This window comes from Pseudomonas sp. YL2, from assembly GCF_023063025.1.
In the GTDB taxonomy this organism is placed as follows: domain Bacteria; phylum Pseudomonadota; class Gammaproteobacteria; order Pseudomonadales; family Pseudomonadaceae; genus Aquipseudomonas; species Aquipseudomonas putida_A.
The window spans coordinates 292,605-347,297 of the sequence record NZ_JAJSLU010000003.1 but is presented as its reverse complement, the minus strand read 5'-3'; the positions used below and the strand labels follow the sequence as shown (position 1 = coordinate 347,297).

Annotated in this window: 56 protein-coding genes and 1 tRNA gene (1 of these 57 cut by a window edge); 36 read left to right on the top strand and 21 right to left on the bottom strand. The window is 60.1% G+C overall.

The features are described from left to right. Positions 1–224 carry the 5' portion of a glycine cleavage system protein R gene (locus LVD08_RS06915; protein WP_007963284.1) on the bottom strand. The gene continues 337 nt to the left of window position 1, outside the view, so 224 of the gene's 561 nt are visible here — the first part of the coding sequence; it begins with the start codon at positions 222–224; its stop codon lies beyond the left edge, outside the window. A 325-nt stretch (positions 225–549) separates the two neighbouring features. Between LVD08_RS06915 and dapA the strand changes: the two genes are divergently transcribed. From dapA to LVD08_RS06890, 5 genes are all read left to right on the top strand, one after another. Next, positions 550–1,428, top strand: coding sequence for a 4-hydroxy-tetrahydrodipicolinate synthase (gene dapA / locus LVD08_RS06910; protein WP_041070368.1), 879 nt, complete (start codon positions 550–552; stop codon positions 1,426–1,428). 17 nt (positions 1,429–1,445) lie between these two features. After that, positions 1,446–2,561, top strand: a complete 1,116-nt coding sequence (gene bamC / locus LVD08_RS06905; RefSeq protein ID WP_027614466.1) for an outer membrane protein assembly factor BamC — start codon at positions 1,446–1,448, stop codon at positions 2,559–2,561. A 4-nt stretch (positions 2,562–2,565) separates the two neighbouring features. Continuing rightward, complete coding sequence (locus LVD08_RS06900) at positions 2,566–3,327, top strand: MBL fold metallo-hydrolase (RefSeq protein WP_027614467.1); 762 nt, start codon at positions 2,566–2,568, stop codon at positions 3,325–3,327. A gap of 28 nt (positions 3,328–3,355) precedes the next feature. Continuing rightward, the gene (purC, locus tag LVD08_RS06895; RefSeq protein WP_007963288.1) at positions 3,356–4,069 is read left to right on the top strand and encodes a phosphoribosylaminoimidazolesuccinocarboxamide synthase; all 714 of its coding nucleotides are present in this window, start codon (positions 3,356–3,358) and stop codon (positions 4,067–4,069) included. A gap of 83 nt (positions 4,070–4,152) precedes the next feature. After that, positions 4,153–4,242 (top strand) — tRNA-Ser (locus tag LVD08_RS06890). Between the two features lie 57 nt (positions 4,243–4,299). Here the strand turns inward: LVD08_RS06890 and LVD08_RS06885 are convergent. Continuing rightward, positions 4,300–5,010: a hypothetical protein gene (locus tag LVD08_RS06885; RefSeq protein WP_247267792.1), complete on the bottom strand. Its 711-nt coding sequence runs from the start codon at positions 5,008–5,010 to the stop codon at positions 4,300–4,302. Between the two features lie 207 nt (positions 5,011–5,217). Between LVD08_RS06885 and LVD08_RS06880 the strand changes: the two genes are divergently transcribed. Beyond that, positions 5,218–6,021 carry a short-chain dehydrogenase gene (locus LVD08_RS06880; protein WP_247267791.1) on the top strand — a complete coding sequence of 268 codons (804 nt, stop codon included), beginning with the start codon at positions 5,218–5,220 and terminating at the stop codon, positions 6,019–6,021. Between the two features lie 136 nt (positions 6,022–6,157). Here LVD08_RS06880 and LVD08_RS06875 read toward each other — a convergent pair whose 3' ends face one another. Continuing rightward, the gene (locus LVD08_RS06875) at positions 6,158–6,631 is read right to left on the bottom strand and encodes a hypothetical protein (protein WP_247267790.1); all 474 of its coding nucleotides are present in this window, start codon (positions 6,629–6,631) and stop codon (positions 6,158–6,160) included. Positions 6,632–6,854: 223 nt separating this feature from the next. Between LVD08_RS06875 and LVD08_RS06870 the strand changes: the two genes are divergently transcribed. Continuing rightward, the gene (locus tag LVD08_RS06870) at positions 6,855–7,187 is read left to right on the top strand and encodes a type II toxin-antitoxin system HicB family antitoxin (protein ID WP_095138544.1); all 333 of its coding nucleotides are present in this window, start codon (positions 6,855–6,857) and stop codon (positions 7,185–7,187) included. A 128-nt stretch (positions 7,188–7,315) separates the two neighbouring features. Here the strand turns inward: LVD08_RS06870 and LVD08_RS06865 are convergent, their stop codons facing one another. Together LVD08_RS06865 and LVD08_RS06860 are read right to left on the bottom strand one after the other, a co-directional pair. Continuing rightward, a complete protein-coding gene (locus LVD08_RS06865; RefSeq protein WP_027614505.1) occupies positions 7,316–7,522 on the bottom strand; it encodes a hypothetical protein in 207 nt (68 codons plus the stop codon). A gap of 138 nt (positions 7,523–7,660) precedes the next feature. Further along, complete coding sequence (locus tag LVD08_RS06860; protein ID WP_007963291.1) at positions 7,661–7,852, bottom strand: YegP family protein; 192 nt, start codon at positions 7,850–7,852, stop codon at positions 7,661–7,663. Positions 7,853–8,128: 276 nt separating this feature from the next. On the opposite strand from LVD08_RS06860, the gene LVD08_RS06855 reads away from it, so the two are divergent. From LVD08_RS06855 to LVD08_RS06825, 7 genes are all read left to right on the top strand, one after another. Next, positions 8,129–9,094, top strand: a complete 966-nt coding sequence (locus tag LVD08_RS06855) for a glycosyltransferase family 2 protein (RefSeq protein ID WP_247267789.1) — start codon at positions 8,129–8,131, stop codon at positions 9,092–9,094. A gap of 3 nt (positions 9,095–9,097) precedes the next feature. Beyond that, positions 9,098–9,808 carry a class I SAM-dependent methyltransferase gene (locus LVD08_RS06850; RefSeq protein ID WP_210557897.1) on the top strand — a complete coding sequence of 237 codons (711 nt, stop codon included), beginning with the start codon at positions 9,098–9,100 and terminating at the stop codon, positions 9,806–9,808. Then, positions 9,805–10,191: a GtrA family protein gene (locus LVD08_RS06845; protein WP_103368274.1), complete on the top strand. Its 387-nt coding sequence runs from the start codon at positions 9,805–9,807 to the stop codon at positions 10,189–10,191. Before LVD08_RS06850 ends, LVD08_RS06845 begins: the two co-directional genes overlap by 4 nt. After that, positions 10,188–12,293: a DUF6311 domain-containing protein gene (locus LVD08_RS06840; RefSeq protein ID WP_247267788.1), complete on the top strand. Its 2,106-nt coding sequence runs from the start codon at positions 10,188–10,190 to the stop codon at positions 12,291–12,293. Before LVD08_RS06845 ends, LVD08_RS06840 begins: the two co-directional genes overlap by 4 nt. An 81-nt stretch (positions 12,294–12,374) precedes the next feature. Then, the gene (locus LVD08_RS06835; protein WP_027614510.1) at positions 12,375–13,295 is read left to right on the top strand and encodes a LysR substrate-binding domain-containing protein; all 921 of its coding nucleotides are present in this window, start codon (positions 12,375–12,377) and stop codon (positions 13,293–13,295) included. A gap of 176 nt (positions 13,296–13,471) precedes the next feature. After that, on the top strand, positions 13,472–14,680 hold the full coding sequence (locus LVD08_RS06830; protein ID WP_247267787.1) for a low temperature requirement protein A: 1,209 nt from the start codon (positions 13,472–13,474) through the stop codon (positions 14,678–14,680). A 52-nt stretch (positions 14,681–14,732) separates the two neighbouring features. Next, a complete protein-coding gene (locus LVD08_RS06825) occupies positions 14,733–15,098 on the top strand; it encodes a 5-carboxymethyl-2-hydroxymuconate Delta-isomerase (RefSeq protein WP_150370452.1) in 366 nt (121 codons plus the stop codon). Positions 15,099–15,101: 3 nt separating this feature from the next. On the opposite strand, the gene LVD08_RS06820 is transcribed toward LVD08_RS06825, so the two are convergent. Together LVD08_RS06820 and LVD08_RS06815 are read right to left on the bottom strand one after the other, a co-directional pair. Beyond that, positions 15,102–16,037, bottom strand: a complete 936-nt coding sequence (locus tag LVD08_RS06820; RefSeq protein WP_027614513.1) for a LysR family transcriptional regulator — start codon at positions 16,035–16,037, stop codon at positions 15,102–15,104. A 200-nt stretch (positions 16,038–16,237) separates the two neighbouring features. After that, positions 16,238–17,419 carry a cyanate transporter gene (locus LVD08_RS06815; RefSeq protein WP_247267786.1) on the bottom strand — a complete coding sequence of 394 codons (1,182 nt, stop codon included), beginning with the start codon at positions 17,417–17,419 and terminating at the stop codon, positions 16,238–16,240. A 254-nt stretch (positions 17,420–17,673) separates the two neighbouring features. Here LVD08_RS06815 and rnd point away from each other — a divergent pair, with 254 nt between their 5' ends. From rnd to LVD08_RS06800, 3 genes are all read left to right on the top strand, one after another. Next, positions 17,674–18,807 carry a ribonuclease D gene (gene rnd / locus LVD08_RS06810; RefSeq protein ID WP_027614515.1) on the top strand — a complete coding sequence of 378 codons (1,134 nt, stop codon included), beginning with the start codon at positions 17,674–17,676 and terminating at the stop codon, positions 18,805–18,807. Further along, entirely contained in the window at positions 18,804–19,097 is a 294-nt protein-coding gene (locus LVD08_RS06805; protein ID WP_097086697.1) for a YcgL domain-containing protein, read from the top strand. Before rnd ends, LVD08_RS06805 begins: the two co-directional genes overlap by 4 nt. Positions 19,098–19,215: 118 nt before the next feature. Then, positions 19,216–20,148 (top strand): D-2-hydroxyacid dehydrogenase, encoded by a 933-nt coding sequence (locus LVD08_RS06800; RefSeq protein WP_003222601.1) that lies wholly within the window; start codon positions 19,216–19,218, stop codon positions 20,146–20,148. Positions 20,149–20,272: 124 nt separating this feature from the next. On the opposite strand, the gene LVD08_RS06795 is transcribed toward LVD08_RS06800, so the two are convergent. Next, positions 20,273–20,866 (bottom strand): nitroreductase family protein, encoded by a 594-nt coding sequence (locus tag LVD08_RS06795; RefSeq protein WP_225137858.1) that lies wholly within the window; start codon positions 20,864–20,866, stop codon positions 20,273–20,275. Between the two features lie 165 nt (positions 20,867–21,031). On the opposite strand from LVD08_RS06795, the gene LVD08_RS06790 reads away from it, so the two are divergent. Both LVD08_RS06790 and LVD08_RS06785 read left to right on the top strand, forming a co-directional pair. After that, positions 21,032–21,481, top strand: a complete 450-nt coding sequence (locus LVD08_RS06790; RefSeq protein ID WP_027614519.1) for a YcgN family cysteine cluster protein — start codon at positions 21,032–21,034, stop codon at positions 21,479–21,481. Positions 21,482–21,517: 36 nt separating this feature from the next. After that, a complete protein-coding gene (locus LVD08_RS06785; protein ID WP_247267785.1) occupies positions 21,518–22,747 on the top strand; it encodes a hypothetical protein in 1,230 nt (409 codons plus the stop codon). A gap of 108 nt (positions 22,748–22,855) precedes the next feature. Here the strand turns inward: LVD08_RS06785 and LVD08_RS06780 are convergent, their stop codons facing one another. The 4 genes from LVD08_RS06780 to LVD08_RS06765 all read right to left on the bottom strand — a co-directional run bounded on the left by LVD08_RS06780 (position 22,856) and on the right by LVD08_RS06765 (position 25,087). Next, a complete protein-coding gene (locus tag LVD08_RS06780) occupies positions 22,856–23,233 on the bottom strand; it encodes a YgaP family membrane protein (protein ID WP_047598116.1) in 378 nt (125 codons plus the stop codon). A gap of 83 nt (positions 23,234–23,316) precedes the next feature. Continuing rightward, positions 23,317–23,787, bottom strand: coding sequence for an RNA methyltransferase (locus tag LVD08_RS06775; RefSeq protein ID WP_247267784.1), 471 nt, complete (start codon positions 23,785–23,787; stop codon positions 23,317–23,319). A 192-nt stretch (positions 23,788–23,979) separates the two neighbouring features. Continuing rightward, positions 23,980–24,351, bottom strand: coding sequence for a YajD family HNH nuclease (locus tag LVD08_RS06770; protein ID WP_003222612.1), 372 nt, complete (start codon positions 24,349–24,351; stop codon positions 23,980–23,982). Between the two features lie 49 nt (positions 24,352–24,400). Next, on the bottom strand, positions 24,401–25,087 hold the full coding sequence (locus LVD08_RS06765) for a spermidine synthase (RefSeq protein WP_047598150.1): 687 nt from the start codon (positions 25,085–25,087) through the stop codon (positions 24,401–24,403). Positions 25,088–25,167: 80 nt separating this feature from the next. On the opposite strand from LVD08_RS06765, the gene LVD08_RS06760 reads away from it, so the two are divergent. Continuing rightward, positions 25,168–25,452: a hypothetical protein gene (locus LVD08_RS06760; RefSeq protein ID WP_024164429.1), complete on the top strand. Its 285-nt coding sequence runs from the start codon at positions 25,168–25,170 to the stop codon at positions 25,450–25,452. Here LVD08_RS06760 and LVD08_RS06755 read toward each other — a convergent pair. Both LVD08_RS06755 and LVD08_RS06750 read right to left on the bottom strand, forming a co-directional pair. Then, positions 25,449–25,922, bottom strand: a complete 474-nt coding sequence (locus LVD08_RS06755) for a cyclic nucleotide-binding domain-containing protein (protein ID WP_041070525.1) — start codon at positions 25,920–25,922, stop codon at positions 25,449–25,451. The genes LVD08_RS06760 and LVD08_RS06755 overlap by 4 nt on opposite strands. Positions 25,923–26,128: 206 nt before the next feature. Next, complete coding sequence (locus LVD08_RS06750) at positions 26,129–28,183, bottom strand: S9 family peptidase (protein WP_247267783.1); 2,055 nt, start codon at positions 28,181–28,183, stop codon at positions 26,129–26,131. A gap of 235 nt (positions 28,184–28,418) precedes the next feature. Here LVD08_RS06750 and LVD08_RS06745 point away from each other — a divergent pair, with 235 nt between their 5' ends. Genes LVD08_RS06745 through LVD08_RS06735 form a run of 3 tightly spaced genes read left to right on the top strand, consistent with a single transcriptional unit; the run spans position 28,419 to position 30,266 of the window. Beyond that, positions 28,419–28,916 (top strand): MFS transporter, encoded by a 498-nt coding sequence (locus tag LVD08_RS06745; RefSeq protein WP_247267782.1) that lies wholly within the window; start codon positions 28,419–28,421, stop codon positions 28,914–28,916. Positions 28,917–28,932: 16 nt separating this feature from the next. Beyond that, entirely contained in the window at positions 28,933–29,709 is a 777-nt protein-coding gene (locus LVD08_RS06740; protein WP_007969599.1) for a class II glutamine amidotransferase, read from the top strand. 14 nt (positions 29,710–29,723) lie between these two features. Continuing rightward, positions 29,724–30,266 (top strand): DUF2937 family protein, encoded by a 543-nt coding sequence (locus LVD08_RS06735; protein WP_247267781.1) that lies wholly within the window; start codon positions 29,724–29,726, stop codon positions 30,264–30,266. A 95-nt stretch (positions 30,267–30,361) separates the two neighbouring features. On the opposite strand, the gene LVD08_RS06730 is transcribed toward LVD08_RS06735, so the two are convergent. Then, positions 30,362–31,276, bottom strand: coding sequence for a LysR family transcriptional regulator (locus LVD08_RS06730; RefSeq protein WP_247267780.1), 915 nt, complete (start codon positions 31,274–31,276; stop codon positions 30,362–30,364). Between the two features lie 158 nt (positions 31,277–31,434). Between LVD08_RS06730 and LVD08_RS06725 the strand changes: the two genes are divergently transcribed. The 4 genes from LVD08_RS06725 to LVD08_RS06710 all read left to right on the top strand — a co-directional run bounded on the left by LVD08_RS06725 (position 31,435) and on the right by LVD08_RS06710 (position 35,158). Next, positions 31,435–32,721 (top strand): MFS transporter, encoded by a 1,287-nt coding sequence (locus tag LVD08_RS06725; protein ID WP_098967697.1) that lies wholly within the window; start codon positions 31,435–31,437, stop codon positions 32,719–32,721. A 63-nt stretch (positions 32,722–32,784) separates the two neighbouring features. Continuing rightward, complete coding sequence (locus LVD08_RS06720; protein ID WP_247267779.1) at positions 32,785–33,537, top strand: 5-oxoprolinase subunit PxpA; 753 nt, start codon at positions 32,785–32,787, stop codon at positions 33,535–33,537. Continuing rightward, entirely contained in the window at positions 33,534–34,238 is a 705-nt protein-coding gene (gene pxpB / locus LVD08_RS06715) for a 5-oxoprolinase subunit PxpB (protein ID WP_247267778.1), read from the top strand. The genes LVD08_RS06720 and pxpB overlap by 4 nt, the downstream gene beginning before the upstream one ends. Next, positions 34,235–35,158, top strand: coding sequence for a 5-oxoprolinase subunit C family protein (locus LVD08_RS06710; protein WP_247267777.1), 924 nt, complete (start codon positions 34,235–34,237; stop codon positions 35,156–35,158). The genes pxpB and LVD08_RS06710 overlap by 4 nt, the downstream gene beginning before the upstream one ends. 92 nt (positions 35,159–35,250) lie before the next feature. On the opposite strand, the gene LVD08_RS06705 is transcribed toward LVD08_RS06710, so the two are convergent. Next, positions 35,251–36,429, bottom strand: coding sequence for a vWA domain-containing protein (locus LVD08_RS06705; RefSeq protein ID WP_007969609.1), 1,179 nt, complete (start codon positions 36,427–36,429; stop codon positions 35,251–35,253). 12 nt (positions 36,430–36,441) lie between these two features. Next, entirely contained in the window at positions 36,442–37,287 is an 846-nt protein-coding gene (locus LVD08_RS06700; protein WP_098967703.1) for an AAA family ATPase, read from the bottom strand. A gap of 291 nt (positions 37,288–37,578) precedes the next feature. Between LVD08_RS06700 and LVD08_RS06695 the strand changes: the two genes are divergently transcribed. Further along, positions 37,579–37,872 carry a DUF2442 domain-containing protein gene (locus LVD08_RS06695; protein WP_247267776.1) on the top strand — a complete coding sequence of 98 codons (294 nt, stop codon included), beginning with the start codon at positions 37,579–37,581 and terminating at the stop codon, positions 37,870–37,872. Here the strand turns inward: LVD08_RS06695 and LVD08_RS06690 are convergent. After that, on the bottom strand, positions 37,832–38,908 hold the full coding sequence (locus LVD08_RS06690) for a DUF748 domain-containing protein (protein ID WP_247267775.1): 1,077 nt from the start codon (positions 38,906–38,908) through the stop codon (positions 37,832–37,834). The genes LVD08_RS06695 and LVD08_RS06690 overlap by 41 nt on opposite strands. A 127-nt stretch (positions 38,909–39,035) precedes the next feature. On the opposite strand from LVD08_RS06690, the gene cysK reads away from it, so the two are divergent. Both cysK and LVD08_RS06680 read left to right on the top strand, forming a co-directional pair. Continuing rightward, complete coding sequence (gene cysK, locus LVD08_RS06685; protein WP_041070300.1) at positions 39,036–40,010, top strand: cysteine synthase A; 975 nt, start codon at positions 39,036–39,038, stop codon at positions 40,008–40,010. Positions 40,011–40,194: 184 nt separating this feature from the next. Further along, a complete protein-coding gene (locus tag LVD08_RS06680; RefSeq protein WP_027614536.1) occupies positions 40,195–41,133 on the top strand; it encodes an aspartyl/asparaginyl beta-hydroxylase domain-containing protein in 939 nt (312 codons plus the stop codon). A 260-nt stretch (positions 41,134–41,393) separates the two neighbouring features. Here the strand turns inward: LVD08_RS06680 and LVD08_RS06675 are convergent, their stop codons facing one another. After that, positions 41,394–41,918 carry a hypothetical protein gene (locus LVD08_RS06675; protein WP_311659559.1) on the bottom strand — a complete coding sequence of 175 codons (525 nt, stop codon included), beginning with the start codon at positions 41,916–41,918 and terminating at the stop codon, positions 41,394–41,396. Positions 41,919–42,389: 471 nt separating this feature from the next. Here LVD08_RS06675 and LVD08_RS06670 point away from each other — a divergent pair, with 471 nt between their 5' ends. After that, the gene (locus tag LVD08_RS06670; protein WP_247267774.1) at positions 42,390–43,253 is read left to right on the top strand and encodes a DMT family transporter; all 864 of its coding nucleotides are present in this window, start codon (positions 42,390–42,392) and stop codon (positions 43,251–43,253) included. A gap of 136 nt (positions 43,254–43,389) precedes the next feature. On the opposite strand, the gene LVD08_RS06665 is transcribed toward LVD08_RS06670, so the two are convergent. Both LVD08_RS06665 and LVD08_RS06660 read right to left on the bottom strand, forming a co-directional pair. Beyond that, a complete protein-coding gene (locus tag LVD08_RS06665; RefSeq protein ID WP_027614539.1) occupies positions 43,390–44,283 on the bottom strand; it encodes a DMT family transporter in 894 nt (297 codons plus the stop codon). 85 nt (positions 44,284–44,368) lie between these two features. Then, the gene (locus tag LVD08_RS06660) at positions 44,369–45,994 is read right to left on the bottom strand and encodes a methyl-accepting chemotaxis protein (RefSeq protein ID WP_247267773.1); all 1,626 of its coding nucleotides are present in this window, start codon (positions 45,992–45,994) and stop codon (positions 44,369–44,371) included. A gap of 409 nt (positions 45,995–46,403) precedes the next feature. Between LVD08_RS06660 and aceK the strand changes: the two genes are divergently transcribed. The 5 genes from aceK to LVD08_RS06635 all read left to right on the top strand — a co-directional run bounded on the left by aceK (position 46,404) and on the right by LVD08_RS06635 (position 54,609). Next, positions 46,404–48,125 (top strand): bifunctional isocitrate dehydrogenase kinase/phosphatase, encoded by a 1,722-nt coding sequence (aceK, locus tag LVD08_RS06655; RefSeq protein ID WP_095138571.1) that lies wholly within the window; start codon positions 46,404–46,406, stop codon positions 48,123–48,125. A 170-nt stretch (positions 48,126–48,295) separates the two neighbouring features. Further along, positions 48,296–52,207: an ATP-dependent RNA helicase HrpA gene (hrpA, locus tag LVD08_RS06650; RefSeq protein WP_247267772.1), complete on the top strand. Its 3,912-nt coding sequence runs from the start codon at positions 48,296–48,298 to the stop codon at positions 52,205–52,207. Between the two features lie 326 nt (positions 52,208–52,533). Beyond that, positions 52,534–53,655 carry a beta-ketoacyl-ACP synthase III gene (locus LVD08_RS06645; protein ID WP_027614543.1) on the top strand — a complete coding sequence of 374 codons (1,122 nt, stop codon included), beginning with the start codon at positions 52,534–52,536 and terminating at the stop codon, positions 53,653–53,655. A gap of 106 nt (positions 53,656–53,761) precedes the next feature. After that, positions 53,762–54,376, top strand: coding sequence for an RNA polymerase sigma factor (locus LVD08_RS06640; RefSeq protein ID WP_183781704.1), 615 nt, complete (start codon positions 53,762–53,764; stop codon positions 54,374–54,376). Continuing rightward, on the top strand, positions 54,370–54,609 hold the full coding sequence (locus LVD08_RS06635; RefSeq protein ID WP_247267771.1) for an anti-sigma factor family protein: 240 nt from the start codon (positions 54,370–54,372) through the stop codon (positions 54,607–54,609). The genes LVD08_RS06640 and LVD08_RS06635 overlap by 7 nt, the downstream gene beginning before the upstream one ends. Positions 54,610–54,693 lie beyond the last annotated feature (84 nt).

Sequence of the window (54,693 nt, the reverse complement as noted above, 5' to 3'; positions counted from 1 at the left end):
TTGGCCAGGGTCGGCAGGCTGCCTTCGAGGCGGGCCAGCGCGTCCCAGCTGCCGGAGATTTCCAGCACCAGGGCGCTGCATTCGCCATGGCGAGTCAGGCGGGAGGTGACGACGGCGCAGCGATTTTCATGGCTGGCGCGGCACAGGACGTTAGTCAGCTCCATGGGGTTGGCGCCAAGGGCACTGATGACAAGGAATTGTTCGCGAACTGTGGGGGTGGACATGCAGCATTCCTAAAGCGATGAGCGGTCGGTAGGTCGATGGGCGTTGGCCGTCGGGAAGCGTCTGCGCGTGCCCGTTCAGAAAGCCCCGGGCCGTGGCTCGCAATTCGCTCCAATAAAGGCGGAGCGTGCAGCAGCGACACTGGAACGGGGCCTGGGAGGCCGAAAGGGGAGGCTGGAACCCGGCGTACAAGCTGATCTGTACCGATCAAAGTCTGAAGGGTAGCGAAAACCGACGCCAAGGGGAATGGCGGCGCAGTACTTCGCTTGTGCAAGCATCTTGGCGCCAGTACCATTACCGCTCTCTTTTTCCGGCAGGAGCGGTTTCATGATTGCGGGCAGTATGGTGGCACTGGTCACTCCCATGGATGCACAAGGGCGTCTTGACTGGGACAGCCTCAGCAAACTCGTGGACTTCCATCTCAAGAACGGCACCCATGCCATTGTCGCGGTCGGTACTACCGGCGAGTCGGCGACCCTTGATGTAGAAGAACACATCGCCGTCATCAAAGCCGTGGTCAAACAGGTAGCCGGGCGCATTCCGGTGATCGCCGGTACCGGCGCCAACTCGACCCGCGAAGCCGTCGAGCTGACCCGCAACGCCAAGGAAGCCGGCGCCGACGCCTGCCTGCTGGTAGTTCCGTACTACAACAAGCCGACCCAGGAAGGCCTGTACCAGCACTTCAAGCACATTGCCGAAGCCGTCGACATTCCACAGATTCTCTACAACGTTCCCGGCCGCACCTCCTGCGACATGCAGGCCGAGACCGTGATTCGCCTGTCCACCGTGCCGAACATCATCGGCATCAAGGAAGCCACCGGCGACCTGAAACGCGCCAAAGCCATCATCGACGGCGTGAGCAAGGACTTCATCGTGCTGTCCGGCGATGATCCGACCGCGGTCGAGCTGATCCTGCTGGGCGGCAAAGGCAACATCTCCGTAACGGCCAACGTCGCCCCGCGCGAAATGGCTGACCTGTGCGAGGCCGCGCTGAAAGGCGACGCCGAGACCGCACGGGCGATCAACGAAAAATTGATGCCGCTGCACAAGGACCTGTTCATCGAAGCCAACCCGATTCCGGTGAAGTGGGCTTTGGTTGAAATGGGCCTGATGCACGAAGGCATCCGCCTGCCGTTGACCTGGCTGAGCGCTCCTTGTCATGAAACGCTTCGCACGGCCCTGCGCCAGTGCAGCGTCCTGGTTTAATTGAGGAAGTACAACGCATGAAGCGAATGGCCGGACTTTCCGCACTTGCCTTGATTATCTCCAGCACCAGTGGCTGCGGATGGGTCTGGGGCCCGGAAGGTTATTTCCGTGACCGTGGTAGCGATTACCTGGAAGCGCAACAGACTGCACCGATGCAACTGCCACCGAATGTCAGCACCTCCAAGCGTCTGGATCCGCTGTTGCCGATCCCGCGCAACGTGGCTGATGACACGGCGAAGGGCGAATACGTGGTACCGCGCCCGCAACCGCTGACGGCGGTTGCCGAGGCGACCGACTACTCGCTGCAGAAGAGCGGTGACTCGCGTTGGGTCGTGGCCCAGCACCCTCCGGCCGAAGTCTGGCCAGTGGCGGTACAGTTCTTCCAGGACAATGGTTTCCGGCTGGATGAACAGCGTCCGCAAACCGGCGAATTCACCACCACCTGGCAGCATTCCGACGAACTGTCCGCCGCCATGGCCAAGCGCCTGAGCGCCGCCGGTGTCGGTGCCGACAGCGAAACCCGCGTGCGGGTGCGTATCGAGCCAGGCGTGCAGCGCAACACCAGTGAAATCTACGTGGTCAGCGCCGAGCGTCCTGCCGGCAGCACCGCCGACGTCGATTTCACCAACCGTTCGGTCAACACTGGCCTGGACGCAGCGCTGGTTGACGACATGCTCGCGAGCATGAGCCGGATCTCCGAGAAGGGTGGTTCGGTGTCGATGCTGGCTTCGCGTGACTTCGATACCCCGAGCCGTGTCAGCCTCAGCGAAGACGGCAGTGGCAACCCGGTACTGAACGTCGGTCCGGACCTGGATCGTGCCTGGTCGAGCGTCGGTCGTGCGCTGGAGCAAGGTCAGTGGCGCGTTGAAGACATCAACCGCAGCCTGGGCCTGTACTACATCAACCTGGCCGAGAAAGCCGAGAAGAAAGACGACAAGCCTGGTTTCTTCAGCAGCCTGTTCGGCAGTGCGCCGACCAAGGAAGAAGTTGAAGCCCGCGCCGAGCGTTATCAGGTTCGCCTGAGCAAGGTCGGTGAGAACGTTCAGGTGACCGTAGAGAAGAACATCAATACCGTTGCGCCGGCCGATGTGGCGCGCAAAGTGTTGAGCGTGATTCAGGACAACCTGGGCTGATCACATGCGCTTTGCCGTTCTCGGCAGCGGTAGCCAAGGGAACGGCACGCTGATCGCCAGCGCTGATACCTATGTGCTGGTGGATTGTGGTTTTTCCCTGCGGGAAACCGAAAAACGCCTGTTGCGTCTGGGGGTTCACCCGGCGCAACTGAGCGCGATACTCGTAACCCACGAACATGCCGACCACGTGCATGGCGTGGGTTTGCTGTCTCGGCGCTACAATCTGCCGGTCTACCTCAGTCGCGGCACACTGCGCGGGATGCGCAAACCGATCGAACCCGCAGGCTATCTGGCCGGCGGCGAGCAGCTGCAGATCGGCGCTCTGAACATCGGGGTCATTGCCGTGGCCCATGATGCGCAGGAGCCGACCCAGTACGTATTCAGTGACAACGAGCAGCGGCGCTTCGGCCTGCTGACCGACCTGGGTTCCTACTGCGAGCGGGTGCTGGACGGCTATCGGGATCTCGATGCGTTGATGATCGAGTCCAACCACTGCCGCGACATGCTGGCCCGTGGTCATTACCCGTACTTTCTCAAGCAACGGGTGGGCGGCGAGCTGGGACATTTGAACAACCATCAGGCGGCATTCCTGGTGGCCGAGTTGGGGTGGCAGGGCTTGCAGCATCTGGTTCTCGCCCACCTGAGCAGCAAGAACAACCTGCCGCAGCTGGCCCGGCAATGTTTCGTCGACACCCTCGGGTGCGACCCGGACTGGCTGCAACTGGCCGATCAAGATTCAGGGCTCGACTGGCGCCATATCGCCTAGCCCATCTACTTAGCAAGCGGAGCCCATCATGGAAAAACGTGAAGAACTCTACCGCGGCAAAGCCAAATCGGTTTACAAGACCGACGACGCTGACCGTTTGATCCTGCTGTTTCGCAACGACACCTCGGCGTTCGACGGCAAGCGCATCGAGCAGCTCGACCGCAAAGGCATGGTGAACAACAAGTTCAACGCCTTCATCATGCAGAAACTCGAAGCGGCCGGCATTCCGACCCAATTCGACAAACTGCTGGGCGACAACGAGTGCCTGGTGAAGAAGCTGGACATGATCCCGGTCGAGTGCGTCGTGCGTAACTACGCCGCCGGCAGCCTGGTAAAACGTCTGGGCGTCGAAGAGGGCATGAAGCTCAACCCGTACACCTTCGAACTTTTCCTCAAGGACGACGCCAAGGGCGATCCGTTCATCAATGAATCCCACGTCGTGGCATTCGGTTGGGGCACCGCCGAGCAACTGGCACGCATGAAAGAACTGTCGCTCAAGGTCAACGAAGTCCTGAGCAAACTGTTCGACGACGCAGGCCTGCTGCTGGTCGACTTCAAGCTTGAATTCGGCGTGTTCAGCGACGGCTCGATCGTTTTGGGCGACGAGTTCAGCCCGGACGGCTGCCGCCTGTGGGACAAGGACACCAAGAAGAAGATGGACAAAGACCGCTTCCGCCAGGGCCTCGGTGACGTCATCGAAGCCTACGAAGAAGTCGCCAATCGTCTGGGTGTACCGCTTTAATCGACGCAAGCATCTGATAGCACGAAGAAATTTTCGAAAGAGGGTTTGCTTTCGGCAGAAGTGTTGTTATGATGCGCGCCGTTGGAGAGATGCCAGAGTGGCCGAATGGGACGGATTCGAAATCCGTTGTACCTTCACCGGTACCTAGGGTTCGAATCCCTATCTCTCCGCCATATCCAGAAAGCCCCTGTAATTCAATGAGTTACGGGGGTTTTTCTTTTTGGATTGTACTACTCGTTTGTACTACTAATCCCGATAGGTTTTGCGGGATTTTCCCCAAGGTACATCCGATTGAGCAGTACACCGCATGCACGTAGCGAATTCTGAAGCTCCACGGTTCCCTCCAGCGCCTCCCGAACCCAGCACGCCGGATAATCTTTCTCCTTGTGCCTAAAGCCTTCGACCTTGCCTCCCCTGTTCTCATCGATGAATGAGATGGACGCATTGTGGACGATCAGTTGATGATGTTTGACCATGTTCATGAAGGCGTGCGTATATCCGAACCACTCTGACGTTAGGGCGTCATTCAGGCGATCTTTAAGCTCTCCAGCCGGAAGGGCGTCTTTGACGTTGTGGATGTAGAAGTTGCCTGTGAGCGGCACGGGCAGCACTAGGCCATTCAGTAACTGCCCAAAGCTATCGTACGAATTGCGAGTGATTGCAACGCAGGCAATCAGGTTGGCTTCACTGATTAAACCAGCTTTATGAATGACGCCATCATCGTCCTCGCACCCGAATATCCGCTGTGCAAACTTTATTCCGTGCGGGTCGTTTTCGGCGTTGAATGCGGTGAAGGCATCGCGGGCGAGGCACTTGTGGTACTCGAAGATATCCCGTGATCGACCAAGCGAGTTGATGATCTGAACAAGCCTTTTGCCTGTGTCAGGCTGGCGAATCTTGACCTGTGCCCTCAGCGCCTCCAGGTTCCATGCGTCACTCATGTTCATTCCCTAACAAGTTGTATCGATCCAGTTTAGTCCGACTCGCTGCCAAGCAGGCGCATGTCATGCTTTCGGCATGGGCTGTAGGTTCTGCTGCCCTCAGGCAGATTGGGCTTAACTCCAACCGTTCGCTCGCTTGTGGTGCCCTCGTAGGTGAATGGCGCCGATATACTATGATGGCCTTTCAGCCACTCAGAGCCAGCCCGCATGACCGCCAACAACGCACCACCGACTAAGAAAGAGTTCTGCATCAATTTTCCCTTGTATGAGCAATTCACCTTCTCTGATGAGCACGATAGAGAAGGTTGGAATGTATTCTTTTCTCAAGAACCAATTGATACGTACTGCCCGGGCTGTAACGCACACAGCATTTTCCATCAGAATAACCTTGCCGACATTCCCGGTTATTCCGCTGCATGGGTGGGTAGTAAGCGTTATGCCGTAATACTTAAGTGCTCTAGGAGCGTGGATCACAAGCTGTTCTTTCTGTTCGATGTGGAGGGCAGGACTGTGCAGAAGATTGGACAGTATCCGTCCCTTGCCGATCTCAATACATTCGACGTGCGTCAGTACGCTGCTGTGCTAACGAAAGAGGATTTCAGAGAATTCACCAAAGCGATTGGTTTGGCTGCACACGGAGTGGGCGTCGGTTCGTTTGTTTACTTAAGACGAATATTTGAGAATCTTGTCGATGCTGCGTACCAGAACGCGAAAAAGGAAGATGGGTGGGATGACGATGCGTACCTCAACGGGCGTATGGCTGATCGGATAAAATTGCTTGCAGGGCACCTCCCTGACTTCCTTGTGGAAAATCGTTCGATGTACAAGATTCTCAGCCAAGGCTTGCATGAGCTGACTGAAAAAGAATGCCTGGCAGCGTTCCCCATCCTTAAAATGGGAATCGAATTGGTGCTTGACGAGCAATTAGCGGCTAAGGCCAAGCAGCAAAAGTTAGAGCAGGCAAAAAAGGCTATTCACGGTCTCGTCAGCAAAGCGAGTGCTGAAAAGTAGATCGACGTGGAGTGCTGCCCAAGTTGGCGTTTATGGCGGAAAATCACCACCGCCGCCAGAGCAGGGTCGCACTCTAGGAACGATCTTCGGTGGCTACGTCCAAAATAATCAGTGAGCAGCCAGAGGCGCCGATGGGCTATCGAATAACCGTTGCCTCTCGCCCGCCGAATGGCAGGAAGCACCCGCCTTCACTCTTCATCAGGAATCGGACTTTCAGCTCTTTGCCTTTTGAGAGGTTGTATCCAGCCTGTTTGTCTGCAAATTGAACCTGCAAGTCTTGCGTCCCTACGTGATCTACGTTCAATGAAACTTCGTCGGACTCCAGCAACACGACTTGGCCGCTCCATGTCATCCAGTGGTCTTTGTACTTGGCGTTAAAAATGTCGTCTTTCTTCTGGTCGCTGTAGGTGCTTTTGCACCCTACTTCAGCATTGGCCTGTGCGTAGCTGATGGAGCTATCGGGGTAGGTTGGAGCTGCTGGGGCGCTGGAGTATGAAGGCTGAGAGGCAGATAAAGATGTGGGCGTCGCAGGTGCGTCGAGCATCCCTTTAAGCACGAGTCCACCCAAGCCCACTGCTAGAATGATCCCGATGGTTCTGCTTCCCGCCATGATTCAATCCTTGAAATAATTAGAGGGAACGATGGTGGCAGATTGATACGAAAGCTGTCTAGGTAGGCGGGCATTTCCCAAATGAATTCTCAAATCCGCACCGCGAGGGTCGTGCTCTTGAGGGCATTCTTTGTTACAGCTCAGGGAAAATAATGGCTGGGGCCATACATTCCGAAACAGGGGTTATCACCTGAGCTACTTAACGCGAACAAGGAGTCACTCCATGAATGTGATGAATTACAACGGGTATGCCGCCCGAATTGAATACAGTGATGAAGATGGTCTTTTTGTTGGTCATATCGCTGGGATCAAGGACGTAGTAGGTTTTCATGGCGAATCTGTGAAAGAGCTTCGGTCAGCGTTCGAAGAGGCTGTTACTGACTATCTGGAGACTTGCGAAAAACTGGGTCGTGCCCCGCAAAGGCCTTATTCGGGCAATCTCAGTCTGCGTTTGGCGCCTGCTCTTCATGCGACTGTTGCCGTAAAAGCGCAATTGGCTCAAAAAAGCATTAATCAGTGGGTTGCGGATGTTCTTGACCGAGAGGCCCATGCCTAGCTTGATTCTGATGTGGAACTACAAGATCTTATGTACGTCGTTCCCGAGCAGAGCAAATAGCCCCGTAGCTGAGAAGCTGCGGGGCTTTTTTGTTTCTGCGGGTTTTACCGAGCACCCGCCTCAGCCACTCACGGCTGCGGATGCCCGAGCTTCTGTTTGATCAGGTCATACACTTCCTTGTGCGTCGAGTTGCGCAGGGTGTTGTCCTTGCAAGCCGAGGCCAGGAAGGTTTTCACTTCGTCCTTGGCGTGCGGATAGAGGCTGGCGACGTAGTCGGCTTCGTGTGTTTGGGTGCAGTTGAAGTGCTTGTCGTCTTTCGCTTTGTCTCTAGCCATGGTGCGGCTCCTTTTGAGTTTGAACGTCATTTGGCGAAACAGGGCTGGATGGCCCCGTACGCTGAACAGCGTAGGGGCGCAAAAGTGCTTTGCCAGTGCTTCAGACGAAAAAGGAAGAGGCTGTAGGACGCGGCGCCATCAGATTTCCTTCACCGGCGTCTCCCCCTGCACACCCTTGATCAACTCGATCACGTGTAAACAATCGGCCTTGTTCACATACGACTCGCCACTGGCAATCGTCTCGTGGTTCCCCGCCCGCAGCCTCCAGCGCCATTGGCCTTTGCCGGTGCTCGGGGTGCCTCGGGATTGCCTGTAGATCTCGAAATACATTCAGTTCGCTCCTTGCGATGGTGTTTGCGACAACCTGTGTGGCGCATCGTCGCAAGCCTAGCGGAGCGAGTTTTTTTCGCTATCGGGTATTTGTTTCCAATCGTTGGCAGATGTTTCTGAAGAGTGCGGGCTAGAGCGCACGCATCGGCGTCTGGATTGGCCAGAATGTCGCCCTTTGCACCTTGCAAGGCTATCGACGCTACTGCTTAATACGGGACGGCTCATGGCGTTGAAAATGCTTCGACGACCGACAAACACTATAAAAAGAGCACTCCATTGACTGAGCATGGAACGGCACAGGCCACACGGGTCACGTTATCGCTGGTTGTCCCGGTTTTTAACGAGGAGGACAGTCTCGACGCGTTCATTCTGCGCATCGATGAAGTCTTCCAGCACCAAGCCTCAATTGCTTTGGAGCTGGTGTTCATCAATGACGGTAGCACTGATGCCACACTTGAGCGGCTGTTGGATCGTCAGCGGCACGACTCGCGGCTGCGCATCGTCGATCTGAGCCGTAACTTCGGCAAAGAGGCGGCGTTGTCTGCGGGATTGCAAATCGCCACCGGGCAGATTGTGGTGCCTATCGATGCCGATCTGCAGGACCCACCCGAAGTCATTCTGCAAATGATCGAGCGATGGCGCGAGGGCTATGAAGTGGTGCTCGGTCATCGCGTCAGCCGCCGCAGCGACACCTGGGCCAAGCAGACGTCGGCGCATTGGTTCTACCGCCTGCATAACAAGATCGCCGAGCAACCGCTGCCGGAAAACGTCGGCGATTTCCGCCTGATGGACCGTTGTGTAGTCGATGCCTTGCTGACTTTGCCCGAGTCCCGGCGCTTCATGAAGGGCCTGTTCGCCTGGGTCGGTTTTCGGACTACCCACGTTGATTACGAGCGGCCCGAGCGCGTGGCGGGGCAGAGCAAATTCAACGGCTGGCGGCTGTGGAATTTTGCCCTGGAAGGCATCACCAGTTTCAGTACCGAACCGTTGCGGATCTGGACTTACATCGGCGCCGCGGTGTCGCTGGTGTCCTTTGCCTTTGCCATTTTTATCGTGTTGCGCACGCTGATCCACGGCGTCGACATGCCCGGTTATGCCTCGCTGATGGTGGCCGTGACGTTCCTCGGTGGCCTGCAATTGATTGGCATCGGCGTACTCGGCGAGTACCTCGGCCGCACTTATATCGAATCCAAACGCCGGCCGGTTTTTCTGGTGCGTCGCGTCTACGACCCCAAGGACTGAAACATGGATCTCAAGGAAACCGATATCCTCGGCGACAGCATCGGTGAGCATTGGTATTACTGTTCCAAAGCGGCGGCGACTCGTCGTCTGCTCGGTGATGTACCGATCACGCGGATTCTCGACGTGGGCGCCGGTTCCGGGTTTTTCTCGCACCATTTATTGACCCAAACCGCGGCGCAAGAGGCGTGGTGCGTCGACATCAGTTACCCCGCCGATTCCGATGCGACCACCGCCGGCAAACCGGTGCATTACCGCCGCGATATCGACGCCATCGACGCCGATCTGGTGCTGCTCATGGATGTGCTGGAGCATGTCGACGATGACCTTGGTCTGCTCAAGGCTTACGTTGACAAGGTGCCGTCCGGCAGCCGTTTCCTGATGACCGTGCCGGCGTTTCAGTTCCTGTGGAGCGGTCACGACGACTTCCTCGAACACAAGCGCCGCTACACCCTGCCGCAGTTTGAAACCCTGGCCCGTGATGCCGGTTTGAGCGTGCAGCGCGGTGCCTACTATTTCGGCGCGGTGTTTCCGATCGCGGCGGCGTTGCGTTTGCTGCCCAAAGGGCCGCAGGCCGCAGCGCCGCAGTCTCAGCTCAAACGCCATCATCCCTTGGTCAACGGCGTGCTCAAGACGTTGTGCAGCCTCGAGTTGCCGCTGATGAGCCACAACCGTCTGGCCGGGCTGAGCGTGTTCGTGCTGGCGCAAAAACCGTGACTTCAGTTGAAAGGAAAGCGCTGATCCAGCGCGGTCTGCGCTTTGCCGTGACCGGTCTGTTCGTCACCGCGCTGCATGCGCTGGTGGCTGTGCTGTTCATCAATTTCGTTGCGCCGCAACCGCCGCTGGCCAACGGAGTGGCGTTTGCCGTGGCAACGGTGGTGTCCTACGTGATCAATACCACCTGGAGTTTCTCGGCTCGGTTGCACGGCAGAACGTTGCTGCGATTTCTATTGGTATCGGCGTGCGGTTTTCTGTTGGCGATGTTTGTCGCGTGGGCCGCGCAGGTGGCCGGGTTGAATTATCTGTTGGGCATTGTCGCGGTGGCGCTGACGATTCCGGCATTCACGTTTGTCTTGCACAACTTCTGGACGTATCGATGAAGCTCTCCGCAACACATCGGGCGACTGCGCTGCTGCCCGTGCTCTTGGGAATTCTGGCGTTTTTCATTGTGGTCGGCCCACGTGCCTTGAACCCGATGAACATTGCATGGCTGGGCGACGGCGACCCCGCCACGCACTATCAGGGTTGGGTTTTTTTTCGTCATTCGCCCTGGACGTTTCCACTGGGGCTTAACCCGAGCTATGGGCTGGAGTTGGGTAACGGGATAATTTTCTCGGATTCCAATCCGTTGTTCGCTTTTATCTTCAAACCGTTCTCAGCCCTGTTGCCTGAACCCTTCCAGTATTTCGGGTTGTGGCTACTGACGTGTTTCGTTCTGCAGAGCTGGTTTGCCTGGAAGCTGATTGGCCTGTTCAGTCGCGACGTGGCGTTGCGTTTGCTTGGTGCAGGAATGTTTTTGTTCATTCCGGCGATGATCGTCCGCATGAGCGTACATCTGTCCCTGGCTGGGCATTTTCTGTTGCTGGCAGGGTTATATCTGGCATTGCGCCCCTTTACGCCGAAACGCCGCCTCGCCTGGGGCGCGCTGCTGGCGGCAGCTGCGCTGGTGCACGCTTATTTGCTGGCGATGGTTGCGTTGATCTGGCTTGCCGACCTTGCCGCCAAAACCCTTCAGCGGCGCCAGACGCCGGGTAAGGCCTTGATCGAGTTGATCGGTCTGTTTCTGCTGGTCAGTGTCTGCTGCTGGCAGGCGGGTTATTTCAGCATAGGCGACAGCGGTCTGGCGTTGATGGGGTATGGCCTGTTCCGGGCGAATGTGCTGACCTTTTTCGATGCGGGTGTCTGGTCCTATACCTTGCAGGACATGCCGGGTGTACTGGGCGACGGCGACGGGTTCGCATTTCTGGGCCTGGGCGTGATCTGCCTGGGGATCTTTGCCTTGGTGCCGGTGCTGCAAGGGACGACTGACCTGGGAGCCAAGGCTCGCCGTTACCCGTTGGTTTTGCTCGCGCTGGCAGGGCTGGCGATATTCGCCGTTTCCAACAATATCGGCATAGGGCCATTCGAATTCAGGATTCCGCTGCCGGATGCGGTGGTTGCCGTGGCCACGATTTTTCGTGGCTCGGGGCGAATGATCTGGCCGCTCATGTACATGGCCATTTTTGCGATCCTTTATGTGGTGATTCGCGGACACTCCTCGCGCGTGGCGTTGATGCTGCTGAGTGTGGCGCTGGTGGTTCAGGTGGCAGACACGCGCGCCGGTTGGGCGGTGTCGCGCGGTTTCTTCATGGCCACGCCGTCGCCCTCATGGAAGACGCCATTGGTCGACCCGTTCTGGGAGCAGGCGGCGAAGCGTTATCAGGCAGTACGCTGGCTGCGTCCGGAGAATTATCCGGAACAGTGGATGACCCTGGCAGACTACTCGGGTCGCCATCACTTGCCGACCAACGCGGTCTACCTTCGGCGCGTCAGTACGGTTGCCACTGAAGCCGCTCAAGCGGTGTCGGATCGAATGGTCAGTTCTGGAAACTATGCAGCCGATACCCTGTACGTGCTCAGTAACCGTACTGTGCTGGAAGCAGCTCTGACCGTGAATCGCGACACCGATGTGCTCGCCAGAATTGACGGGTTGAACGTGTTGGCGCCGGGCTGGAAGCGTTGCGCCGACTGCCTGCCGATATCGGCCCCGGACCCATTGACGCTGATCCCGCCACTCAAGTCGGGCGAGAGAGTCGTGTTCAATCCCAGCAGTCTGGCGACGTTTTTCCTCGGTAAAGGGTGGTCGAACAATGAACCGTGGGGCACCTGGTCCGAGGGCAGTGAGTCGCAAATTGCCCTGCGACCGACTGCTCGGGTGCACTCGTTCTTGCTGGAAACCACTGCGTTACTGGCCCCTTCACACACCGAGCAAGCAGTGGAAATTTTCGTCAACGATGTACGCGTGCTGTCCACCCGGCTGGTCAAGCCTGAAGCGAATCGCCTGAATGTCGAGTTGCCGGTCGAAGTGCAGCAGCGTGTCGAGCATCAAGGTGTGCTGAATATTCGTTTCAAATACGCCAACGCTATCAGCCCGGGGGAGTTGGGCATGGGCAAGGACATGCGCAAGCTGGCGATCGGGATACAGGCGTTGACGGTGAATTGAGCCGGTGTTGTTCCTTTCGCCCATAGACGCTGTCCATGGGCCTTTCTAAACTGCCCGCAGACCGGGGAGTAGGGGCAATGGATGAATCGAAATGAATTACGCAAGGCCGACATCAATCTGATGGTGGTGTTCGAGACCTTGATGCTCGAACGCAACGTGACCCGGGCGGCGGAGAAGCTGTTTCTCGGCCAGCCGACCATCAGTTCGGCGCTCAATCGCTTGCGCGCGATGTTCAACGATCCGCTGTTCATTCGCGTCGGCCATCGCATGGAGCCGACTGCCCGGGCCGAAGAACTGTTCAAATACCTGTCGCCGGCCCTCGACTCACTGTCGGTGGCGCTCAGCCTGACTCACGATTTCGACCCGGCCGTGAGCAACATGACGTTCCGGATCGGCCTGTCCGATGATGTCGAATTCGGCCTGCTGCCACCGTTGCTGCGGGCGCTGCGTCAGGAAGCACCCAGCGTAGTGTTCGTGGTGCAACACGTCGACTACTGGCGCATCCCCGACCTGCTGGCCGCCGGCGACATCACCGTCGGCATCAGTCAGACCCGGGGCCTGCCGGCCAATGCCAAGCGCAAACTGCTGCGGCATATCCAGCCAAGCATTCTGCGCGCCGACGCCTCGGATTCGCCGCTGACCCTCGATGAATACTGTTCGCGCCCACACGTACTGGTGTCGCACACCGCCAACATCAGCGGCTATGCCGATGAGTGGCTGGCGGAAATCGGCCGCACCCGGCATGTGGTGTTGTCGGTGCCGCAATACAGTGCGCTGCCGGCATTGCTGGCCGGCACCGACCTGATCGCCAGCCTGCCGGACTACACCGCCGAAGCCATGGCTGCCTCCGGGCTGTTGTTCAAGGAACCGTTTCCGTTCAAGACGCCGATGCTGGATCTGTCGATGGTCTGGCTCAGCCACGTCGACAGCGACCCGGCCGAGCGCTGGCTGCGGTCGCGGCTTGAGGCGTTCATGAGTGAGCGGCCACTGACCGCGCCCTGAATCCCACCACAAATCTCCCCTGTAGGAGTGAGCCTGCTCGCGATGAGGGTGTGTCAGTCGACATTGATGTTGTCTGACACGACGCCATCGCGAGCAGGCTCACTCCTACAGGGTTTGCGTTCGTCTGGTCGGGCTGCTTTGCTCAATGGCAATGACCCCGGCTGGAGACTTGTCCGATGAGCATTTCCCGATCGTTGCTGCGTGGGCGCGGCAGTCTCGACAGTGGCAAGGTCGGCATGGTCGAGTTGTTTTTCGATCTGGTGTTCGTGTTTGCCGTGACTCAGCTCTCGCATTCGTTGCTCGCGCATTTGTCGATCCTGGGCGCGGTGCAGGTGGCGCTGTTGATGGTCGCGGTGTGGTGGGTGTGGATTTTCACTTCGTGGATCACCAACTGGCTCGACCCGGAAAAATTGCCGATCCGTCTCGGCCTGTTCGGGCTGATGATCGCCGGTCTGTTGCTGTCGTCCTCGATCCCCAGGGCTTTCACCGAGCGCGGGCTGATGTTTGCCTCGGCGTTCGTGTTCATGCAGGTCGGGCGCACGTTGTTTGCGATCTGGGCGGTGCGTGGCGAATCGCTGAGCATGACCCGTAACTTCCAGCGAATTCTGGCGTGGTTGATGTGCTCCGGCGTGTTCTGGATCGTCGGAGCCTTTCTTGACGGGCAACAACGTCTGCTGTGTTGGGCGCTGGCGCTGCTGATCGAGCTGATCTCGCCTTCGCTGTATTTCTGGGTGCCGGGGCTGGGGCGTTCGTCGTTGAACGACTGGAACGTCGAAGGCAATCACATGGCCGAGCGCTGCGCGCTGTTCGTGATCATCGCCCTGGGCGAATCGTTGCTGGTCACCGGCGCGACGTTCGCCGAACTGACGCTGAACGCCACCGGAGTCATGGCGTTTCTGGTGGCGGTGCTGGGCAGCATCGGCATGTGGTGGGTGTACTTCGACAGCGGCGCCGAGCGCGCGCATCACCGCATCGCGCATTCGAGCGATCCCGGGCGCCAGGCGCGCATCGCCTACACCTACCTGCACGTGCTGATTGTTGCCGGGGTGATTGTCAGTGCGGTGGCCGACGAACTGGTGCTGGTGCATCCGGATCACGCCAGTGACGCCGGGATCCTGGTGATCGTGGGCGGTCCATGGCTGTTTCTGTTGGGCAATGCGCTGTTCAAGTGGGTCATGTCCGACCGACCGCTGCCGCCGTTGTCGCATTTGGCGGGGCTTGTGATGCTTACGCTGGCGCTGCCGCTGGCGTTGAACCACTGGTTTTCGGCGCTGATGCTCGGGGCGCTGACCACGGCGATCGTGGTGCTGGTGGCGCTGTGGGAAAGCCTGGCATTGCGTCAGACGTCGGCCTCGATAACCTCGGAAAAACCCGCAGGAGAGTAGGCCAGCGCTGTGGTATATGTACAACCTTTCTGCCGATTGACTGGAGCACCCCATGCCACACCTGCACATGGAATACACCGCCAACCTGCCGCAGTTGAACGCTGATGTGGCGTTGATCCGGCTCAACAACGCCCTGGTGGGTTCCGGTCAGTTCGCTGCGGAGTTCGATATCAAGAGCCGGGCGTTGAAGGTCGAGACCTTCAAGGTCGGTACCGGCATGGGTGAACGTGCTTTCGTCCACGTGAAGCTGGCGCTGCTCAGCGGTCGCTCGCCGCAGATCAAGAAGCAGCTCTCGGACAGCCTGCTGGCGGTGTTGCAGGATCTGTGCGAATGGCCGGCCGGGGTCGAAGTGCAGCTTTGCGTGGAGTTGCTCGATATCGACCGCGATTCCTACACCAAGACTGCCATCGGCGTGTAGGACTCAGGCCGCTTCCAGCTCACTGCACACCTTGATCACCTGCTCGCGCAGCCAGACGTTGGCGCTGTCCTGATCGGCGTTCTGGCTCCATTGCATGTCGAGGGTAAACCCCGGCAGGCCGTTCGGCGCCTCGCAGTGATTGAACACCGCGTCGTTGGTCAGCAGGCGCTGGATGCGCCGGGGCAGGGTGAGGATGAAGTCGGTGCCGGTGATCATCTTCAATGCCGCGCTGTAGCTGTTGGAACGCGCGACGATCTGCCGTTTCTGCGCCTGACGCGCCAGCCAGCCATCGACCATGTTGGTGGTGGAAGTCCACGGTGTCGGGAACACATGGCGCCGCTCGGTGAAGGCCTGCAGGCTCAGGCGCGGTTCCAGCGGCGTGGCGCGTTTGTCGAAGACACAGACCAGATCGTCCTCCAGCAGCATCCGCGATTTAAGGTCGGTGTGGCTGCGGTGGAAGTTGGGGCCGAAGCAGATCACCAGGTCGAGGCTGCCGTCGCGCAGTTCGTCGGCGGGCACATCGGTCTCGAACTTGTGCATGTTGACCACCACCGGCAAATCGTCGAAGTCGAAACGCTTCAACAGCCGTGGCAGTACCAATTGCTCGAAGTATTCCGGGGCGCAGATATTGAAGGTCACCGCTTGCCGGGTCGGATCGAAGGCCGGGGCGCCGGCGTGGCACAGGTTGATGCTTTCGAGGATCTTCTGCACATGGCCGTACATGGTGCCGGCCTTGTAGGTGGGACGCATGCCCGTGCGGGTGTTGATGAACAACTCGTCTTCGAAACTGGTGCGCAATTTTTTCAGGCAATAGCTGACAGTGGACTGGCTGACGCACAGCGTCTCCGAGACATCCGTGACGCTGCTTTGCTCATACACGGCGATAAACACCATGAGGTCCTGCATGTCGAGCTTTCGAAGCAAGTTACTGTTCAGCATCCGTTCCGTCTCGCTGTGCTCCTTGCGCTGAATCCGCGCAAACGTGTGCGCATGATCGTAGCGGAACGATGGTGCCAGGACAAAGCCCTGTAGGACGTTTCAATGTCGCCAGTGGGACAGAAACTTTTAGCAACACGACGTCGACAAATAAACCGCAAAAAGATGGCAACAGGCCTCTAGCCCAGCGGCGGCATTCGGCTTCAACGGATGTGTCGGGCGTACAGCCGAGGGTCAAAGCGCAGCACTATCAGCAGCATCACCACCATCACTGCGGTCAGCGACCACCAGGCCCATTCGAAGCTGCCGAGACGGTCGCGGATGATTCCGGCCAGCAGCGGCGAAAGCCCGGCGATCAAGTAGCCGATGCCTTGCACGAACGCGGTCAGGCTGCCGGCGCGCTGCGGGTTGTCGAGGTGATCGAGGGAGACGATCAGACTCATGGGGAACAGGCCGCCAATCCCCAGCCCCAACAGGCATGGCCACAGCAGGCTCAGGTGTTGTGGGCTGAGGATCAGTCCGCAGAAGCCGCCGATGATCAGCAACAGCAACGCTGCGAGGACGGCACGGCGATCACGGCTACGGTTGGCGATGGCCGGCGTCAGCAGCCCGGAAACCACCTCCATGGCGGTCAGAAATCCCAGCAGCAGCCCGGCCTGCTGTTCGCTCCAGCCTTGCTCCACGTAGTACGGCGCCAGCCAGGCGAGTACGCAGGTGTAGGACGCCGTGCCGAGGCCGAAGAAGAGGGCGAGCAGCCAGGCGCGGGAATTACGCGTGAAGGACTCTTTTCCTACAGGCGTGATCTGGAGGGATGACGGGATCGACTGTGTCCACCAGACCAGCAACGCGAGCAAGGAAAGTGCCGCCCAGATCGCCAAGCCGATGCGCCAGCTGCCGGTCTGCCCCAGCACCAGCGGCGAAAATGAGGCGGCCAGCGCGGCGCCGCCCATGATCGATGTGACATACAGGCCCATGCACAGCGCCACATGGTCGGGGAAGCGTGACTTGATCAGCACCGGCATCAGCGCCTGAATCAGGGCGATACCCATCCCGGCCAGCACCGCGCTGCCAATCAACTGCGGTGCCGAATCGAGCACCAGCCGCGACAGCGTCGCCAGACCGATGATCGACAATGACAAGATCACCGTGCGTTGCTCGCCCAGGCGCCGGCTGATGCCGATACCGAAAAACATCGCCAGCCCCATCGCCACCACCGGCAGCATGGTCAGCAGCGAAGCCACGCTGAAACTCAGCGGGATATCGCCACGAATTGCCGACAGCAACGGCCCGACGGCGGCCATGGATGGGCGCAGATTGAGTGCGACGAGAATGATCCCGAACATCAGCCAGGCAGCGGGGCGAGCGGGGGCGCGGACGTGTTCCATCGGCAGACTCTGGATTGCGGAGGCTGTCGATTAGGCGGCGCAGCGTACTAATCGGCAAATCAGATTTCCCGAGCATTATTTAAAAATTAAATATGGCTCTCCTACATGGGGAGGTTCGGATTCCTCTTGCCAATCACGCTGTAAGACTATTCTTTCTCTCTGGCAGGACATTTCGTTACAGCTCTGGCCCAGCGCAGGCGCGTAAAACGCCGGCGGCGATATATACTGCGCGCCATTCTTCAAGGGAGAGCCGTGTGGCCATCGATATTCACTGGATTCGCGACAACGAAAGCCTCGCGCAGTTTTGCGCCGAGTGGCAGCAACTGCCGTTCGTTGCCCTCGACACCGAATTCATGCGGGTCGACACCTTCTACCCGATTGCCGGTTTGCTGCAGGTCGGCGACGGCAAACGCGCCTACCTGATCGATCCGCTGACCATCGACGCCTGGCAACCGCTGGCGGCGTTGCTGGAAAACCCGGCGGTGCTCAAAGTCCTGCACGCCTGCAGCGAAGACCTCGAAGTGCTGCTGCGTCTGACCGGCAGCCTGCCGGCGCCGCTGTTCGACACACAATTGGCAGCGGCCTACCTGAACCTTGGGTTCTCGATGGGCTATTCGCGGCTGGTGCAGGAAGTGCTGGGCATTGAGTTGCCGAAGGGCGAAACCCGCTCCGACTGGTTGCAGCGTCCACTTTCCGACACACAAATCAGCTATGCCGCTGAAGACGCAGTGCATCTGGCGGAAGTTTTCGTACAGCTGCGGCCGAAGCTGTCCGACGACAAATTCGCCTGGGTGCTGGAGGACGGCGCCGAACTGGTCGCCAACCTGCGCCGCGAGACCGACCCGTACGAGGTCTACCGCGAAGCCAAACTGGCGTGGAAACTGTCCCGTGCGCAACTGGCGGTGCTGCGTGAACTGTGCGCCTGGCGTGAAAAAGAAGCGCGTGCCCGTGATCTGCCGCGCAACCGCATCGTCCGTGAGCACTCGCTGTGGCCGCTGGCCCGCACGCAGCCGGACAACCTCGCCGCGCTGGGCAAGATCGAAGACATGCACCCGCGTACCGTGCGTCAGGACGGCCAATTTCTGCTTGATCTGATCAAGCGCTCTGGCAGTGTGGGGCCTGATCAATGGCCGCCGGCGGTGCCGGAGCCATTGCCGGTCGAAGCGGCTGCGCTGATCAAGCAACTGCGCGCCCTCGGCCAGGTCGAAGCCGAACGCCTGGGCATCGCCCCGGAACTGATGCTGCGCAAGAAAACCCTCGAAGCGCTGGTCAAAAGCGGCTTCCCCGAGGGCCCTTATCAATTGCCTGAGTCGCTGCGTGGCTGGCGCCGCGAACTCATGGGCCAGAAGCTGCTCGACAGCCTGGCCACCGCCGGAGAACAGCCTTGAAACGTATTTGCTCCATTTACCAAAGCTCCAAGCGAAGCGGAATGTACCTTTATGTGCTCAAGAGCGATGCTCTGGAGCGTGTGCCGGAACCCCTGATGCTGGCGTTCGGCAAGCCGAAACATGCCTTCGATCTGGTGCTGTCGCCTGAGCGCAAGCTGGCCAGCGAGGACATCGTCGTGGTCCTGGAAAACCTCGACAAGCAGGGCTATCACCTGCAGATGCCACCGGCCGAGGACGAGTACATCGAACACCTGCCCGAAGAATTGCTGCGACGCAACGACCCGGTCTGATCTGCGAGGCCCTGTTCTGGGCCTCTTGCCACCCTGGAACTGATTTTACGGCGACGACCGCCACGAAGGAGCGCGACTCCTTCGGCGGTTGCCTGCACGGTTTGCGAAAGGTTTGAAGATGCGCGTTCTGATTGCTGAACACGACCACGCGGTGTACGCCCGGCTGCTGCGTCAGGCGGCCCCCGAGCTTGAAGTACTGACCAGTGGCGACTCCGCCGAACTGGCCCGGCAGGCGGCCGATTGCCCGGTGTGGCTGGGGCAGCCGGATCTGCTGGCGACCCTGCTGCGTCAGGGCCATCAGCCGCAATGGCTGCAATCGACTTGGGCCGGCATCACGCCGCTGCTCGCTGACGGCTTGCGCCGCGATTATCGCCTGACCCGCGCGGTGGGAATCTTCGGTCAGGTGATGGCCGAATACGTGCTGACCTACATGCTTGGCCACGAGCGTGAAGTGCTGGCGCGCCTGGTCAGCCAGGTCGAGCGCAAGTGGGACAACCGCACCGGCCAGAGTCTGGTCGGGCGCAAGGTGTTGATCGTCGGCACCGGCGATATCGGCCAGAGCGTGGCGCAGTTTCTGTTGCCGTTCGGTGTCGAGCTGTACGGCATCGCCAGCAGCGCGCGCGAGCAGGCGCCGTTCGTCGAAGTCGGCTCGATGGCGGATTTGCCACGGCTGGTGGGCGCGGTCGATTACGTGGTCAATCTGCTGCCGAATACCGAGCACACCCACGACATTTATGACGCGGCGCTGTTCAAGCAATTCAAGCCGACCGGGTTGTTCATCAACGTTGGGCGCGGCGTGGCGGTGGTTGATGCGGATCTGGTGGAAGCCCTGAAGGAAGGGCATCTGGCGGGCGCGGTGATCGACGTCTGCCGTCAGGAGCCGTTGCCGCAACGCCATCCGTTCTGGACCGCCTGGGGCCTGCTGCTGACCGGGCACAGCTCGGCACCGACGTCGCCGGCGTTGATGGTGCAGTTGTTTGTCGAGAACCTGAAGGCGTATCAGGCGGGAGAAGCGTTGCGCGGGGAAGTGGATTTCAACCGCGGATATTAAATCCACCGCGATACCTGTAGGAGTGAGCCTGCTCGCGATGAGGGTGTGTCAGTCGACATTGATGTTGTCTGACACTACGCCATCGCGAGCAGGCTCACTCCTACAGTGGTTTTTGCGTTGTGGCTTAGAGGGTGAAGTTGCCTTCTGCGGCCAGCTCGCTCAGCGGGCGACGCGGGCTCGGCACTTCACGAGCCTGCAGGTATTCGGCCAGGGTCGCCTTGTCACCCAGCTTGCCGACCGCGACCGCTGCGTGCAGTGCATAACCTTCAGGGATGTTCAGCTCCTTGCGGGCCAGCTCCTGATCGAAACCGGCCATGCCGTGGGTGTGCCAGCCGCTGATGCTCGCTTGCAGCGCCAGGTGGCCCCAGGCCGAGCCGGTGTCGAAGGTGTGCCACAGCGCCGGGGACTCTTCGCTGGCACCGGGTGCGGTGAAGGTGGTTTTCGAAATCACGATCACCAGCGCCGAAGCGTGTTGCGCCCAGCTGCGGTTGAATTCATTCAGCAGACCCAGGAAGCGCTCCCAGTTCGGCGTGTCACGGCGCGCATACAGAAAGCGCCATGGCTGCGAGTTGTAGGCCGACGGCGCCCAGCGTGCGGCTTCGAAAAAGCTCAGCAGGGTTTCTTCCGGGATCGCTTCGCCGGTGAAGGCGCGGGGCGACCAGCGATCGGTGAACTGCGGGTGAATGGCGTAATCGGCGACGCGAGGGTTGGCACTCATCGAAAGATTCCTTGCTGTGTTTGAGTCATGAATTCGTGGCAAAACCCTACTGGGCGGCGATTCGGCTGACAAGCGCGATTTACCGACAGTCGCCAGCGCTTGGCCCGCAAGGCCTTGGGCACTAGACTGGCGGCCTTTTCACCACCTGATGTTGATGCTTGAGCCATGGCCGCCAAAGTCGAACCGTTCTGGAAACGCAAAACCCTCGAGCAACTGGATCACGAGGAATGGGAATCGCTGTGCGACGGCTGCGGTCTGTGCTGCCTGCAGAAACTCGAAGATGAAGAAGACAACAGCGTCTATTACACGCGCATCGCCTGCAAACTGCTGGACCTGAAGACCTGCCAGTGCAGCGACTACCCGAATCGCATCAAGTTTGTCCCGGACTGTATCCAGCTCACTCCGGGCCAGGCCGAAGAATTCAAATGGCTACCGCCGACTTGCGGTTATCGTCTGGTCAGTGAAGGCAAGGATCTGCCGCTGTGGCACCACCTGGTGTGCGGCGATCGTGACGCCGTGCACCACGAACGGATTTCCCAGTCCGGGCGCATGCTCGCCGAAGGCAGCGTGCCGGAGGACGACTGGGAAGATCACCTGATTTTCCGGGCTGGTTAAGCACCAAGGGTTTCCAGGATTCAACAAGGAGTGTGTATGGCTGGGGGATTGCTGCGGGCATCGCTGATCGGCCTGCTGGCGCTAAGCGCACCAGTGTGGGCGGCGAAAAAAGTCGACCTGGATTACCACGTACGCCTGTTGCCGCAAAGCGATCAGGCAGAAGTACGCCTGACCCTGGCCAAAGGCGAAGCGGTGCGCAGTCTCGATTTCGACCTCGGCGACGGCAGCCACTACAGCGACTTCAAGGCCGACGGCCAATGGCAACTGACCCCGGGCAAACAGACCCGGGGCCTCTGGCGCCCGATCGGCGACAATCCCAGTCTGACCTACCGCGTACGCATCAGCCACGGTCGCAAGAGCGGCAGTTTCGATACGCGCATGACCCCGAGCTGGGCGCTGCTGCGCGGCGATGATCTGGTGCCGCCGGCCAGGCTCGATCAGCAGGATGGCGTCGAGCTGGTGTCGCGTCTGCAATTCGAATTGCCCAATGGCTGGCAAAGCGTTGAAACCGCCTGGCCGCGCATCGGCAAGAACAAATTCCGCATCGACAACCCGTCACGCCTGTTCGACCGCCCGACCGGCTGGATGCTCGCCGGTCACCTTGGCAGCCGTCGCACGCGCCTGGGCGAAACCGAAGTCACCGTGGCCTCACCGCAAGGGCAGGGCATGCGTCGCATGGATGTGCTGACCTTGCTGACGTTCGTCTGGCCGCAGGTGCAAGCGGTCTATCCCCGGCATCCGAAAAAACTGCTGATCGTCGGCGCCAACGACCCGATGTGGCGCGGCAGTCTGGGCGCACATGAATCGATCTACTTGAACACGCGTCTGCCGCTGGTCAGCGAGAGTGGCAGCAGTGCGCTGGTGCGTGAGCTGGCGCAGGTGTTCGGGCGCATCAATGACGAGCAGCGCAGCGACTGGATCAGCGAAGGCTTTGCCGAGTACTACGCGATCGAACTGCTGCGGCGTGCCGGGGGCATGAGCGATGAACGCTATCAGGCGTTGCAGACGAAGTTGACCAAGGACAGTCAGAAAGTCACGTCCCTGCGCGGCGAACAGATCAGCCCGGCGCAGCTTGCAAAAGCGGTGATTGTCTTGCAGGAACTGGATCGCGAGATTCGCCTGAAGACCCGTAACAAGCGTTCGCTGGATGACGTGTTGCGAGGGGCGATGCATCTGGGGACGGTGAGTACCAAGGAGTTTGTGCAACTGGCCGAGAGTGTTCTGGGCGAGTCTTCCAAAGTCCTCGATAGCGCATTACTTCAGTAATACCGCCTTCGCGAGCAAGCCCGCTCCCACTTTTGATCGCATTCCAGCTTTCAATGTGGGAGCGGGCTTGCTCGCGAAGAGGCCAGAAGCCTCAACAAAAATTCAGGCTCAAACCCCGGCCTTCGGCGATTTCACCGAATCATTGCCAGTCACCGTCGCGGTGCTGGTCGCCGCCTCGGCATTGGCCTTGAGCTGGCTCAGCTCTTCCCCGGCGCGCTCGATCTTCGCCCGCACGTTGTTTATGTCCTGACGGCTTTTCTCCAGCAGGCTTTTCACCGAGCTGTGGCCGGTGATGCCACGGGCCATCGCCACGCCGCCAATCGCCACCTGAATCAGACCGAACACGCCGCCACGGCGCAGGCCTTTGCCGACCATGATCACGCCACCGGCCAGGGAGCCGATGCGCTCCCAGCCCTGGACGTTCTGCTCGGTCGGGCTCTGGAACGGGGTGGAATCGATACGTTGGACGCGTTTGAGTTCGGTCATGATCTGTCTCCCAGGCAATGTGCATATAGATAGATAAGCTGACTGCCGCAGCGGCCGGCTCGTTCCATCGGATGTGCGACGTTTCAGCGGAATTTCGGCCCGGAGCGGGTATTCAGGCCCTTGGCCATGCGGTCGTAGAGCACGACGTTGACCGTGGCTGCGAGGTTCATGCAGCCGGTGGTCGGGATGTACACGACGTCTTCGCACCAGTCGCGGATCTCTTTATCCAGCGAGCCGTCTTCCGGGCCGAAGATGTACAGCGCACGATCTGGATGGGTGTATTCCGGCAGCGGGCGGGCGCCCTCGACCAGTTCCACGGCGACCGGGACGCAGTTGAGCGGGAGGATCTTTTTCAGGTCGTCGATGCCGATCAGCGGAATGTCGTAATGCACGCGCTTGGTATCGGTGACGAAATCGGCGGCGCGTTCATAACGCTTGCCGGTGTAGAACACCGACGCCACGCTGTAACAGCCTGCGGCGCGCATCACCGAACCGACGTTCTCCGGTGATTTGGGGTTGTACAAACCAATGCAGCTGTAACGTTTGTCTGCCACGAGCGGGGTGCCTTCGGGAAAAAGAGGGCGATTATACGGGGATTGGGGGAGGGCGGGCAGATTCGAGATCTGTTGTGTCTGGCCGGCCGCCTTCGCGAGCAGGCTCGCTCCCACATTGATTTTGTGTACACCACCGATCAAATGTGGGAGCGAGCCTGCTCGCGAAAGGGCCGGTTCAGGCGCTGAAGATCTTCAGTCTTCTTTTTTCATCAACCCGGCGAGGGCAGCAAACGGATTATGCGTGGCCTTGGCGATTTTTGGCGTGCTCAGCGAGCCGTCGCCGAAATATTGCTGGTCGGTGTAGCGCGAGTGTTCGTTGTCGTGGCAGTACAGGCACAACAGCTCCCAGTTCGAGCCGTCCTGCGGGTTGTTGTCGTGGTTGTGGTCGCGGTGGTGCACGGTCAGTTCGCTCAGGCGCTTGCCGGAAAACTCACGGGCGCAGCGGCCGCAGACGTGCGGGTACATCTTCAGGGCCTTGTCGCGGTAGCCCATTTCCTTGTCGCGCTGGTTGTCGGCAAGGATGCGATCGAGCTTCGACGTGTTGGTCGGGGTGGACGAACTCATGGGTTCACCTTTGTAAAAAGACTAATGACGGTTATGTGCAGAGTTTAGCTCAGCCCTTGAGCTTCTCGGCAATCCAGATCGTGTGGCGGGTGCCCTTGTTGCCGTGGGCGAAGACCTGGACTTCTTCGGCCTTGAACCCGGCCTTCTTCAATTTGTCGGAAAACTGCCGGTCAGCACTGGCCGACCACACCGCCAGCACACCTTTGGGCCGCAGGGCCTTGGCGCAGGCGTTGAGGCCAGCGGCGGAGTACAGCCAGCTGTTGGCCTTCTGGGTCAGGCCTTCGGGGCCGTTGTCGACGTCGAGCATGATCGCGTCGAAGCCGTTCGGCTCGCTTTGCAGGACCTTGGCCACGTCGTCCTGACGGATCACTGTGCGCGGGTCGAGCAATGGTCGTCCGGACTTTTCACCGAGCGGCCCGCGATTCCACTCGACCACGCCGGGCACCAGTTCGGCGACCACCACTTCGGCGCTCTTGCCCAGATGCTTGAGCGCCGAGGCGAGGGTGAAACCCATGCCCAGACCGCCAATCAGCACCCGCGAATTCGGCCGGCCGGCGACCTTGCGGCAAGGGATCTCGGCCAGCGCATCTTCGGAACCGTGCATGCGCGTGTTCATCAATTGCCCGCCGTCGCCACCCTGGATCTTGATGACGAAATCCTCGCCATACTCGAACAGGCACAGGGCGCCACCGTTGTCAGGGATCGGCGTGGTGTCGAGCAGAACGAAACGTTTCATGGAAATCTCTACAAGGGGGAAGGCAAGCAGGCCCGTTGGGAGTAGCCTGAGCGCAGACTAAAGGCCAAACGGAGCCCTTGATGAAGCGCACCATTCTAACGGTCATTGCCCTGGCCGCGCTCTCGATTACTGCAGTGCAGGCGCAGCAGACCATTCCGGTCAGCCCGACGCCGCAACCCGGCTCGCCAGGAACCGCCACGCCGACCCCGTATCCGCAAATCACCCCGATCAGCGCACCGAAGGCCGGTGCCGGCAGTGGTAGCCCGCCGCTGGTGCCGATCGAAATGCCCAGCCCGCCGAGCAAGGATCAACCGGTGCCGGGCATCGAACCGGGCAGCACCAAGACCAAATCTCCCGGCGGTTAAACCTGTTGCGCCGCCAGTTGGCCGTCGGCCATGCGCAGGCGTTTGGAGAGGGACACGGCGAGGGCGCGGATGATCTTGGCGGCGATCTTCGGCGCGTCGTTGAGCATTTTTTCCAGCGAGTCTTTGCCCAGGTTCAGCAGTTGGCAGTTGCTCGCGGCGACGCAGGTCGCTGAACGACGCTCGCCATCGAGCACCGCCATTTCCCCGAACGCCCGCCCGCTGCGCAGGGTGGCCATGGTGATGACCTGGCCGTCGGGGCCAGTCTTTTGCACCGCGACCTGGCCGGTGTGGAGGATGCACATGAAACTGCCGGCATCGCCCTCACGGAAGATCGCTTCGCCCTCGGCTACAGTGCTGATGCTGAAGTAGCCTGATGCCGCGGCAAAGTCCGCCAGTTGCAATTGATCGAACAGGCCACAGTCCATCAGCCAGTCGCGAATTTCGTTGTTCAGTAAGGTCGGTTCTGACATGTCATTGCGGTCTTTATTGTTCTCACGGTTTTCAGGCACTACACGGACCCCTGTGGGAGCGGGCTTGCTCGCGAATGCGGTGGTTCAGTCAATATCAGTGTCGACTGACCCACCGCATTCGCGAGCAAGCCCGCTCCCACAATGGGATCTGTGGTGTATCGACCACCGGGGTCTGGAGTTAAGACCCGAGTGACCGACGGAGTTCCTCAGGCCAGGCCCAAAACCTTGAACACAAATGCATATTCGAGCGCTACGTCACGTAATCCCTGATAACGCCCGCTCATGCCGCCGTGCCCGGCGCCGAGTTCGGTCTTGAGCAGCAGCAGGTTGTCGTCGGTCTTGGTCGCGCGCAATTTCGCTACCCACTTGGCCGCCTCCCAATACTGCACGCGGCTGTCGTTGTAGCCGGCGATGACCAGGGTTGCCGGATAATTCTGCGCGGTGACGTTTTCGTACGGCGCGTACGCCTTGATCCGCTCGTAGACCTCTGGCTCTTCAGGGTTGCCCCACTCGTCGTACTCGGTGACGGTCAACGGCAAGTCCGGGTCGAGCATGGTGTTGAGCACGTCGACGAACGGCACTTCGGCAATCGCCACGCCGAACAGATCCGGACGCTGATTGAGCACCGCACCAATCAACAGGCCGCCAGCGCTGCCGCCGCTGATCGCCAGTTTCTCGGCGGTGGTGATGCCGTTGAGGATCAGGAATTCGGCGCAGGCAATAAAGTCGCTGAAGGTGTTGTGCTTGTGTTCCTGCTTGCCGGCGCGATACCAGGCTTCGCCCAGCTCACCGCCGCCACGCACGTGAGCGATGGCAAAGGCCATGCCGCGATCCAGCAGGCTCAGGCGGGCATGGGAGAACCACGGATCGAGGCTGGAACCGTAAGCGCCATAACCATATAGGTACAGCGGCACCGGTTTGCCGACCATCTCGCGTTTCATCACCAGACTGATCGGCACTTGCGTGCCGTCCGGCGCGGTGGCCCACAGGCGTTGGCTGACGTAGGCGTCGGCGTCGAACGGGCCGATCACCGGGGTTTCTTTCAGCACGGTTTGTTCGCCGCTGGCCAGCAGCAATTGGCGCACCTGTGCCGGACGATTCAGCGCCTCGTAACGCAGACGGATGCGGTCGCTCTCGAACTCCAGGCTGTTCTGCACGTAGAGACTGTAGGCCGCGTCCGGCAATTGCACGCGATACGGCGTCTGGCCTTGCGGATGAACTTCGATGATCGGCAGACCGCCTTCGCGCAGGCTCAGGGTCATGGCCGCGGTGTTCAGCGTCACGCCGTCGAGCATCACCGTGTCGCTGTGCGGGATCAGGTTCTGCCAGTCGGCTTCGCTCGGTACCACACCGGTGTCCGGCGCCTGATACAGGGCGAAATTGATGCCGTCACGGTTGGTGCGGATGAACCAGGTCCATACGCCATCCAGTGCGCCGTGGTCGATGTCGTATTCGTGATCCTCGACCCGTGGCGCCATGCAAGTGAAGGGCAGGTGCGGCTGATGCGCGTCCAGCGCCCAGACTTCGCTGGTGGTCTTGCTGCCCAGGGTCAGCAGCAATTGCTGCTCGGAACTGGAGCGGTAGCAATGCAGGAAGAAACGACCGTCCGGCTCGTGGAACACCTCTTCGGCAGCGGTGCCGTCGAGGCGATAGCGAAACAGTTTGTGCGGGCGATGGGTGTCGTCGAGCACACCGAAGAACAGCGTCAGGCTGTCGTTGGCCCAGGTCATGCTGCCGTCGCAGTCCTGAAATTCCAGTTCGCTGACCTTGTCATTGGCCAGCTCCTTGACGAACAGCGTGTAGATCTCGTCGCCCGAGGCATCGACGCTGTAGGCCAGACGCTGGTGGTCGGGGCTGATGCTGAACGCGCCGAGCGAGAAGAAGCCGCCGTTGGCCAAAACGTTCGGGTCGAGCAGCAGTTGCTCGCGGCTTTCGTCGAGGGTCAGGCTGTCGTCGGCCGGACGCGGGCAACGGTAATGGCGGGCGTACTCGTCACCCGCCGTGGTGCGCGTGTAATACAGATACGGGCCCCAGGGCGAGGGCAGGGACAGATCGGTTTCGAGGATCCGGCCCTTGATCTCCTCGAACAGGCTCTCGCGTAGGCCGGCCTGATCGGCGGTCTGTGCTTCCTGATAGGCGTTTTCAGCCTTGAGGTAGTCGAGCACCGCGTCGGTGTCGCGTTCCTGCAGCCAGGCATACGGGTCGGCACCGGCTGCCTTGCGGGCGATCGGGGCGCGGATGACGTGGGCGGATTCGGGCATGGAAGGCTCTCGGACATTTACGGAATAAGGGTTTTCGCAGCTCTCGCTGGCACCGCAAATCCTGTGGGAGCGGGCTTGCTCGCGAAGGCGTCCTGTCAGTAAAGACTTATTTGGCTGACACACTGCTTTCGCGAGCAAGCCCGCTCCCACAATGATTGCTGCGGGCCGTCTGGCATTGGGACAAGCCTGACGGGCGAAAAGTCGTTACTATAAGCGCCTCTTTGCCTGCCTTGCCATGGACACCATGACCGAGAACGACTATCTGATCGCCTGGGGCCTCTACGCCTTTGCCGCTGTGGGCTGCCTGTTGGTATGGATGCGCCTGACCCGCTGGATGTGGCGCTGGCTGCGCGAGCCGCTGCGGGTGCTGATGGCAGTGTTGCTGTTCAGCCCGACCATCATTGACCCGGTTAAAGCCAAGGTTGCGCCGTCGATCGCCATTACCGCGCTGGATCTGGCCTTCAAGGTCGGCAACAACGCCTGGCGGGCGATTTCCGATCTGTTCATGTACGGCATGATTGCGTTCGGCATCTACCTGATTTTCGTGCTGATCCGCTTCCCGATCGAACGCGCCTCACGCGCCCGACGCGAGCAGGCCGAGGCCGCCAAAGCGGCGGCGCGTGTCGATGATCGCGACGACGATCAGCCGTTCGGCGCTGCCGGTGATGACCGCTACGGTCGCCCGCCGGTGCCGAACAATCCGCAGCGCATGCGCGTCGAGCCGCGTCTGTAATCACGAGAGTCCGCACATGTGTGAATTACTGGGCATGAGTGCCAACGTGCCGACCGATATCGTGTTCAGCTTCACCGGCCTGATGCAGCGCGGCGGGCGTACCGGCCCGCACCGCGACGGTTGGGGCATCGCCTTCTATGAAGGTCGTGGCTTGCGCCTGTTTCAGGATCCGGCCGCGAGCAGCGAATCGGAAGTCGCCAACCTGGTACAGCGCTATCCGATCAAGAGCGAGGTGGTCATCGGCCATATTCGCCAGGCCAATGTCGGCAAGGTCTGCCTGTCCAACACCCACCCGTTCGTCCGCGAACTGTGGGGGCGAAACTGGTGTTTTGCTCACAACGGCCAGCTCGCCGATTTCACCCCGATCAAGAGTTTCTACCGCCCGGTGGGCGATACCGACAGCGAAGCGGCGTTCTGCGATTTGCTCAACCGCGTGCGTGCAGCCTTCCCCGAACCGGTCGATATAGAAGTGCTGCTGCCGGATCTGGTCGCTGCATGTGCCGAATACCGCAGCAAAGGCGTGTTCAACTGCCTGCTCAGCGACGGCGACTGGCTGTTCTGCTATTGCTCGACCAAACTGGCACAGATCACCCGGCGCGCACCGTTCGGCCCGGCGCGGCTCAAGGATGTCGATGTGATCGTCGATTTCCAGGCGGAAACCACGCCCAACGACGTAGTCACGGTGATCGCTACCGAGCCTTTGACCGAAAATGAAACCTGGACCCGTTACCAACCGGGCCAATGGAGCCTGTGGCGACGCGGCGAATGCGTCAGCCAAGGCACGACCGAATAAAGGATCTTTCCTCGATGTTGCTCAGTTATCTACGGCTGGTGTTGTTTGCGGCGGGCCTGTTGATCGGTGTCCAGGTGCCGGGTTTCATCAACGATTACGCCAAACGCGTCGAAGCCCATCTGATCGAAGCGCAGACCGGTCTGCGCGGTTTTCAGGGCACCGCCGAGCAGTTCTTCAAGGGCGACTTGCAGGCGCTGGTCGCGCATTACCGCGCCAGTGACGACCCGGTATTTCGCAGCGATGCCGACAGCCTGAGCACCTTGCTCAACCGCCAGGTTGCGCTGGATAAACAGTTCCAGGCGATGCAGGGCCCGTGGTACATCCGCTTCCTGCAAGTGGTGCTGGCCGCCGACCCGGACATTCGCAAGGAAACCTGGAACGGCTACAGCTACCAGATCCTGCTGACCCCGGAAGCGATGATCTGGGGCATGAGCGGCGCGTTGCTGCTGTCGTTCGGCATCGAGTGCCTGATTCGTCTGATTGACTGGGTGGTGCTCGGTGGACGGCGCTTGCGCCAGAGCCGGCCGATTGAAGACCGCGACGTGCGCGGGTTGTAAAAGGTCAAGAGCAAAAGATCGCAGCATTCGGCAGCTCCTACACGGGAATACGCGTTTGCCTGTAGGAGGTGCCGAAGGCTGCGATCTTTTGCTTTTCAGCTACTCAAGACAATGTACTTTTCACCGATCTTGCGCGCATACCCCGCCAGCACCTGCTGACACAACGTCACCATCTCCTCGACCCACTCCACACCAACTCGCCACGACACCACCACCTGCAGATTCGGCGGTCGCTGGTCGATATCGAGTAAGGTCAGCTCACCCCGCGCCAGTTCCTCGGCCACCAGCACCGGCGGCAGGACGCCAATACCAAAACCATCACGCAACAGCCGGGTAATCGCCGACACCGAATTCACGCAGTTCAGGCGCGGCGCCAACACACCGTTGGCCTGCATCAATGCCAGCAGATCCTGATGCGGTCGGGAGTTTTTCGAGTAGGTGATGATCCGTTCCTGCGCCAGTTCGCCGAGGTCGGCGTACTCGCGGTTGTAGATCGAATTACTCGCAACGATCCACCCCAGCGGATGGCTGGCCAGCTCGAGGCTGCGCACGCTTTCGTGGCGCACCAGATCGGTTTGCAGAACGATGTCGAGAAAGCCTTTTTGCAGCTGATCGCAGAGATTCAGCGAGGTATCCGCCACCAGCTCGATTTCTACCCGTGGATACAGATCGGTCATCTGCGCCACCAAGGGGCTGAGCCAGGTGTGGATCACCGTGTCCATCACGCCGATGCGCACCCGTCCGACCTTGCTCGAACGGGTCTCGATCGATTGCTTGAGCGCCGACATCGTATCGAGCATCTGCTCGGCATAGTCCAGCACTTTCAGGCCTTCGGGTGTCAGGCTGACGCCGCGTGAATCGCGCAGAAACAGCTTCACCCCCAGCTCGCCTTCGAGCACTGCGATGCGGCTGGAAATCGACGCCTGGGTGGTGAACAGCTTGTCGGCGGTCAGGCGAAAACTCTTCAGCCGGGCGACCCAGACAAAGGTCTCGAGAAACTTCAGGTTCATGGCAACGGCTCGGGTGACAAATTTTTCTTATGCCTAAGGCGGGTTTTTATTCGTTGGACGCAGCAGGGCCGGGCGACGAAAAATCGGCGCATCCGGTTCCCACGATAGGCGTCGTCGGAACTTCGAACAAGACCAATAAAAGCCTGCGGAGACTTGCCATGCGTGCGCCCGACACCCTCGACCTCCCCAAGAACACGGCCCGCCCCGGCCCGTTCGACTGGTATCGCAACATCAATCAGCAAGAGCGTCGCACCTTCTGGAGCTGCAAGATCGGCTATGGCCTGGATGGCATGGACACGCAGATGCTCAGCTTCGTGGTACCGACCCTGATCGCCATGTGGGGCATCACCACCGGACAGGCCGGGCTGATTCACACCAGCACCCTGATCGCTTCGGCCATTGGTGGCTGGGTGGCGGGGATTCTCTCCGATCGCATCGGCCGTGTGCGCACCCTGCAACTGACGGTGCTGTGGTTCGCCTTCTTCACTTTCCTTTGCGGCTTCGCCCAGAACTACGAGCAACTGCTGATCGCCCGCACCCTGATGGGCTTCGGTTTCGGTGGCGAATGGACCGCTGGCGCGGTGCTGATCGGTGAAGTGATCCGCGCCAAGGATCGCGGCAAAGCGGTGGGCATGGTGCAGAGCGGTTGGGCCTTGGGCTGGGGATTGACGGCGATTCTGTATGCGCTGCTGTTCTCGGTGTTGCCGCCGGAAGATGCCTGGCGAGCGCTGTTCATCCTCGGCATCGTCCCGGCGATTTTCGTGATCTTCGTCCGGCGCCTGGTGAAAGACCCGGAGATCTATCGCGAAGCCAAGGCGGCGCAAACTCCGCAGAATCCGGCGAAGTTCTACGAGATCTTCGCCCCCGCCATGCTGTTCACCACGTTCCGTGCTTCCTTGCTGACCACCGGTGCGCTCGGCGGTTACTACGCGATCACCTCGTGGCTGCCGACCTTCCTGAAGAATGAACGCGGCTTGAGTGTGCTCGGCACTGGCGGGTATCTGGCGATGGTGATTGTCGGCTCCTACGTCGGCTATGTGATCAGCGCTTATCTGACCGATCTGCTGGGACGTAAAAAGAACTTCATCCTGTTTGCGGTCGGTTCGTTCACCATCGTCTTGCTGTACACGCAGATGCCGGTCAGCAACGGGGTGATGCTGTGGCTGGGCTTTCCGCTGGGCTTCTTCGCTTCGGGAATTTTCAGCGGCATGGGCGCGTTTCTCACCGAGCTGTTTCCAACGCGAATTCGCGGCTCGGGGCAGGGCTTCTGCTACAACATCGGTCGGGCGCTGGCGGCTTTGTTTCCGCTGCTGATCGGCTTGCTCAGCCAGAAGGTGCCGTTGAGCGTTGGGATCGGTGCGTTTGCTGCGGTGTCCTACGGCGTGGTGATTCTCGCCGCACTGAGCCTGCCGGAGACCCGTGGCAAGCAACTGGATGCGCAGTAACTGATAACCTGCCGGGCAAGCGTCCTACAGATAAAAAGACCAGAAGCTACAGGAGTGTTCACCGTGAGCCGCCTGCTATTGAATTGTGATATCGGCGAGAGTTTCGGCAGCTGGACCATGGGTCTGGACGCCGAGGTCATGCCCTTCATCGACTGCGCCAACGTGGCCTGCGGCTTCCATGCCGGTGACCCGAGCATCATGCGCAAGACCGTCAGCCTGGCCCTGAGCCACGGCGTGCAGATCGGCGCGCACCCGGCCTATCAGGATCTGGTCGGTTTCGGCCGGCGCTCCATGGCCTATTCCGCCCAGGAACTGCAAGACATCCTGCATTACCAGATCGGCGCGCTCGACGGCATCTGCAAGGCGCAGGGCGGGCGAGTCAGTTACGTCAAACCCCACGGCGCGATGTACAACGACATGATGGCCAACCCGGCGCAATTGCGGGCGGTGATTCAAGCTGTGGCGGCTTACGATCGCACGTTGCCGCTGATGCTAATGGCCACCCGCGACAACTCGGCGGCGCAGCAGCTCGGTGACGAATACGGCGTGACCTTGTGGTTCGAAGCCTTCGCTGATCGCGCCTACGACAGCGCAGGTCGGCTGGTCTCGCGGCAACTGCCGGGCGCGGTGCATCACGAGCCAGAAAAAATCATCGAACAGGCGCTGACCATCGCCCGTGGCGGCGACCTCGTCGCCAGCGACGGCAGCGCGCTGCACCTGCAGGCCAACACCTTGTGCGTGCATGGCGATAACGCCAGTTCGGTGGCCGCCGTGCAGCGCATTCGCGAGGCCCTGAATCAGCAGAGCGCGCCATGAACCCAAGGATTGAAGTGGTGGCCCTGGACTGCCTGATGCTGCGCCTGTTCGATGAAATCGCCGAAACCAACATGCCGTGGATGCTCGCTGCCAGTAAGCGTCTGCGCGCAGTGTTTGGCGCGCAGTTGATCGACTTGGTGCCGTCCTACACCACGTTGATGGTGCATTACGACCTGACTGCGTTGAGCCCGAGTCAGGCCCGTGAATTGATCGCTGAAGCCTTGATCGACCTGTCGCCGAATGCGCGCACCGGCGGCCAGTGCCATGTGTTGCCGGTCTGGTACGACCTGAGTGTCGGCCCCGAACTGAGCCTGCTGGCGCAGCGCAGCGGGTTGGCGGTGGAGGAGGTGATTCGTCGTCACAGCGCTCGCGAATACCAAGTGTTTGCCCTCGGCTTTGCACCGGGATTCGCCTTCATGGGGCTGGTGGAGGAGGTACTGGCAGCGCCCCGTCTGGACACCCCACGCAAGAAAGTCGCGGCTGGCAGCGTCGGTATTGCCGAGCGGCAGACCGCGGCTTATCCGGTGGTGTCACCCGGCGGCTGGAATCTGATCGGTCGCACCCCGGCGCAACTGTTCGACCGCCATCGCGACGGCTACAGCCTGATGCAACCCGGCGACACCGTGCGTTTCGAAGCGGTGAGCCACGCCGAGTTCATCAACCTGGGCGGCGATGACACGCCACTAGAGGCGCTGGCATGAGCCGACTGACGATTGAAGCCAGCACGCCGCTGTGCCTGTTGCAGGACGCCGGGCGCTTCGGCGTGCGCCATTTGGGCGTGACTCAGGGCGGCGCAGCGGATTGGAGTTCGATGAGTTGGGGCAATTGGTTGCTCGGTAATGCGCTGGATCTGCCGGTGATCGAAATCACCCTCGGCGGGTTTGCCGTGGTGGCGCAGGAGGATTGCCTGCTGGCGCTGGCCGGCGCTGATCTTGGTGCGCAGATCGATGGGCAGGCGCTGGCGCCGTGGCGCAGTTTCAAACTGGGCAAAGGCCAGACATTGAAGTTCACTCAACCGCTGCTCGGTGCCCGGGCTTACCTGGCGGCGCCCGGTGGTTTCGACGCGCCGCAGGTGCTGGGCAGCAGTGCTACGGTGGTGCGCGAAAAACTCGGTGGATTGGATGGTATGGGGTTACCGCTGACCAAGGGCGCGACACTGAGTTATCGCGGTGCGGTTCTGCAGGTGCGTGAAGTGCCGCTGGCGCATCGACCTGATTTGCGCCTCAATGCGCCGCTGGATCTGGTGCTTGGCGCACAGATCGGTCAGTTCAGCGGGCAGAGTCTGTTCGATGTGTTCAACAGTTCGTGGACGCTCGACAGTCGCGCTGATCGCATGGGCATTCGGTTGCTGGGCAAGGCGTTGCAGTATCAGGGCCGGCCGATGATTTCCGAGGGCATTCCGCTGGGTGCGGTGCAGGTGCCGCCGGATGGACAGCCGATTGTGCTGCTCAATGATAGGCAGACGATTGGTGGCTATCCGCGCTTGGGAGCGTTGACGCCGTTGGCGCTGGCGCGGCTGGCGCAGTGTCTGCCGGGGGCGCAGGTGCGGTTTAGGCCGGTGGTGCAGGAAGTCGCACATCGCGAGCATGTCGAGTATTTGCAGCGTTTTCGAAGTCGCTAAGAGCTTCGCGAGCAAGCCCGCTCCCACAGGGGAATGCATTCCAAATGTGGGAGCGGGCTTGCTCGCGAAGGGGCCATCACGGCTAACGAAGATTATTTCGACAGAAATCGCATCCCTTCCTCAAGCCCACGCAACGTCAGCGGATACATCTGATCCTCGATCAAATCGCGCACGATATTGGTCGACGAGGTGTAGCCCCAGGTGTCCTTCGGATACGGATTGATCCAGATAAGCTTCTTGTACTTCTCCATGAAGCGCTGCATCCACAGGTAGCCCGGCTCTTCGTTCCAGTGCTCGACGCTGCCGCCGGCCTGGGTGATTTCGTAGGGTGCCATGGCGGCGTCACCGATGAAGATCACTTTGTAGTCGGCGCCATACTTGTGCAGCAAATCCTGCGTCGAGAAACGCTCGGACGTGCGGCGCAGGTTGTTCTTCCACACCGACTCATAAATGAAGTTGTGGAAGTAGAAGTACTCCAGATGCTTGAACTCGGTCTTGCAGGCCGAGAACAGTTCCTCGCAGATCTTCACGTGCGCGTCCATCGAGCCGCCGATGTCGAACAGCAGCAACAGCTTCACCGTGTTGCGCCGCTCCGGGCGCATCTGGATATTCAGCAGGCCAGCGTCCTTGGCGGTGTGGTCGATGGTGCCGTCGATGTCCAGCTCTTCTGCCGCACCCTGACGGGCGAATTTACGCAGACGACGCAGGGCGACCTTGATGTTGCGCGTGCCCAGCTCCACCGAATCGTCGAGGTTCTTGTACTCGCGCTGATCCCAGACCTTGACCGCTTTGCCCTGACGCTTGCCGGCATCGCCGACCCGAATGCCTTCCGGGTTGAAGCCGCCGGAACCGAACGGGCTGGTGCCGCCGGTGCCGATCCATTTGTTGCCGCCAGCGTGGCGTTCCTTCTGTTCTTCCAGACGTTTCTTGAATTCTTCGATCAGTTTGTCCAGACCGCCGAGGGACTGGATCTGCGCGCGTTCCTCGTCAGTCAGCGAACGCTCGAATTCCTTGCGCAACCAATCTTCGGGAATCAGCGCCTGCAAGTGATCGTCGAGTTTTTCCAAGCCGTTGAAGTAGGCGCCAAACGCGCGGTCGAACTTATCGAAATGCCGTTCGTCCTTGACCAGAATCGCCCGCGACAAGTAATAGAACTCGTCCATGTCGGCGAAGGTCACGCGCTGCTTCAGCGCGTTGATCAGGTCGAGCAGCTCGCGCACCGACACTGGCACCTTGGCTGCACGCATTTCATTGAACAGGTTGAGCAACATGGCATCAGCCTCTTAGCGAGAACCGCGACGGCTCATGAACGCCAGGCGCTCAAGCAACTGCACGTCCTGCTCGTTCTTCACCAGCGCACCGGCCAATGGCGGAATGGCCTTGGTCGGATCGCGCTCGCGCAGTACTGCTTCGCCGATGTTGTCGGCCATCAGCAGCTTCAACCAGTCGACCAGTTCCGAGGTCGACGGCTTCTTCTTCAGGCCCGGCACCTTACGCACGTCGAAGAACACGTCCAGCGCTTCGCTGACCAGATCCTTCTTGATGTCCGGGTAGTGCACGTCGACGATTTTCTGCAGAGTGTTACGGTCGGGGAAGGCGATGTAGTGGAAGAAGCAACGGCGCAGGAAGGCGTCCGGCAGCTCTTTCTCGTTGTTCGAGGTAATGATGATGATCGGGCGCTTCTTGGCCTTGATGGTCTCGTCGATCTCGTAAACGTAGAACTCCATCTTGTCGAGTTCTTGCAGCAAGTCGTTGGGGAACTCGATGTCGGCCTTGTCGATTTCGTCGATCAGCAGAATCACCCGTTCTTCGGACTCGAACGCCTCCCAGAGCTTGCCTTTCTTCAGGTAGTTGCGCACGTCGTGGACTTTTTCGTTGCCCAGTTGCGAGTCGCGCAGACGGCTGACCGCATCGTACTCGTACAGACCCTGATGGGCCTTGGTGGTGGACTTGATGTGCCAGGTGATCAGCTTGGCGCCGAACGATTCGGCCAGTTGCTCGGCGAGCATGGTCTTGCCGGTGCCCGGTTCGCCCTTGACCAGCAGTGGCCGCTCCAGGGTGATGGCGGCATTGACCGCCAGCTTCAGGTCATCGGTGGCGACGTAGGCCTGGGTGCCTTCGAACTTCATCTGCTAATCCTCGAACGGTAACGCCGACCTGCACGGGCAGGGCGGGGGCGAAAAAATCGGATGCCCCGACTATAACGCGCAGCCCGGTCGACTGTGAACGCAGACGGCTTATTCAGTCTCTGAATGGGGCGTCACATGTTGACTCGGTTTCGGCTGATGGCCAGCATTCAGGCCTTGCTGATTTAACGATAGCCTTCAGGATGTTTACAAAATCTGTGGCGAGGGAGCTTGCTCCCGCTGGGCTGCGAAGCAGCCCAATCATCTGATGGAGGACTTGCACTGATGTTACGGATGAAACGCCCCCGCCTGTCGGCGGTTCGTGTCTGGTCTGATTTTTGTCTGGAACTGACCTTTATCGATGATCAGCGATGGGTGGTCGATTTGAGTCAAGATCTTCAAGACGCTCCAGGGCTCCAGCCGTTGCTGGATCCTGAGATATTCGCCTCTGTAATCCTGGGCGATCACGGCTGGAGTGTGGAATGGCCAGAGCCGGATATTCAGATCGGCGCTGATACACTCTATTTGGAAATGCTGGCGCAGCGCTCTAGCCCGCATCCGGCTTCGGCCGCTCATACCGCGCATTGAAAGCCTGAATGAAGCCATTACGCAAAATCTGCAAAAACGCTTCGAACGCACTGATGTTTTGCTGATGCACGTTGCCACTGAGTTCGACCTTGGTGGCGAACTGGTTTTTGGCCTGGTTCTTCAGCACGGTTTCCGTGCCGCCGACGATGGCCTCCCAGACTGAGCGGAAGATGCTCTTGTCCTTGTTCTCCACGTCCTGCTGCCAGTTGAACACTTCGACGTCGCGCAGCAGCGGTTTGATGTAGCCAGTGACCTGGGCTTTTTCCGCCTGGGCCTCGATGACCACGTCGCCGTGGCCGGCGTTGAAGTCGAACTTGCCGTAGGCCGAGGCGAAGTCGTTCATGCGCTTGAGTTCGATGTCGCGGGCGCGCAGGCGGAACTGGAAGTCCTCGAAATTGCTCAGCGGATCGAAAGTGGCCGTGGTTTCCAGTGGTGCGTGGCCGAGCAGCCTGGCCTTGCCTTCGAAGCGGGCATCGCGCTTGCCCTGTTTGTCGACCACGTTGGTCAGGTTGTAGATGCTCGCCTCGACGTTGCTGGCGTTCATGTTGACCGGCGGTTTGGAGTTGAAATTGCGGAAAGTGATCTTGCCGTCGTGGATCTGCACCTCGTCGAGAGTGATCGGCAGCAACTTGCCCAGTTGCGCCCGCCAGTCGGTGCCTTTACCAGTCTGCGAGTTCTGCTTGTTGGGGCCGCCATCGACGAAGTTGACCTCGGGATTGAAGAATTGCACCTGCGCCACCACGGCATGGTCGTACCACAGCGAATGCCAGCTGACCGCCAGATCGATCACGGGCGCGTTGACAAACGGCACCGGCACCTTGCCGTCGACCTTGACGATCTTCAGGCCGTTGATCCGGTAGGCGCCGCGCCACAGGGCCAGATCGACGTCGGTGACCTGGCCGCGGTAGTCACCCATGTCGGCCAGTTTGCCGTTCAGGTAATCGCGCACCACGTAGGGCAGGGCGATGTGCAGGGCGATCAGCAGCACAACCACGACGGCAAAAATCCCTATTGGCCAGCTATAACGACGCTTCATGACAACAATTCCCAAACGATGTAAGCGATTGACTGTGGCGCGGCGCAGACGTTCGACCCGACTGGACTGCGCCCGGCAACAGGCATACCTTGAAAGGCTGAATTCAACGCTGCATAAGGACCCAGCCATGAGCCGTATTTTCGCTGACAACGCCCATTCCATCGGCAACACGCCGCTGGTGCAGATCAACCGCATCGCGCCGCGCGGCGTGACCATTCTGGCCAAGATCGAGGGGCGCAACCCCGGTTATTCGGTCAAGTGCCGGATCGGCGCGAACATGATCTGGGACGCCGAAAGCAGCGGCAAACTCAAGCCGGGCATGACCATCGTCGAACCGACGTCGGGCAATACCGGCATCGGTCTGGCCTTCGTCGCCGCCGCCCGTGGTTACAAATTGATGCTGACCATGCCGGCATCAATGAGTATCGAGCGGCGCAAGGTGCTCAAGGCCCTCGGCGCAGAGCTGGTCCTGACCGAACCGGCCAAGGGCATGAAAGGCGCGATCGAGAAGGCTGCCGAAATTGTTGCCAGCGACACCGGCAAATACTTCATGCCGTCGCAGTTCGATAACCCGGCCAACCCGGCGATCCACGAAAAAACCACCGGCCCGGAAATCTGGAACGACACCGATGGCGCCGTCGATGTGCTGGTGGCTGGCGTCGGGACCGGCGGAACCATCACCGGCGTTTCGCGGTATATCAAGAATACCCAGGGCAAACCGATTCTGTCGGTGGCAGTGGAGCCGGTGTCTTCGCCGGTGATCAGCCAGGCGCTCGCGGGTGAAGAGATCAAGCCGAGCCCACACAAGATTCAGGGGATTGGCGCGGGTTTCGTGCCGAAGAACCTCGATCTGTCGATGGTCGACCGGGTGGAGCAGGTCACTGACGACGAGTCCAAGGCCATGGCGCTGCGCCTGATGCAGGAAGAAGGGATTTTGTGCGGTATCTCTTGCGGCGCGGCCATGGCCGTGGCCGTGCGTTTAGCCGAGAAGCCTGAAATGCAGGGCAAGACCATCGTGGTGATTTTGCCGGACTCCGGTGAGCGCTATCTGTCGAGCATGCTGTTCAGCGATCTGTTCACCGAGCAGGAGAATCAGCAGTAGTCGAATTGACTCAGATCAGCCAGGGTTCAGGATCGTTATGCTAATAAATGCTTTGTTGCGCAATTCTTAACACTGAATCTTGGGTTCAGCGGGTTTTTCCCGAGGCCGGTAGTGTTTATCATGGCCGGCTGCCATGCCGGGTAATGGGCATTGCGCAGCGTTGTCTTTATTCAAGGAGTCGTTGATGACCTTTTCGTTAGCCGCCAAGGTGTTGGTGTTGCTGCTGTTTGTGGGCAGCATCCTCTATGTGCATTTGCGCGGCAAGGCGCGTCTGCCGGTACTGCGTCAGTTCGTCAACCACTCGGCGCTGTTCGCCCCGTACAACGCGCTGATGTACCTGTTCTCCGGCGTTCCCTCCAAACCGTATCTGGATCGCAGCAAGTTTCCGGAGCTGGATGTGTTGCGCGATAACTGGGAAACCATTCGCGACGAAGCCATGCACCTGTTCGACGAGGGCTACATCCGCGCCGCCGAAAAGAACAATGACGCCGGTTTCGGCTCGTTCTTCAAGAAGGGCTGGAAACGTTTCTACCTCAAGTGGTACGACAAACCGCTGCCGTCGGCCGAAACTCTGTGCCCGAAGACCGTGGCGCTGGTCAGTGCGATCCCTAACGTCAAAGGCGCGATGTTCGCGCTGTTGCCAGGTGGCAGCCATCTGAACCCGCACCGTGACCCGTTTGCCGGCTCGCTGCGTTATCACCTGGGCCTGTCGACACCGAACTCCGACGATTGCCGGATCTTCGTTGATGGTCAGGTCTACGCCTGGCGCGACGGTGAAGACGTGATGTTCGATGAGACCTACGTGCACTGGGTCAAGAACGAGACCGAACAAACCCGCGTCATCCTGTTCTGCGATGTCGAACGCCCGCTGAGCAACCGCCTGATGACCCGCATCAACCGCGCCATCAGCGCTTGGCTGGGCCGCGCCACCGCGCCGCAGAACCTTGATGATGAACGTGTCGGCGGCATCAACCAGGCCTACGCCTGGAGCAAGAACTTCAGCGACCGGTTCAGCGGCGTGGTCAAACAGTGGAAACGCCGCAATCCCAAGGCCTACCGCATCCTGCGTCCGGTATTGGCGGTGGTGGTGCTGACTCTGCTGGGGTATTGGCTGTTTGGTTGAGGCCGGATGTTGAAATGAAAAAACCGCTCCTTGTGAGCGGTTTTTTGTTTGCTGATAAGTCTACAGTCGGCCAGCGGCGAGTACACTCGGCTCTTCGCTTTCAGTGCCTGTTATCAGTAACTGCAGCAGACGCCTCTGACTCGCAGTGAGCATTACCTCACCGTTTTTTTTGCCGAGAGGAAGTGTGTCTTTTCTGGAGGAAGGCTTTTTGGTTGATTTGCTCATTTCTCCACCAGTGTTGATCGTTAATTGAACAGTTTTCACGATACTAGGTTCTCCAGGGTTTTGACAAGGCGGCCACCAGCGTCGAAGCCGAAGCCAAGCTCTTGATAGTGGGAAATCGCGCCCTTCAAAGGTTCTTGGATCTCGAGAACCTTGCTGCCAATGAGTTGGGCGTATTGTTCAATCACAATCATCGCCAGCGCCCCGATACGTCTTTTTAACGGATGGAACTCATAGGGGCGTCCCTCCAGACGCACAATTCGTATTCTGTTTTTGCTGGCATTTGGATTTGCGAAACACAGCCCGCAAAGTTCCTCTCCAAACCAGATAGCGATGTCCAGAGATAAGGGCTCTCGACCTTTCCACTCAATGACCTCATTCCAGCAAAAGTGCTGGTCTCTCCAGAGAGTTGATGCTTGTAGTGCTTGTTGGTCGATAGGTTCGAAACGTACTTTCGACAAATCGATGGCAGTCGGACCATGGTTTTCCAACTGAAGCTGTAGTTGAACAGTAACGAAAGCAGCCTGCTTCCTCGCCTCTGACCGATACAACTGATACCGCAAATTCGTCCGTTCCCTTGGCATGTGATCCCGAGCATTCCTGTCTCCCCATCAATGGGCCTATCCGTTGCTCATCAGCCTATGCGCCTGCCATCGAGCTGTCCCTGCTGGCCCTTTGTCCAAATCATTGCAATCCATGTCCCACGCTGGTTATAGTCGGCGCTCGTGAATCATCTGATTCACTCTCCAAACCCTTCAAAAAAGATCAGCCCCAATGCCTGCATTCCTCATCAACGCGGTAGTCGATTCAGCGGTCAACGCTGGCGTCGTGCCGTGCGGGAATCAGCAGCCTGGGCAGATCAGTCATTACCCTCCACCTGTCAGTAGCACGCCGGTGTGCGCCGTCGTATCACCGCCGGGCGTTGGCGTTTCGGGCTGATCGGCATTCTTTGCTGACCCCTGCGCCCGCCAGAAAAACCTACTGAATTTCAGTCTCGGCTGAGTTGGCTATTTGCCTGACTACAGGTGGTATTCATGTTTGTCCTTTCGAAAAAATCCGCGCTCGCGGCGACGTCCACGAGCCTGTTCGTTCTGCTGTGGAGCAGCGGAGCGATCTTCTCCAAATGGGGGCTGGCCCATGCCTCGCCCTTTGCCTTTCTGCTGATTCGCTTTGTGATCGCACTGTGCGGGCTGCTGCTGTTGACGCCGCTGCTCAAGTTGAAGCTGCCCAAGGGCGGTCGGCCGATGCTGTTTGCGATTGCAACGGGCGTGGTGTTGTTGGGCGCGTATCAGATTTTCTATCTGCTGGCACTCAACACCAAAGTCACGCCGGGGGTGATGGCGACCATCATGGGCGTGCAGCCGATCCTGACCGTGGTGCTGATGGAGCGCCAGCGCTCGGCGAGCCGGATGTTCGGTCTGGCGCTGGGCCTGGCCGGGTTGATTATGGTGGTTTATCAGGGTATCGGACTGGCGGGGATGTCCTGGGCAGGGATGCTGTTCGGTCTGTTGGCGCTGGCGAGCATGACAGTGGGCTCGATCATGCAGAAACGCATCACCGACAATCCCCTCGGCACATTGCCGGTGCAGTATCTGGCCGGGCTGTTGTTGTGCGGGACATTTGTGCCATTTCAGCCGTTCCACTTTGAACAGAGCACGGGTTTCATCGTGCCGGCGTTGTGGATGGGGCTGGTGGTGTCGGTGCTGGCGACACTGTTGCTCTATCGCCTGATCGCTCGGGGCAATCTGGTGAATGTCACCAGTCTGTTCTATCTGGTGCCGGCGGTGACGGCGGTGATGGACTACGTGATTTTCGGCAATCGTCTGGCGGCGTTGAGTGTGCTGGGGATGCTGTTGATCATCGTCGGGCTGGCGTTTGTGTTCCGTAAAACTGCTTGAAAACCTTCAGGCCGACCCGGGCATTTTCAGTGTCTGGGCCGGCCTCTTCGCGAGCAAGCCCGCTCCCACAATTGGAATGCATTCCTCCTGTGGGAGCGGGCTTGCTCGCGAAGACTGACTTATCAGCGCCGCAACATCAGCGGGCTGTTGCTACAGCCGGCTTCAACACCAGCCACAACGCCAGCGCAATCAACACCCCGCCATACAGGTGCGCCATCGACAGCGGTTCATCCAGCAACAATGCGCCCCACAACACGCCGAACGCCGGAATCATGAAGGTCACGGTCATCGATTTGACCGGGCCGATGGAGCTGAGCAGGCGGAAATAGATGATGTAGGCGAACGCCGTGCAGCCCAGACCCAGGCCCAGCAGCGACAGCCAGACATTCCACCCACCCCAGCTTGCCGGAGGGGCGGTGATCACGCTGTAGCCGAACAGTGGCAACAGAAACAGCGAGGCGCCGAGCATGCTGCCGACGGCCGAGAGACGACTGTCGAGCCCGCCGCTGTGATCCAGCCAGCGCCGCGTGAGGAACCCGGCGAAGCCGTAGCAAGTGGTAGCGAGCAGGCAGGCGAGGGCGCCCATCAGCAATTGCAGATCGAACGCGACCGGACCTGCGCGCGTCAGCACACCGACACCGAACAAGCCGAGAAACACCCCGGTCAGTTTCGCGACAGTGAGTTTTTCGCTGAAAAACAGCCCGCCAATCAACACGCCCATCAACGGCGTGGTGGCGTTGAAGATCGCCGAGTAACCGGCCGGCAACACTTGCGCCGCCACCGAATACAACGTCGCCGGAATCCCCGAGTTGATAACGCCCAGCAACATCACCGTTTTCAGTTTGCCCTTGAAATCCCAGCTGATGCGCATCAGCCCGAGAATCACCAGCAGACCGACGGCAGCAATCGACACCCGAAAGAACGCGGTCGGAATGGTGCCGATCACCGGCGCAATAATACGCATGAACAGGAAGCTCGCGCCCCAGATGGCTGCCAGCGACAGCATGCGGAAAATATCGACAGCGCTCACGATGGCACTCCTTCCTTGATCGGGACGAGAGTGTTGCCGAGCGCCCTGTCGATGGCAACCGTCAATCGGGCATTTAATTTTTCATTCAGAGCACGAAGCGCGTCACCAAGCCGTTGAGGTCGATCGCCAGGCGCGACAGTTCCTGACTGGCAGCGGAGGTCTGGGTAGCGCCGGCGGCGGTCTGGGTCGAGAGATCGCGGATGGTCACCAGATTCTGATCAACCTCGCGCGCGACCAGCGCTTGCTGCTCGGCCGCGCTGGCGATCACCAGGTTGCGCTGGTTGATCTGCGAGATCGACGCGGTGATTTTCTCCAGTGCCTGACCGGCACTGTTCGCCCGGCGCAACGTGTGGCTGGCCTGCTCGGCACTGCTTTGCAAGGCGCCGACGGTGGCGCCGGTGCCTTGCTGGATGCTGCTGATCATCAGCTCGATTTCTTCGGTGGAGTTCTGCGTGCGTTGCGCCAGCGAACGCACTTCATCGGCGACCACCGCAAAACCGCGTCCGGCCTCACCCGCGCGCGCCGCTTCGATGGCGGCGTTGAGCGCCAGCAGGTTGGTTTGCCCGGCGATGCCGCGAATCACCTCGAGCACCTTGCTGATGTCCTGAGCCTGAGTGGCGAGGCCTTCGGCCTGTTCCGACGCACCGAGCACCGCGCTGACCAGTTCCTGAATCGAGTTGATGGTCTCGCTGACCTGCACATGCCCGTGTTTGCTGTCCTCGTTCGAGGCTTCGGAGGCCTCGGCGCTGGACACCGCGTTGGCCGCAACTTCATCCACCGCCGTGCTCATCTCGGTGACGGCGGTGGCGGCCTGTTCGATCTGATCGTTCTGCTGTTGCAGGCCACGGGTGCTTTGCTCCATCACCGAGCTCATTTCTTCGGCGGCGGAGGCCAGTTGCTGCGCCGATTCGCTGATGCCACGGATGGTCGAGCGCAGGTTGTTCTGCATCTCGGCGAGGGCGCTGAGCAACTGCGCCGCCTCATCGCTACCGTGATCGGCAATCTGGCCGCTGAGGTCGCCGGCGGCAATTTTTTGCGCGACGGACAGGGCCTGATTGATCGGTGCGGTGATGCTGCGGGTCAGCAGCCAGGCCAACAGCAGGGTGGCGATCAGGGCGACAACGATGATGGTCGCGACAATCCACAGCGCCTGCTGATAAACCCCGGCAGCAGCTTCGGCGGCGCTGTCGGCGCCTTGCTGGTTGAAGCTGATCATCTGCTCCAGCGCTTTGTCGAGGATCCGGCCCTGTGGCGCCAGTTCATTGTTCAGACGGGCATAGGCCTGTTCACTTTGCCCGGCGTCGATCTGAGCGATGATCTGGTCCAGGATGCTCATGTACTTGGCGACGTCGCCATTCAAACCGTCGAGCATCGCCCGTTCCGCATCGCTGGCCAGCAGAGCGGTGTGATCCTTAAGGCGCTTGGACAATTCTTCGCGCTGCACCTTGATGATGCCTTTGCTTGTGTCGCGTACCGCCGGCTGGGTGCTGGTGATCAGGCGCAGGGATTCGAGGCGGATGTTGGCGATGTTCGCCGCCGCATCGTGAATGCTCTCGATGCTGGGCATCCACGATTCCTCGATCACCGTTGCGCTCTCACGCAGATTTTTCATCTGGCCCAGGCCGAACAGGCCGACCACTACCAGCAGGGCGGCCAATACGGCAAAACTCAAACTGGCGCGCAAACCGATGCGCAGATTGCGGATAGACATCAATGTGCTCCTTGATCTATGAGGAATAGGTCGTCCTCGTGGACCGAGGATCTTGTTGTGAGGCGGGTACTGGCGGGCTGTATATCAAAGTGCCATTATTTTGGTAAGACCAATCTGTGAGCAGTTCTTCTCTTTCATCAACAGGCGGGAACGCAGCGGTAAAACCGCGAGCCAGAGCGGCGGGGCAGGGATTGGATCCGAATCCCAGGGAATTCGCGGGCTGGCGCGGGGCGGCAGGCGAGACTGAGAGGGCGGTTAATTGACCGAACGGTCGACTCAAAAAACTTTGATAAAAACTGTGTCGCTGTACAACCCTGCCGCGCTTTTGGCAGAAATTGCACTTCTCCTGCGCATGCATCCGTGGCTAAGCTCAGGCACAGATTTCCACTTGCACGCCGAGGTCTCCTCTATGCCGCAGCAATGGCCAGCCACCGACATCGCCCGCATGATCCTCGATGGCTTTGACGATTACCGCGAGCACTTCCGGCGGATCACCGACGGTGCGCGCGAGCGCTTCGAGCAGGCGCGCTGGCAGGAGACGCAGACCGCGTCGGCGGCGCGGATCAATCTCTACGAAGAAAAGGTCGGCGAAACCATCGCCCGCCTGCGCGAGCATTTCGACGACGAGACGCTGATGAATGTCGGCAGTTGGCCGTTGGTGAAAAGTGCTTACATCAGTGTCATCGACCTGCGCTTCGACGATGAACTGTCCGAGACCTGGTACAACTCGATTTTCTGCGGGCTGTTCAGTCACGACCTGATCAGCGACGGCTGCATGTTCATCCACACCACCCGGCCGAGCCTGCGCCGCGCCCGGGCTGCGCAAACCCGCACCTACAAGCCGCAGGGGCAGTTGTCATCGATGCTCGCGAGCATCTTTGCCGACTACCGCTTCAGCGAGGATTACGCCGATTTGCCCGGCGACCTGCAGCGCCTCGAGTCGCAACTGCGCGAGAACCTGCCGGACTGGGTGTGCAAGGATCCGGAGCTGAGCGTCGAGCTGTTTTCCTCGGTGTTGTACCGCAACAAGGGCGCGTATCTGGTCGGGCGTATCTACACCCGCGACGAGCAGTGGCCGCTGGTGATTCCATTGCTGCACCGCGAGGGCCGCGGGATTCAGATCGACGCGCTGATCACCGACGAAGCCGACGTGTCGATCATTTTCTCTTTCACCCGTTCGTATTTCATGGTGGATGTGCCGGTGCCGGCGGAGTTCATCGGCTTCCTGCGGCGCATTCTGCCGGGTAAGCACATCGCCGAGCTGTACACCTCGATCGGTTTCTACAAGCACGGAAAATCCGAGTTCTACCGGGCGCTGATCAATCACCTGGCCAACACCGACGACCAGTTCATCATGGCCCCCGGCGTGCGCGGCATGGTCATGAGCGTGTTTACCCTGCCGGGCTTCAACACCGTGTTCAAGATCATCAAGGACCGTTTCTCACCGTCGAAAAACGTCGACCGGGCGACGGTGATCGAAAAATACCGTCTGGTGAAAAGTGTCGACCGGGTCGGGCGCATGGCCGATACCCAGGAGTTCGCCGACTTCCGTTTTCCGCTGAGCAAGTTTGATCCGGCGTGCCTGGAAGAACTGCTCGAGGTCGCGCCGTCGACGGTCTCGGTCGAAGGCGATACGGTGCTGATCCGCCACTGCTGGACCGAGCGCCGCATGACCCCGCTCAACCTCTATCTGGAAAACGCCAATGAAGCACAGGTGCGCGAGGCACTGGAGGATTACGGCCTGGCGATCAAACAACTGGCGGCGGCCAACATCTTTCCCGGCGACATGTTGCTGAAGAACTTCGGCGTCACTCGTCACGGCCGAGTGGTGTTCTACGACTACGACGAGATCTGCTTCCTGACCGAAGCCAACTTCCGCCACATCCCCGCGCCGCGCACCCCCGAGGACGAAATGGCTTCCGAACCGTGGTACTCGATCGGGCCGCTGGATGTGTTCCCGGAAGAGTTTCCGCCGTTTCTGTTTGCCGATGCCGGGCAGCGCAAACTGTTCGATCAACTGCATGGCGAGTTGTACAACGCCGATTACTGGAAGGGTTTGCAAGAGGCGATTCGCGCCGGCAAAGTCATCGACGTATTCCCCTACCGCCGCAAAGGCCTCGACAACGAATAACTCCCCCCTGTAGGAGCTGCCGAAGGCTGCGATCTTTTGATTTTGCTTTTAAAAAAACAACATCAAAAGATCGCAGCCTTTGGCAGCTCCTACAGGGGAAGCAGGTCAATCGAGGGCAAATCTGCGACAATCGCCCCCCTGCATAAACAGACGACCGAATTGCGTACCCGATGACCGACGAATCGCCCTCCATCGACAAACTGCTGAAAAACCTCGATCACGCCATGCTCGCCGACCGTCACCGGCTGCGGCGGCAGTTACTCGAGCTGCGCAAGAAACCCGACGAGGCCAAACTGGCCCAGTGGGTGGCGCGCATGCAGGCGTCCTGTGATCAGGTGCTGGCGCGCCGTGCCAGCCTGCCAGTGATTCGTTACGACGACAGCCTGCCGATCGCCGCCAAGCGCGACGAAATCAAGGCAGCGCTGGAGAAGCATCAAGTGCTGATCATCGCTGGCGAAACCGGCTCGGGTAAAACCACCCAGTTGCCGAAAATCTGTCTGGAAATCGGTCGCGGCCAGCATGGCTTGATCGGCCACACCCAGCCACGCCGAATCGCTGCGCGCAGTGTCGCTAGTCGGGTGGCCGAAGAGCTCGGCACACCGCTCGGTTCGCTGGTCGGCTATCAGGTGCGCTTTGAAGATCAGAGCGATTCCAACACCCTGATCAAACTGATGACCGACGGCATCCTGCTGGCGGAAACCCAGAACGACCGCTACCTCGAGCGCTACGACACGATCATCGTCGACGAAGCCCACGAACGCAGCCTGAACATCGACTTCCTGCTCGGTTACCTGAAAACCCTGCTGCCGCGTCGCCCGGATCTGAAGGTCATCATCACTTCGGCGACCATCGATCTGGAGCGCTTCTCCAAGCATTTCGACGATGCGCCGATCGTCGAGGTGTCCGGTCGCACCTTCCCGGTAGACACCTGGTATCGCCCGCTGACCCTGGAGCAGGACGAAGAGGGCAACCGCGTCGAGGACGACCTGACCGTGGATCAGGCGATCCTCGCCACCCTCGACGAAATCGCCGCCTATGAGCGCAGCGAACGCCGCAGTCCCGGCGATGTGCTGGTGTTCCTGCCCGGCGAACGCGAGATTCGCGACGCCGCCGACATGCTGCGCAAGGCTCAGCTCAAACACACGGAAATCCTGCCGCTGTACGCGCGCCTGTCGCCGGCTGAGCAGCAGCGGATTTTCCAGTCGCACCCGGGGCGGCGCGTGGTGCTGGCGACCAACGTTGCCGAGACCTCGCTGACCGTGCCGGGCATCCGTTACGTGATCGACAGCGGCACCGCGCGCATCAGTCGCTACAGCTACCGCGCCAAGGTGCAGCGTCTGCCGATCGAAGCGATTTCCCAGGCCAGCGCCAATCAGCGTAAAGGTCGTTGCGGACGGGTCGAACCGGGCATTTGCGTGCGCCTTTACAGCGAAGAAGACTTCCTCGGTCGCCCGGAATTTACCGATCCGGAAATTCTGCGTACCAACCTTGCTGCCGTGATCTTGCAGATGCTGCACCTGCGCCTCGGTGAGATCACCGCGTTCCCGTTCATCGAGCCGCCGGACGGCAAGGCGATCAGCGACGGTTTCAACCTGCTGCAAGAACTCTCGGCGGTGGACCGCAACAGTCAGCTGACTCCGCTCGGGCGCCAGTTGGCACGTCTGCCGGTGGACCCGCGCATGGGCCGCATGCTGCTCGAAGCGGCAAAACTCGGCAGCCTGCAGGAAGTGCTGATCGTCGCCAGCGCCATGTCGATTCAAGACCCGCGCGAGCGTCCGCCGGAGCGTCAGCAAGCAGCCGATCAGGCCCACGCACAATGGAAAGACACCGACTCCGACTTCGCCGGGCTGGTCAATCTGTGGCGCGGTTTTGAAGAGCAACGCCAGGCGCTGACCGCCAGCCCGCTGCGCAACTGGTGCCGGAAGAATTTCCTCAATTATCTGCGTCTGCGCGAGTGGCGTGACTCTCATCGCCAGTTGAGCCTGATCTGTCGCGACATGCAGCTGAGCCTCAACAAGGAACCGGCGGATTACCCGAAACTGCACAAAGCCGTGCTGGTCGGCCTGCTCAGCCAGATCGGCCAGAAAACCGAGGACGGTGATTACCTCGGCGCCCGTCAGCGGCGCTTCTGGATTCACCCGTCGTCGGGCATCGGCAAGAAGCGTCCGCAGTGGCTGATGACCGCCGAACTGGTGGAAACCACCAAACTCTACGCGCGCATGGTCGCCAAAATCGATGCCGACTGGATCGAGCCGCTGGCCGGGCACCTGATCAAGAAAAACCATTTCGAACCGCACTGGGAGAAGAAGCGCGGCCAGGTCGTGGCCTACGAGCAGATCACCCTGTTCGGGCTGATCGTGGTCGGTCGCCGCCCGGTGCATTACGGCCCGGTGGATCCGGTGGTCTCGCGTGAGCTGTTTATCCGTGAAGGTCTGGTGCGTGGCGAGATTCAGTCGAAAGCCAAGTGCCTGACCGCCAACAAGCAGTTGCTCGAACAGCTCGACGAGCTGGAAGCCAAGGCTCGGCGCCGCGACATTCTCGCTGACGAAGAAACCCTGTACGCGTTCTACGATGCGCGCTTGCCGGCGGAGATTCATCAGACCGCGACGTTCGACAGCTGGTATCGGGTCAACAGCCAGAAAGACCCGCAATTGCTGATCATGCGCGAAGAAGACGTGCTGGCCCGCGAGGCCAGTGAGGTCACCGCGCGCGACTACCCGGACACGCTGCACATCGGTGATCTGGAACTGGCGCTCAGTTATCACTTCGAACCCAATCACCCGCGCGACGGCGTGACCCTGCGCGTGCCGGCACCGCTGCTGCCGATGCTGCCGCCGGAGCGCCTGGAATGGCTGGTGCCGGGGCTGATCGAGGCCAAGTGTATTGCGCTGGTGCGCAATCTGCCGAAAGCCTTGCGCAAGAACTTCGTGCCGGTGCCGGATTTCATCAAGGCGGCGTTGCAGCGCATGACCTTCGCTGAAGGCTCATTGCCGCAAGCGCTCGGTCGCGAGTTGCTGCGCATGACCGGTGCGCGCGTCAGCGATGAAGCATGGGCGGAAGCGGCGCAGCAGGTCGAAAGCCATCTGCGGATGAACCTGGAAATCGTCGACGGCCAGGGCAAGTTCCTCGGCGAGGGCCGCGACCTGGCCGAGCTGACCGCGCGTTTTGCCGAAGCCAGCCAGGCGGCTTTGGCCGTGCCGCAGAGTGCGAAAAGTCAGCAACCGGTGGAGGCCAAGGTCTTCGCCCCGGTGGCGGAAAAGACCCAGCAGAAGATTGCCGGATTGTCGATGACGGTCTATCCGGCGCTGGTGGAAGAGGGCGGCACGGTCAAGGAAGGGCGGTTCTCGACCCCGGCCGAAGCTGAGTTCCAGCATCGCCGCGCCTTGCAGCGGCTGCTGCTGCAGCAACTGGCGGAGCCGGCGAAGTTCCTGCGCAGCAAACTGCCGGGTATCACCGAGTTGGGCCTGCTCTATCGCGAGCTGGGCCGAGTGGATGCGCTGGTCGAAGACATTCTGCTGGCCAGTCTCGACAGCTGCATTCTGGAAGGCGAAGACCCGTTGCCGCGTGACGGCGCCGGGCTCGCCGCATTGGCTGAACGCAAACGCGGCAGCTGGACCGAACACGCCGAGCGCGTGGCGCGGTTAACGCTGGAGATTCTCAAGCTGTGGCACGGCCTGCAAAAACGCTTCAAGGGCAAGATCGATCTGGCGCAGGCTGTGGCGCTGAATGACATCAAGCAGCAAATCAGCAATCTGGTGTATCCGGGTTTCGTCCGGGAAACACCGATGCAATGGCTCAAGGAGTTGCCGCGTTATCTGAAGGCGGTCGAGCAGCGTTTCGAGAAGCTCGGCGCGCAGGTGCAGAAGGATCGAGTCTGGAGCGGTGAACTGGCCGGCCTCTGGGCGCAATACCAGACCCGCGCCGCCAAGCATGCCCAGGAAGGCAAACGCGATCCGCAGCTTGAACTGTACCGCTGGTGGCTGGAGGAGTACCGAGTGTCGCTGTTCGCCCAGCAGTTGGGGACGAAAGCACCGATCTCGGACAAACGGCTGAGCAAGCAATGGAGTCAGGTCGAGGCCTGATCTTGAGTCGTACACGATCCCGTGTGGGAGCGAGCCTGCTCGCGAAAGCGGTATATCAGACACCATCCTCGTGACTGACACACTGCCTTCGCGAGCAGGCTCGCTCCCACATTGGATCTGGGTGGTGCTTGAGAAAGGCGCCAAAACCTCGGGTTTATGGCAAACTTCGCGACCATAAACGCCGTTTTCGCGACCCAGAGCCTTCGGTGAGGTCGTGATCGGAATAAAGCGATGCCAGGTCAGCGTCCCGCAGACGGGAACAGACCCTTTGTGTGTTGGTACGTCGGTGCCAGCGCTTTCTGCCTGAACAGATTAGAGAAACGACCATGCATAACGTCGTCATCAGCGGCACCGGCCTGTACACCCCGGCCAACAGCATCTCCAACGAAGAGCTGGTGCAGTCTTTCAATACCTACGTCGCGCAGTTCAACGCCGACAACGCCGACGCCATCGCTAGCGGTGAAGTCCAGGCACTGACCGAATCCAGTGCTGCATTCATCGAAAAAGCCTCGGGCATCAAGAGCCGCTTTGTCATGGACAAGGACGGCATCCTTGATCCTGCGCGCATGGCCCCGCGTCTGCCGGAGCGTTCCAACGACGAATGGTCGGTGCTGTGCCAGATGGCCATCGGCGCCGCTGAACAGGCGCTGCAACGTGCTGGCAAGACCGCCGCCGACATCGACGGCGTGATCGTTGCCTGCTCCAATCTGCAACGCGCCTACCCTGCGATCGCCATCGAAGTCCAGGAAGCACTGGGCATTCAGGGTTTCGGTTTCGACATGAACGTCGCCTGCTCCTCGGCGACCTTCGGCATTCAGGCCGCGGCCAACAGCGTGCAACTGGGCCAGGCCCGGGCGATCCTGATGGTCAACCCGGAAGTCTGCACCGGGCACCTGAACTTCCGTGACCGCGACAGCCACTTCATCTTCGGTGACGCCGCGACGGCGGTGATCATCGAGCGCGCTGACCTGGCGACGTCCAAGTACCAGTTCGACGTGGTCAGCACCAAACTGCTGACCAAGTTCTCCAACAACATCCGCAACAACTTCGGCTTCCTCAACCGCGCCGCGGAAGAGGGCATCGGCGCCCGCGACAAGCTGTTCGTGCAGGAAGGTCGCAAGGTGTTCAAGGACGTCTGCCCGATGGTCGCCGAGCTGATCGGTGAGCACCTGGAGGAGAACAAACTCAACGTCGGCGACGTCAAGCGCTTCTGGCTGCACCAGGCCAACCTGAGCATGAACCACCTGATCGTGCGCAAGCTGCTGGGCCGCGAAGCCACCGAAGAAGAAGCGCCGGTGATTCTCGACACCTACGCCAACACCAGCTCTGCCGGCTCGGTGATTGCCTTCCACAAATATCAGGACGATCTGGCCGCCGGTTCGCTGGCCGTGCTGAGCTCGTTCGGCGCCGGTTACTCGATCGGCAGCGTGATTCTGCGCAAGCGCTGAGTGCGCCTGAAAAGATCGCAGCCTGCGGCAGCTCCTACACTGATCTCTGTAGGAGCTGGCGCAGGCTGCGATCTTTTGCTTTTGACCATCTGAAAACGAGGCGTGCATGGCCGCAACCGACGACACCCAACTGCTCGAACGTCTGCTCGCGGGTGAGCAAAAGGCTTTCAAGGAGCTGGTCAGCACCTACCAGAGCGCCATGCGCGCCGTGGCTTACGCGATTGTCGGCCAGCGCCATGTCGAGGAAGTGGTGCAGGACGCCTGGCTTTCGGTGGTGCGCCATATCGGTAGCTTCGAGGGTCGTTCCAGTCTCAAGACCTGGCTGCTGACCATCACCGCCAACTCGGCCAAGAGCCGCTACAAACAAAACCGCCGCGAAGTGTTGCTGGATGACCTGCCGTCACCCCACGGCACCATCGACGACGATCGTTTTTCGCCCGGTGACGGTCATTGGCTGGTGGCGCCGTTCGCCTGGCATCAGGACACCCCGGAAGCCTTGCTCACCGAAAGTGAATTGCGTGATTGCCTGGAGCACACCTTGCTCAGTCTGTCGGAACTGCAAAGCAGCGTGTTGCTGCTGCGCGAGCGCCAAGGCCTGGAGCTGGAAGAGATCTGTAATCTTCTGGAGATCTCGCTCTCCAATGTCCGTGTGCTGCTGCATCGGGCGCGGCTGAAAGTCTTCGCCACGGTGGAGCATTTTGAGGAGACCGGCGAATGCTGACCTGCAAGGAACAAGTGGCACGCTCCAGCGATTATCTCGATGGCCAGTTGAGCTTTCGCGAAAAACTGATGGTGCGCCATCACCTGATGTTCTGCCCCAACTGCCGGCGCTTCATTCGTCAGATGCGTTTGATGCAGGCCACGTTGAAGGCGATGCCGGAGAGGCCGCAAGAGGGTGTGGATGCGCTGGCTGAGCGTCTGGCCGAGCAACGCCGCAAAGACAATTCCCTGTAGGAGCTGCCCTGGGGGGGGGGGAGTTTTTTTCTTTGCACAAACAAAAAAAAAAGAACCCCCCCCGACCCGGCCCCCCAAGCTACT

Excerpts from the sequence above, each read along its gene's own strand:
- dapA (WP_041070368.1), top strand. The coding sequence starts at position 550 with ATGATTGCGGGCAGTATGGTGGCACTGGTCACTCCCATGGATGCACAA.
- bamC (WP_027614466.1), top strand. The coding sequence starts at position 1,446 with ATGAAGCGAATGGCCGGACTTTCCGCACTTGCCTTGATTATCTCCAGC.
- LVD08_RS06900 (WP_027614467.1), top strand. The coding sequence starts at position 2,566 with ATGCGCTTTGCCGTTCTCGGCAGCGGTAGCCAAGGGAACGGCACGCTG.
- purC (WP_007963288.1), top strand. The coding sequence starts at position 3,356 with ATGGAAAAACGTGAAGAACTCTACCGCGGCAAAGCCAAATCGGTTTAC.
- LVD08_RS06885 (WP_247267792.1), bottom strand. The coding sequence starts at position 5,010 with ATGAGTGACGCATGGAACCTGGAGGCGCTGAGGGCACAGGTCAAGATT.
- LVD08_RS06880 (WP_247267791.1), top strand. The coding sequence starts at position 5,218 with ATGACCGCCAACAACGCACCACCGACTAAGAAAGAGTTCTGCATCAAT.
- LVD08_RS06875 (WP_247267790.1), bottom strand. The coding sequence starts at position 6,631 with ATGGCGGGAAGCAGAACCATCGGGATCATTCTAGCAGTGGGCTTGGGT.
- LVD08_RS06870 (WP_095138544.1), top strand. The coding sequence starts at position 6,855 with ATGAATGTGATGAATTACAACGGGTATGCCGCCCGAATTGAATACAGT.
- LVD08_RS06865 (WP_027614505.1), bottom strand. The coding sequence starts at position 7,522 with ATGGCTAGAGACAAAGCGAAAGACGACAAGCACTTCAACTGCACCCAA.
- LVD08_RS06860 (WP_007963291.1), bottom strand. The coding sequence starts at position 7,852 with ATGTATTTCGAGATCTACAGGCAATCCCGAGGCACCCCGAGCACCGGC.
- LVD08_RS06850 (WP_210557897.1), top strand. The coding sequence starts at position 9,098 with ATGGATCTCAAGGAAACCGATATCCTCGGCGACAGCATCGGTGAGCAT.
- LVD08_RS06840 (WP_247267788.1), top strand. The coding sequence starts at position 10,188 with ATGAAGCTCTCCGCAACACATCGGGCGACTGCGCTGCTGCCCGTGCTC.
- LVD08_RS06835 (WP_027614510.1), top strand. The coding sequence starts at position 12,375 with ATGAATCGAAATGAATTACGCAAGGCCGACATCAATCTGATGGTGGTG.
- LVD08_RS06830 (WP_247267787.1), top strand. The coding sequence starts at position 13,472 with ATGAGCATTTCCCGATCGTTGCTGCGTGGGCGCGGCAGTCTCGACAGT.
- LVD08_RS06825 (WP_150370452.1), top strand. The coding sequence starts at position 14,733 with ATGCCACACCTGCACATGGAATACACCGCCAACCTGCCGCAGTTGAAC.
- LVD08_RS06820 (WP_027614513.1), bottom strand. The coding sequence starts at position 16,037 with ATGCTGAACAGTAACTTGCTTCGAAAGCTCGACATGCAGGACCTCATG.
- LVD08_RS06815 (WP_247267786.1), bottom strand. The coding sequence starts at position 17,419 with ATGGAACACGTCCGCGCCCCCGCTCGCCCCGCTGCCTGGCTGATGTTC.
- LVD08_RS06800 (WP_003222601.1), top strand. The coding sequence starts at position 19,216 with ATGCGCGTTCTGATTGCTGAACACGACCACGCGGTGTACGCCCGGCTG.
- LVD08_RS06795 (WP_225137858.1), bottom strand. The coding sequence starts at position 20,866 with ATGAGTGCCAACCCTCGCGTCGCCGATTACGCCATTCACCCGCAGTTC.
- LVD08_RS06790 (WP_027614519.1), top strand. The coding sequence starts at position 21,032 with ATGGCCGCCAAAGTCGAACCGTTCTGGAAACGCAAAACCCTCGAGCAA.
- LVD08_RS06785 (WP_247267785.1), top strand. The coding sequence starts at position 21,518 with ATGGCTGGGGGATTGCTGCGGGCATCGCTGATCGGCCTGCTGGCGCTA.
- LVD08_RS06780 (WP_047598116.1), bottom strand. The coding sequence starts at position 23,233 with ATGACCGAACTCAAACGCGTCCAACGTATCGATTCCACCCCGTTCCAG.
- LVD08_RS06770 (WP_003222612.1), bottom strand. The coding sequence starts at position 24,351 with ATGAGTTCGTCCACCCCGACCAACACGTCGAAGCTCGATCGCATCCTT.
- LVD08_RS06765 (WP_047598150.1), bottom strand. The coding sequence starts at position 25,087 with ATGAAACGTTTCGTTCTGCTCGACACCACGCCGATCCCTGACAACGGT.
- LVD08_RS06760 (WP_024164429.1), top strand. The coding sequence starts at position 25,168 with ATGAAGCGCACCATTCTAACGGTCATTGCCCTGGCCGCGCTCTCGATT.
- LVD08_RS06755 (WP_041070525.1), bottom strand. The coding sequence starts at position 25,922 with ATGTCAGAACCGACCTTACTGAACAACGAAATTCGCGACTGGCTGATG.
- LVD08_RS06750 (WP_247267783.1), bottom strand. The coding sequence starts at position 28,183 with ATGCCCGAATCCGCCCACGTCATCCGCGCCCCGATCGCCCGCAAGGCA.
- LVD08_RS06745 (WP_247267782.1), top strand. The coding sequence starts at position 28,419 with ATGGACACCATGACCGAGAACGACTATCTGATCGCCTGGGGCCTCTAC.
- LVD08_RS06740 (WP_007969599.1), top strand. The coding sequence starts at position 28,933 with ATGTGTGAATTACTGGGCATGAGTGCCAACGTGCCGACCGATATCGTG.
- LVD08_RS06735 (WP_247267781.1), top strand. The coding sequence starts at position 29,724 with ATGTTGCTCAGTTATCTACGGCTGGTGTTGTTTGCGGCGGGCCTGTTG.
- LVD08_RS06730 (WP_247267780.1), bottom strand. The coding sequence starts at position 31,276 with ATGAACCTGAAGTTTCTCGAGACCTTTGTCTGGGTCGCCCGGCTGAAG.
- LVD08_RS06725 (WP_098967697.1), top strand. The coding sequence starts at position 31,435 with ATGCGTGCGCCCGACACCCTCGACCTCCCCAAGAACACGGCCCGCCCC.
- pxpB (WP_247267778.1), top strand. The coding sequence starts at position 33,534 with ATGAACCCAAGGATTGAAGTGGTGGCCCTGGACTGCCTGATGCTGCGC.
- LVD08_RS06710 (WP_247267777.1), top strand. The coding sequence starts at position 34,235 with ATGAGCCGACTGACGATTGAAGCCAGCACGCCGCTGTGCCTGTTGCAG.
- LVD08_RS06705 (WP_007969609.1), bottom strand. The coding sequence starts at position 36,429 with ATGTTGCTCAACCTGTTCAATGAAATGCGTGCAGCCAAGGTGCCAGTG.
- LVD08_RS06700 (WP_098967703.1), bottom strand. The coding sequence starts at position 37,287 with ATGAAGTTCGAAGGCACCCAGGCCTACGTCGCCACCGATGACCTGAAG.
- LVD08_RS06695 (WP_247267776.1), top strand. The coding sequence starts at position 37,579 with ATGAAACGCCCCCGCCTGTCGGCGGTTCGTGTCTGGTCTGATTTTTGT.
- LVD08_RS06690 (WP_247267775.1), bottom strand. The coding sequence starts at position 38,908 with ATGAAGCGTCGTTATAGCTGGCCAATAGGGATTTTTGCCGTCGTGGTT.
- cysK (WP_041070300.1), top strand. The coding sequence starts at position 39,036 with ATGAGCCGTATTTTCGCTGACAACGCCCATTCCATCGGCAACACGCCG.
- LVD08_RS06680 (WP_027614536.1), top strand. The coding sequence starts at position 40,195 with ATGACCTTTTCGTTAGCCGCCAAGGTGTTGGTGTTGCTGCTGTTTGTG.
- LVD08_RS06670 (WP_247267774.1), top strand. The coding sequence starts at position 42,390 with ATGTTTGTCCTTTCGAAAAAATCCGCGCTCGCGGCGACGTCCACGAGC.
- LVD08_RS06660 (WP_247267773.1), bottom strand. The coding sequence starts at position 45,994 with ATGTCTATCCGCAATCTGCGCATCGGTTTGCGCGCCAGTTTGAGTTTT.
- aceK (WP_095138571.1), top strand. The coding sequence starts at position 46,404 with ATGCCGCAGCAATGGCCAGCCACCGACATCGCCCGCATGATCCTCGAT.
- hrpA (WP_247267772.1), top strand. The coding sequence starts at position 48,296 with ATGACCGACGAATCGCCCTCCATCGACAAACTGCTGAAAAACCTCGAT.
- LVD08_RS06645 (WP_027614543.1), top strand. The coding sequence starts at position 52,534 with ATGCATAACGTCGTCATCAGCGGCACCGGCCTGTACACCCCGGCCAAC.
- LVD08_RS06640 (WP_183781704.1), top strand. The coding sequence starts at position 53,762 with ATGGCCGCAACCGACGACACCCAACTGCTCGAACGTCTGCTCGCGGGT.
- LVD08_RS06635 (WP_247267771.1), top strand. The coding sequence starts at position 54,370 with ATGCTGACCTGCAAGGAACAAGTGGCACGCTCCAGCGATTATCTCGAT.